General features: G+C 36.4%; 52 protein-coding genes, 34 tRNA genes, 1 rRNA gene and 1 pseudogene (1 of these 88 cut by a window edge). 22 read left to right on the top strand and 66 right to left on the bottom strand.

Going from position 1 to position 56,902, the window contains the following annotated elements; all coding sequences use genetic code 11:
* On the top strand, positions 1 to 1,364 hold the 3' portion of the coding sequence (pckA, locus tag IEU51_RS00440) for a phosphoenolpyruvate carboxykinase (ATP) (protein ID WP_186088309.1). The gene continues 211 nt to the left of window position 1, outside the view; only the last 1,364 of its 1,575 coding nucleotides appear in the window; its start codon lies beyond the left edge, outside the window; it ends in the stop codon at positions 1,362 to 1,364.
* 138 nt (positions 1,365 to 1,502) lie between these two features.
* Here pckA and IEU51_RS00435 read toward each other — a convergent pair whose 3' ends face one another.
* On the bottom strand, positions 1,503 to 1,949 hold the full coding sequence (locus IEU51_RS00435; RefSeq protein WP_186088310.1) for an NUDIX domain-containing protein: 447 nt from the start codon (positions 1,947 to 1,949) through the stop codon (positions 1,503 to 1,505).
* Positions 1,950 to 2,021: 72 nt separating this feature from the next.
* Between IEU51_RS00435 and yidD the strand changes: the two genes are divergently transcribed.
* The gene (gene yidD / locus IEU51_RS00430; RefSeq protein ID WP_186088311.1) at positions 2,022 to 2,252 is read left to right on the top strand and encodes a membrane protein insertion efficiency factor YidD; all 231 of its coding nucleotides are present in this window, start codon (positions 2,022 to 2,024) and stop codon (positions 2,250 to 2,252) included.
* Positions 2,253 to 2,269: 17 nt separating this feature from the next.
* On the opposite strand, the gene menE is transcribed toward yidD, so the two are convergent.
* From menE to IEU51_RS00405, 5 genes are read right to left on the bottom strand one after another with little or no spacing between them, the layout of a single operon-like run.
* Positions 2,270 to 3,628 carry an o-succinylbenzoate--CoA ligase gene (menE, locus tag IEU51_RS00425; protein ID WP_186088312.1) on the bottom strand — a complete coding sequence of 453 codons (1,359 nt, stop codon included), beginning with the start codon at positions 3,626 to 3,628 and terminating at the stop codon, positions 2,270 to 2,272.
* 51 nt (positions 3,629 to 3,679) lie between these two features.
* Complete coding sequence (menB, locus tag IEU51_RS00420; RefSeq protein WP_186088313.1) at positions 3,680 to 4,498, bottom strand: 1,4-dihydroxy-2-naphthoyl-CoA synthase; 819 nt, start codon at positions 4,496 to 4,498, stop codon at positions 3,680 to 3,682.
* On the bottom strand, positions 4,498 to 5,277 hold the full coding sequence (gene menH, locus IEU51_RS00415; RefSeq protein ID WP_186088314.1) for a 2-succinyl-6-hydroxy-2,4-cyclohexadiene-1-carboxylate synthase: 780 nt from the start codon (positions 5,275 to 5,277) through the stop codon (positions 4,498 to 4,500). Before menH ends, menB begins: the two co-directional genes overlap by 1 nt.
* Positions 5,267 to 6,922 (bottom strand): 2-succinyl-5-enolpyruvyl-6-hydroxy-3-cyclohexene-1-carboxylic-acid synthase, encoded by a 1,656-nt coding sequence (gene menD, locus IEU51_RS00410; RefSeq protein WP_186088315.1) that lies wholly within the window; start codon positions 6,920 to 6,922, stop codon positions 5,267 to 5,269. The genes menH and menD overlap by 11 nt, the downstream gene beginning before the upstream one ends.
* Positions 6,922 to 8,274, bottom strand: a complete 1,353-nt coding sequence (locus tag IEU51_RS00405; protein WP_186088316.1) for an isochorismate synthase — start codon at positions 8,272 to 8,274, stop codon at positions 6,922 to 6,924. The genes menD and IEU51_RS00405 overlap by 1 nt, the downstream gene beginning before the upstream one ends.
* 133 nt (positions 8,275 to 8,407) lie before the next feature.
* Here IEU51_RS00405 and IEU51_RS00400 point away from each other — a divergent pair, with 133 nt between their 5' ends.
* Together IEU51_RS00400 and IEU51_RS00395 are read left to right on the top strand one after the other, a co-directional pair.
* Complete coding sequence (locus tag IEU51_RS00400; protein WP_186088317.1) at positions 8,408 to 9,325, top strand: 1,4-dihydroxy-2-naphthoate polyprenyltransferase; 918 nt, start codon at positions 8,408 to 8,410, stop codon at positions 9,323 to 9,325.
* 81 nt (positions 9,326 to 9,406) lie between these two features.
* Entirely contained in the window at positions 9,407 to 10,009 is a 603-nt protein-coding gene (locus IEU51_RS00395) for a DUF5067 domain-containing protein (RefSeq protein ID WP_186088318.1), read from the top strand.
* A gap of 76 nt (positions 10,010 to 10,085) precedes the next feature.
* Here the strand turns inward: IEU51_RS00395 and IEU51_RS00390 are convergent, their stop codons facing one another.
* The 6 genes from IEU51_RS00390 to IEU51_RS00365 all read right to left on the bottom strand — a co-directional run bounded on the left by IEU51_RS00390 (position 10,086) and on the right by IEU51_RS00365 (position 14,455).
* Positions 10,086 to 10,934 (bottom strand): aldo/keto reductase, encoded by an 849-nt coding sequence (locus IEU51_RS00390; RefSeq protein WP_186088319.1) that lies wholly within the window; start codon positions 10,932 to 10,934, stop codon positions 10,086 to 10,088.
* Positions 10,934 to 11,431: a hypothetical protein gene (locus IEU51_RS00385; protein WP_186088320.1), complete on the bottom strand. Its 498-nt coding sequence runs from the start codon at positions 11,429 to 11,431 to the stop codon at positions 10,934 to 10,936. The genes IEU51_RS00390 and IEU51_RS00385 overlap by 1 nt, the downstream gene beginning before the upstream one ends.
* A gap of 115 nt (positions 11,432 to 11,546) precedes the next feature.
* Positions 11,547 to 13,085: an AbgT family transporter gene (locus IEU51_RS00380; protein ID WP_186088321.1), complete on the bottom strand. Its 1,539-nt coding sequence runs from the start codon at positions 13,083 to 13,085 to the stop codon at positions 11,547 to 11,549.
* Positions 13,086 to 13,429: 344 nt separating this feature from the next.
* Positions 13,430 to 13,519 (bottom strand) — tRNA-Ser (locus tag IEU51_RS00375).
* A gap of 5 nt (positions 13,520 to 13,524) precedes the next feature.
* A tRNA-Asn gene (locus IEU51_RS00370) sits at positions 13,525 to 13,599 on the bottom strand.
* Positions 13,600 to 13,873: 274 nt separating this feature from the next.
* Complete coding sequence (locus IEU51_RS00365) at positions 13,874 to 14,455, bottom strand: thermonuclease family protein (RefSeq protein ID WP_186088322.1); 582 nt, start codon at positions 14,453 to 14,455, stop codon at positions 13,874 to 13,876.
* 153 nt (positions 14,456 to 14,608) lie between these two features.
* Between IEU51_RS00365 and IEU51_RS00360 the strand changes: the two genes are divergently transcribed.
* The 8 genes from IEU51_RS00360 to IEU51_RS00325 all read left to right on the top strand — a co-directional run bounded on the left by IEU51_RS00360 (position 14,609) and on the right by IEU51_RS00325 (position 15,319).
* Positions 14,609 to 14,682, top strand: a tRNA-Met gene (locus IEU51_RS00360).
* Positions 14,683 to 14,686: 4 nt separating this feature from the next.
* Positions 14,687 to 14,762 (top strand) — tRNA-Asp (locus IEU51_RS00355).
* Positions 14,763 to 14,792: 30 nt separating this feature from the next.
* Positions 14,793 to 14,868, top strand: a tRNA-Phe gene (locus tag IEU51_RS00350).
* Between the two features lie 5 nt (positions 14,869 to 14,873).
* Positions 14,874 to 14,946, top strand: a tRNA-His gene (locus tag IEU51_RS00345).
* A 12-nt stretch (positions 14,947 to 14,958) separates the two neighbouring features.
* A tRNA-Gly gene (locus IEU51_RS00340) sits at positions 14,959 to 15,032 on the top strand.
* Positions 15,033 to 15,041: 9 nt separating this feature from the next.
* A tRNA-Asn gene (locus IEU51_RS00335) sits at positions 15,042 to 15,113 on the top strand.
* A 4-nt stretch (positions 15,114 to 15,117) separates the two neighbouring features.
* Positions 15,118 to 15,189, top strand: a tRNA-Glu gene (locus tag IEU51_RS00330).
* 42 nt (positions 15,190 to 15,231) lie between these two features.
* Positions 15,232 to 15,319 (top strand) — tRNA-Ser (locus IEU51_RS00325).
* A 748-nt stretch (positions 15,320 to 16,067) separates the two neighbouring features.
* Here the strand turns inward: IEU51_RS00325 and IEU51_RS00320 are convergent.
* Complete coding sequence (locus tag IEU51_RS00320) at positions 16,068 to 16,655, bottom strand: competence protein ComK (protein WP_186088323.1); 588 nt, start codon at positions 16,653 to 16,655, stop codon at positions 16,068 to 16,070.
* Positions 16,656 to 16,828: 173 nt separating this feature from the next.
* Between IEU51_RS00320 and IEU51_RS00315 the strand changes: the two genes are divergently transcribed.
* Complete coding sequence (locus tag IEU51_RS00315) at positions 16,829 to 17,029, top strand: hypothetical protein (protein WP_186088324.1); 201 nt, start codon at positions 16,829 to 16,831, stop codon at positions 17,027 to 17,029.
* 112 nt (positions 17,030 to 17,141) lie between these two features.
* On the opposite strand, the gene IEU51_RS00310 is transcribed toward IEU51_RS00315, so the two are convergent.
* From IEU51_RS00310 to hemE, 5 genes are all read right to left on the bottom strand, one after another.
* Positions 17,142 to 18,539: an APC family permease gene (locus tag IEU51_RS00310; protein ID WP_186088400.1), complete on the bottom strand. Its 1,398-nt coding sequence runs from the start codon at positions 18,537 to 18,539 to the stop codon at positions 17,142 to 17,144.
* Between the two features lie 105 nt (positions 18,540 to 18,644).
* Complete coding sequence (locus IEU51_RS00305; RefSeq protein ID WP_186088325.1) at positions 18,645 to 19,634, bottom strand: lipoate--protein ligase; 990 nt, start codon at positions 19,632 to 19,634, stop codon at positions 18,645 to 18,647.
* 58 nt (positions 19,635 to 19,692) lie between these two features.
* The gene (gene hemY / locus IEU51_RS00300; RefSeq protein WP_186088326.1) at positions 19,693 to 21,096 is read right to left on the bottom strand and encodes a protoporphyrinogen oxidase; all 1,404 of its coding nucleotides are present in this window, start codon (positions 21,094 to 21,096) and stop codon (positions 19,693 to 19,695) included.
* Positions 21,097 to 21,110: 14 nt separating this feature from the next.
* A complete protein-coding gene (gene hemH / locus IEU51_RS00295; RefSeq protein WP_186088327.1) occupies positions 21,111 to 22,025 on the bottom strand; it encodes a ferrochelatase in 915 nt (304 codons plus the stop codon).
* Between the two features lie 2 nt (positions 22,026 to 22,027).
* Entirely contained in the window at positions 22,028 to 23,056 is a 1,029-nt protein-coding gene (gene hemE, locus IEU51_RS00290; protein ID WP_186088328.1) for a uroporphyrinogen decarboxylase, read from the bottom strand.
* A gap of 191 nt (positions 23,057 to 23,247) precedes the next feature.
* Between hemE and IEU51_RS00285 the strand changes: the two genes are divergently transcribed.
* The gene (locus tag IEU51_RS00285) at positions 23,248 to 23,784 is read left to right on the top strand and encodes a hypothetical protein (protein ID WP_186088329.1); all 537 of its coding nucleotides are present in this window, start codon (positions 23,248 to 23,250) and stop codon (positions 23,782 to 23,784) included.
* Positions 23,785 to 23,805: 21 nt separating this feature from the next.
* Here IEU51_RS00285 and IEU51_RS00280 read toward each other — a convergent pair whose 3' ends face one another.
* The gene (locus IEU51_RS00280) at positions 23,806 to 25,008 is read right to left on the bottom strand and encodes an ABC transporter permease (protein WP_186088330.1); all 1,203 of its coding nucleotides are present in this window, start codon (positions 25,006 to 25,008) and stop codon (positions 23,806 to 23,808) included.
* Entirely contained in the window at positions 24,998 to 25,738 is a 741-nt protein-coding gene (locus IEU51_RS00275) for an ABC transporter ATP-binding protein (RefSeq protein ID WP_186088331.1), read from the bottom strand. Before IEU51_RS00275 ends, IEU51_RS00280 begins: the two co-directional genes overlap by 11 nt.
* Before the next feature lie 82 nt (positions 25,739 to 25,820).
* Between IEU51_RS00275 and IEU51_RS00270 the strand changes: the two genes are divergently transcribed.
* From IEU51_RS00270 to IEU51_RS00260, 3 genes are all read left to right on the top strand, one after another.
* Positions 25,821 to 26,249 carry an HIT family protein gene (locus IEU51_RS00270; protein ID WP_186088332.1) on the top strand — a complete coding sequence of 143 codons (429 nt, stop codon included), beginning with the start codon at positions 25,821 to 25,823 and terminating at the stop codon, positions 26,247 to 26,249.
* A 44-nt stretch (positions 26,250 to 26,293) separates the two neighbouring features.
* On the top strand, positions 26,294 to 26,644 hold the full coding sequence (locus tag IEU51_RS00265) for a YtxH domain-containing protein (RefSeq protein ID WP_186088333.1): 351 nt from the start codon (positions 26,294 to 26,296) through the stop codon (positions 26,642 to 26,644).
* 83 nt (positions 26,645 to 26,727) lie between these two features.
* Complete coding sequence (locus IEU51_RS00260; protein WP_186088334.1) at positions 26,728 to 27,684, top strand: foldase protein PrsA; 957 nt, start codon at positions 26,728 to 26,730, stop codon at positions 27,682 to 27,684.
* Positions 27,685 to 27,841: 157 nt separating this feature from the next.
* Here IEU51_RS00260 and yhaM read toward each other — a convergent pair whose 3' ends face one another.
* From yhaM to IEU51_RS00225, 7 genes are all read right to left on the bottom strand, one after another.
* A complete protein-coding gene (gene yhaM / locus IEU51_RS00255; protein WP_186088335.1) occupies positions 27,842 to 28,777 on the bottom strand; it encodes a 3'-5' exoribonuclease YhaM in 936 nt (311 codons plus the stop codon).
* Between the two features lie 5 nt (positions 28,778 to 28,782).
* Positions 28,783 to 31,719 carry an ATP-binding protein gene (locus IEU51_RS00250; protein ID WP_186088336.1) on the bottom strand — a complete coding sequence of 979 codons (2,937 nt, stop codon included), beginning with the start codon at positions 31,717 to 31,719 and terminating at the stop codon, positions 28,783 to 28,785.
* A 4-nt stretch (positions 31,720 to 31,723) separates the two neighbouring features.
* Positions 31,724 to 32,908, bottom strand: a complete 1,185-nt coding sequence (locus IEU51_RS00245) for a metallophosphoesterase family protein (protein WP_186088337.1) — start codon at positions 32,906 to 32,908, stop codon at positions 31,724 to 31,726.
* Positions 32,909 to 32,991: 83 nt separating this feature from the next.
* Positions 32,992 to 33,342: a YlbF family regulator gene (locus IEU51_RS00240; RefSeq protein ID WP_186088338.1), complete on the bottom strand. Its 351-nt coding sequence runs from the start codon at positions 33,340 to 33,342 to the stop codon at positions 32,992 to 32,994.
* A 54-nt stretch (positions 33,343 to 33,396) separates the two neighbouring features.
* Entirely contained in the window at positions 33,397 to 34,530 is a 1,134-nt protein-coding gene (locus IEU51_RS00235) for a DUF445 domain-containing protein (RefSeq protein WP_186088339.1), read from the bottom strand.
* Positions 34,531 to 34,572: 42 nt separating this feature from the next.
* Positions 34,573 to 35,019: a helix-turn-helix transcriptional regulator gene (locus IEU51_RS00230; protein ID WP_186088340.1), complete on the bottom strand. Its 447-nt coding sequence runs from the start codon at positions 35,017 to 35,019 to the stop codon at positions 34,573 to 34,575.
* A 34-nt stretch (positions 35,020 to 35,053) separates the two neighbouring features.
* The gene (locus tag IEU51_RS00225) at positions 35,054 to 36,373 is read right to left on the bottom strand and encodes a dicarboxylate/amino acid:cation symporter (protein ID WP_229713767.1); all 1,320 of its coding nucleotides are present in this window, start codon (positions 36,371 to 36,373) and stop codon (positions 35,054 to 35,056) included.
* Positions 36,374 to 36,554: 181 nt separating this feature from the next.
* Between IEU51_RS00225 and IEU51_RS00220 the strand changes: the two genes are divergently transcribed.
* Positions 36,555 to 37,445 carry a cation diffusion facilitator family transporter gene (locus tag IEU51_RS00220; RefSeq protein ID WP_186088341.1) on the top strand — a complete coding sequence of 297 codons (891 nt, stop codon included), beginning with the start codon at positions 36,555 to 36,557 and terminating at the stop codon, positions 37,443 to 37,445.
* On the opposite strand, the gene IEU51_RS00215 is transcribed toward IEU51_RS00220, so the two are convergent.
* Together IEU51_RS00215 and IEU51_RS00210 are read right to left on the bottom strand one after the other, a co-directional pair.
* Positions 37,440 to 38,072, bottom strand: a complete 633-nt coding sequence (locus IEU51_RS00215) for a response regulator (protein ID WP_186088342.1) — start codon at positions 38,070 to 38,072, stop codon at positions 37,440 to 37,442. The two genes, IEU51_RS00220 and IEU51_RS00215, sit on opposite strands and share 6 nt — an antisense overlap.
* A complete protein-coding gene (locus tag IEU51_RS00210; RefSeq protein ID WP_186088343.1) occupies positions 38,065 to 39,186 on the bottom strand; it encodes a GAF domain-containing sensor histidine kinase in 1,122 nt (373 codons plus the stop codon). The genes IEU51_RS00215 and IEU51_RS00210 overlap by 8 nt, the downstream gene beginning before the upstream one ends.
* 103 nt (positions 39,187 to 39,289) lie before the next feature.
* Here IEU51_RS00210 and IEU51_RS00205 point away from each other — a divergent pair, with 103 nt between their 5' ends.
* Genes IEU51_RS00205 through IEU51_RS00195 form a run of 3 tightly spaced genes read left to right on the top strand, consistent with a single transcriptional unit; the run spans position 39,290 to position 41,017 of the window.
* Positions 39,290 to 39,706 carry a disulfide oxidoreductase gene (locus IEU51_RS00205; RefSeq protein ID WP_308808160.1) on the top strand — a complete coding sequence of 139 codons (417 nt, stop codon included), beginning with the start codon at positions 39,290 to 39,292 and terminating at the stop codon, positions 39,704 to 39,706.
* Positions 39,699 to 40,202 carry a thioredoxin family protein gene (locus tag IEU51_RS00200; protein ID WP_186088344.1) on the top strand — a complete coding sequence of 168 codons (504 nt, stop codon included), beginning with the start codon at positions 39,699 to 39,701 and terminating at the stop codon, positions 40,200 to 40,202. Before IEU51_RS00205 ends, IEU51_RS00200 begins: the two co-directional genes overlap by 8 nt.
* Positions 40,199 to 41,017 (top strand): RluA family pseudouridine synthase, encoded by an 819-nt coding sequence (locus IEU51_RS00195; RefSeq protein ID WP_186088345.1) that lies wholly within the window; start codon positions 40,199 to 40,201, stop codon positions 41,015 to 41,017. Before IEU51_RS00200 ends, IEU51_RS00195 begins: the two co-directional genes overlap by 4 nt.
* A 33-nt stretch (positions 41,018 to 41,050) precedes the next feature.
* Here the strand turns inward: IEU51_RS00195 and IEU51_RS00190 are convergent, their stop codons facing one another.
* From IEU51_RS00190 to queG, 8 genes are all read right to left on the bottom strand, one after another.
* On the bottom strand, positions 41,051 to 43,141 hold the full coding sequence (locus IEU51_RS00190) for an RNA degradosome polyphosphate kinase (protein WP_186088346.1): 2,091 nt from the start codon (positions 43,139 to 43,141) through the stop codon (positions 41,051 to 41,053).
* Between the two features lie 5 nt (positions 43,142 to 43,146).
* Positions 43,147 to 44,676, bottom strand: a complete 1,530-nt coding sequence (locus IEU51_RS00185; protein ID WP_186088347.1) for a Ppx/GppA family phosphatase — start codon at positions 44,674 to 44,676, stop codon at positions 43,147 to 43,149.
* A 12-nt stretch (positions 44,677 to 44,688) separates the two neighbouring features.
* On the bottom strand, positions 44,689 to 46,077 hold the full coding sequence (gene fumC, locus IEU51_RS00180; protein ID WP_186088348.1) for a class II fumarate hydratase: 1,389 nt from the start codon (positions 46,075 to 46,077) through the stop codon (positions 44,689 to 44,691).
* 91 nt (positions 46,078 to 46,168) lie between these two features.
* A complete protein-coding gene (locus IEU51_RS00175; RefSeq protein ID WP_186088349.1) occupies positions 46,169 to 46,390 on the bottom strand; it encodes a hypothetical protein in 222 nt (73 codons plus the stop codon).
* A 12-nt stretch (positions 46,391 to 46,402) separates the two neighbouring features.
* Positions 46,403 to 46,993 carry a sugar phosphate isomerase family gene (locus IEU51_RS00170; RefSeq protein ID WP_186088350.1) on the bottom strand — a complete coding sequence of 197 codons (591 nt, stop codon included), beginning with the start codon at positions 46,991 to 46,993 and terminating at the stop codon, positions 46,403 to 46,405.
* Positions 46,994 to 47,310: 317 nt separating this feature from the next.
* A complete protein-coding gene (gene nfsA, locus IEU51_RS00165; RefSeq protein WP_186088351.1) occupies positions 47,311 to 48,048 on the bottom strand; it encodes an oxygen-insensitive NADPH nitroreductase in 738 nt (245 codons plus the stop codon).
* Between the two features lie 10 nt (positions 48,049 to 48,058).
* The gene (trmL, locus tag IEU51_RS00160; RefSeq protein ID WP_186088352.1) at positions 48,059 to 48,526 is read right to left on the bottom strand and encodes a tRNA (uridine(34)/cytosine(34)/5-carboxymethylaminomethyluridine(34)-2'-O)-methyltransferase TrmL; all 468 of its coding nucleotides are present in this window, start codon (positions 48,524 to 48,526) and stop codon (positions 48,059 to 48,061) included.
* Positions 48,527 to 48,529: 3 nt separating this feature from the next.
* Complete coding sequence (queG, locus tag IEU51_RS00155; protein ID WP_186088353.1) at positions 48,530 to 49,657, bottom strand: tRNA epoxyqueuosine(34) reductase QueG; 1,128 nt, start codon at positions 49,655 to 49,657, stop codon at positions 48,530 to 48,532.
* A 72-nt stretch (positions 49,658 to 49,729) separates the two neighbouring features.
* On the opposite strand from queG, the gene IEU51_RS00150 reads away from it, so the two are divergent.
* On the top strand, positions 49,730 to 50,074 hold the full coding sequence (locus IEU51_RS00150) for a DUF488 domain-containing protein (RefSeq protein ID WP_186088354.1): 345 nt from the start codon (positions 49,730 to 49,732) through the stop codon (positions 50,072 to 50,074).
* Positions 50,075 to 50,090: 16 nt separating this feature from the next.
* Here the strand turns inward: IEU51_RS00150 and IEU51_RS00145 are convergent, their stop codons facing one another.
* The 29 genes and pseudogenes from IEU51_RS00145 to rrf all read right to left on the bottom strand — a co-directional run bounded on the left by IEU51_RS00145 (position 50,091) and on the right by rrf (position 56,893).
* Positions 50,091 to 50,435, bottom strand: coding sequence for a DUF6176 family protein (locus tag IEU51_RS00145; protein WP_186088355.1), 345 nt, complete (start codon positions 50,433 to 50,435; stop codon positions 50,091 to 50,093).
* 162 nt (positions 50,436 to 50,597) lie between these two features.
* A complete protein-coding gene (locus tag IEU51_RS00140) occupies positions 50,598 to 52,271 on the bottom strand; it encodes an alpha/beta hydrolase family protein (RefSeq protein ID WP_186088356.1) in 1,674 nt (557 codons plus the stop codon).
* A gap of 68 nt (positions 52,272 to 52,339) precedes the next feature.
* Complete coding sequence (locus tag IEU51_RS00135; RefSeq protein WP_186088357.1) at positions 52,340 to 53,251, bottom strand: pseudouridine-5'-phosphate glycosidase; 912 nt, start codon at positions 53,249 to 53,251, stop codon at positions 52,340 to 52,342.
* A pseudogene (locus tag IEU51_RS00130) lies at positions 53,229 to 54,345 on the bottom strand (PfkB family carbohydrate kinase); the annotation flags it as partial. The gene IEU51_RS00135 and the pseudogene IEU51_RS00130, both read right to left, overlap by 23 nt.
* A gap of 151 nt (positions 54,346 to 54,496) precedes the next feature.
* Positions 54,497 to 54,578, bottom strand: a tRNA-Leu gene (locus IEU51_RS00125).
* 89 nt (positions 54,579 to 54,667) lie between these two features.
* A tRNA-Arg gene (locus IEU51_RS00120) sits at positions 54,668 to 54,742 on the bottom strand.
* Positions 54,743 to 54,759: 17 nt separating this feature from the next.
* Positions 54,760 to 54,834: transfer RNA gene (locus IEU51_RS00115), tRNA-Gly, on the bottom strand.
* A gap of 8 nt (positions 54,835 to 54,842) precedes the next feature.
* Positions 54,843 to 54,913: transfer RNA gene (locus IEU51_RS00110), tRNA-Cys, on the bottom strand.
* A 6-nt stretch (positions 54,914 to 54,919) separates the two neighbouring features.
* Positions 54,920 to 54,991 (bottom strand) — tRNA-Gln (locus IEU51_RS00105).
* 4 nt (positions 54,992 to 54,995) lie between these two features.
* Positions 54,996 to 55,071 (bottom strand) — tRNA-His (locus IEU51_RS00100).
* A 2-nt stretch (positions 55,072 to 55,073) separates the two neighbouring features.
* A tRNA-Trp gene (locus IEU51_RS00095) sits at positions 55,074 to 55,147 on the bottom strand.
* An 11-nt stretch (positions 55,148 to 55,158) separates the two neighbouring features.
* Positions 55,159 to 55,239 (bottom strand) — tRNA-Tyr (locus IEU51_RS00090).
* A gap of 8 nt (positions 55,240 to 55,247) precedes the next feature.
* Positions 55,248 to 55,323 (bottom strand) — tRNA-Thr (locus IEU51_RS00085).
* Between the two features lie 13 nt (positions 55,324 to 55,336).
* Positions 55,337 to 55,409, bottom strand: a tRNA-Phe gene (locus tag IEU51_RS00080).
* A gap of 24 nt (positions 55,410 to 55,433) precedes the next feature.
* Positions 55,434 to 55,509 (bottom strand) — tRNA-Asp (locus IEU51_RS00075).
* Between the two features lie 17 nt (positions 55,510 to 55,526).
* A tRNA-Met gene (locus IEU51_RS00070) sits at positions 55,527 to 55,600 on the bottom strand.
* A 16-nt stretch (positions 55,601 to 55,616) separates the two neighbouring features.
* Positions 55,617 to 55,706 (bottom strand) — tRNA-Ser (locus IEU51_RS00065).
* 40 nt (positions 55,707 to 55,746) lie between these two features.
* Positions 55,747 to 55,820: transfer RNA gene (locus IEU51_RS00060), tRNA-Ile, on the bottom strand.
* 7 nt (positions 55,821 to 55,827) lie between these two features.
* Positions 55,828 to 55,901 (bottom strand) — tRNA-Met (locus IEU51_RS00055).
* 32 nt (positions 55,902 to 55,933) lie between these two features.
* A tRNA-Ala gene (locus tag IEU51_RS00050) sits at positions 55,934 to 56,009 on the bottom strand.
* Positions 56,010 to 56,027: 18 nt separating this feature from the next.
* Positions 56,028 to 56,101 (bottom strand) — tRNA-Pro (locus tag IEU51_RS00045).
* 10 nt (positions 56,102 to 56,111) lie between these two features.
* Positions 56,112 to 56,185 (bottom strand) — tRNA-Arg (locus tag IEU51_RS00040).
* Positions 56,186 to 56,196: 11 nt separating this feature from the next.
* Positions 56,197 to 56,285: transfer RNA gene (locus IEU51_RS00035), tRNA-Leu, on the bottom strand.
* A gap of 17 nt (positions 56,286 to 56,302) precedes the next feature.
* Positions 56,303 to 56,377: transfer RNA gene (locus IEU51_RS00030), tRNA-Gly, on the bottom strand.
* Between the two features lie 19 nt (positions 56,378 to 56,396).
* Positions 56,397 to 56,481: transfer RNA gene (locus IEU51_RS00025), tRNA-Leu, on the bottom strand.
* A 7-nt stretch (positions 56,482 to 56,488) separates the two neighbouring features.
* Positions 56,489 to 56,561, bottom strand: a tRNA-Lys gene (locus tag IEU51_RS00020).
* An 8-nt stretch (positions 56,562 to 56,569) separates the two neighbouring features.
* Positions 56,570 to 56,645, bottom strand: a tRNA-Thr gene (locus tag IEU51_RS00015).
* A 1-nt stretch (position 56,646) separates the two neighbouring features.
* A tRNA-Val gene (locus IEU51_RS00010) sits at positions 56,647 to 56,722 on the bottom strand.
* A gap of 58 nt (positions 56,723 to 56,780) precedes the next feature.
* Positions 56,781 to 56,893, bottom strand: a 5S ribosomal RNA gene (rrf, locus tag IEU51_RS00005).
* Between the last annotated feature and the right edge of the window lie 9 nt (positions 56,894 to 56,902).

The raw sequence follows: 56,902 nt of genomic DNA, 5'->3' as shown, positions 1-56,902 counted from the left end.
TGGACTGGGGAGAAATTAACCAGCCGATCGAAAGTGAAGTTTTCGATCACTTATTCAAAAAAGTTGTGAACTACCTAGACGAAAGAAATGAATTATTCGTATTCAACGGATACGCAGGTGCGGATGAAGACACGCGCTTAAATATTCGTGTAGTAAACGAATTTGCATGGCATAATCTATTTGCCAAAGACTTATTTATTGAGCCTGATACTAAAGAAGAAGGATTAAACATCGATCCTGGATTCACAATCGTTTCTGCACCTACTTTCAAAGCAAACCCTGAAGTAGATGGAACGAAATCAGAAACTTTCATTATAGTAAACTTTACTGAGCGTATTGTGTTAATTGGTGGAACTGAGTACGGTGGAGAAATGAAAAAATCAATCTTCTCTGTAATGAACTACTTATTACCTGAAGAAGATGTTCTTGCAATGCACTGTTCTGCAAACGTAGGGAAAGACGGAGACGTGGCACTATTCTTCGGTTTATCTGGTACTGGCAAAACGACATTATCAGCTGACCCTACTCGTGAACTGATTGGTGACGATGAGCACGGTTGGAACAAAAAAGGTGTATTCAATATCGAAGGTGGGTGCTATGCGAAAGCAATTGATCTTTCTAAAGAGAAAGAACCAGAAATTTACGGTGCAATCAAATTTGGTACTGTTTTAGAAAACGTTTGGTTAGACGAAACACATACACCAGACTACAAAAATAAAGATTTAACAGAAAACACACGTGCCGCATATCCACTTAAACATATTGAAAACGCGCTTATTCCATCAAAATCAGGACATGCAAAAACAATCATCTTCCTAACAGCAGATGCTTTCGGAGTATTACCTCCAATTTCTAAATTAAATAAAGATCAAGCGATGTATCACTTCTTAAGTGGATTTACATCTAAACTTGCAGGTACAGAACGTGGTGTCACATCACCTGAACCAGTATTCTCAACATGTTTCGGTGCGCCATTCTTACCACTTCATGCGTCAGTTTATGCAAATAAGCTTGGTGAATTAATTGATGAGCACAACGTAAATGTATTTTTAGTCAATACAGGATGGACTGGCGGCGAGTACGGCGTCGGAGAACGTATGAACTTAAAATACACAAGAAGTATGGTAACTGAAGCAATCTCAGGAAACTTAGAAAAAGGTGAATTTGTAACAGACGAAGCATTCGGCTTACAAATCCCAACTTCAGTGAAAGACGTACCAAGCGATGTATTAAACCCAAGAGACACATGGAGTGACAAAGACGCTTACGATAAAAAAGCAAACGAACTCATCGGTTCATTCAGAGAAAACTTCAAGAAATTTGGAAATGAATCAGCATCCTTCGCAGAAAAAGGCGGATTCTAAATATGAAAGCCAAACTCGTAGAGAGTTTGGCTATTTTTTATGAGTTTTTAATGATATTACCAATTTTTATATCGATCACCCCTTATTAAACGATTTAAGAGTTTAATAAAAAAAGACTCAAATATAATATTGAGTCTCTTACATCATCTTTGTTTGTTCATACAAATATTTTATGCATGGGTCTTTCAATAGGATGCTCTTGTCTTTATCGTCTATGTCTTCTAGGTGTTCGTAAAGAACTGGTCCGAGTGTTTCGTGGTAGTCGCATTTTTCGATAAATGTATCGACTTCGACTTTGTACACTGCTTTCTTGAACGGTTCTTCATCATATACTGTGTATGTTCCTAGGTATGTGATTGTCTTAACTTTTGCGCCGGTTTCTTCAAATAGTTCACGGCACACTGCATCATAAATCGTCTCACGATCTTCTAATTTTCCACCTGGAAATTCAATGCCTCTTTTTTTATGTCGAGTAAACACATACTTCCCGTTAAATGTCGGGATTGTTAGAATATGTCTCGCTTCAATTGACTCATCAAAACGAAGTTCTACTCTCGTTCCAATTGGATCTGTAAATACTTTCATGTCAACACCTCTAAATTGCACATGTATTTCATATATATTATAGTAGATTAAAGTAAAGAAAGCCTGGTGTATATGAAAAACTTATTTATAAAATTCATCCGTTTCTATCAAAATAAAATATCACCAATGTCTCCGCCGTCTTGTCGCTTCTATCCTACGTGTTCAAACTACGCGATTGAAGCGATTGAAGAGCATGGTGCTTTAAAAGGTACAGCTTTGGCAGCGATTCGCATTTCAAAATGCCATCCACTTCATAAAGGTGGGTTTGACCCAGTACCTCCCAAAAAGTATAAGCAAAGATAAACACACTCTTTGCTTTATTATTTGATGTATTTCTCTTGATTCAGCTTTCTTGATATTTTTCCAGTATCTGTGTAAATAATCGATTCAACAAATCGAATCTCTTTCGGATGTTTATATCGTGCAAGTACCTTATCAAAATGGTTTCTAACTTCAAGTTCAATCATTCGATTTGGTGGCCCATCAATCAATAGCACCGGAACTTCACCCCATGTGTCATCTTGTTTTTTTACAACCACACAACTTCTTGTTCCGATGTGTTTTGAAACGATTTCTTCAATCTCTTTTGGATAGATATTTTCTCCACCACTGATGATCAAATCTTGTCTGCGATCTAAAATATACACATAACCGTTTATTACCTTAGCAACGTCACCAGTATTAAAATAGTCACCTTCATAGAAAATATCCGCATTCAAATATTTTTTCGTCACACTCTCACCACGAACGAGTAGCGTACCATCGGCCTTCACTTTAATATTATCCGATACTTTCCCTACTGCACCAGATAAAATCTCGTCGTCCGTGTATTTTATCATCATAATTTGTGAACATGTTTCAGTCATACCAAATGAGTTATACACAGGTAATCCCTTTTGGATCGCATATTTCAGTAGTTTTGGAGTAGTGTTCGCGCCACCCATAAGTACTCCTTCTAAAGAATCGAGGTACACATCTAGCACATCTAAAATTCTGCGCAACATTAAAGGAACAAATGACGTATGGGTCACTCTACGTTTACTAATCTCTTCAATTACGTGCTCTGCATTAAATTTTTTATGAAGGATGAGCGTCGATCCCGACAACACTGTGCGTATCAAAATCGAAAACCCTGAAATATGGAAAATCGGATTGACCATCAGCCATCTACTAAACACGTCATACTTCATGCCATCTTGGCAATTTACATGAGATGCAAAATGATTTTTATACGTTTGAGTCACAGCTTTAGAATTCCCAGTCGTTCCACTTGTGAACATAATCGTTAATATAGAGTCCTCTGTCGTATGGACAACAGGCATTTTATCTTCACAATTACATTCATTAAAGATAAAAACACGCATCTCCTCGAGATCTAAATCAACAGTTGTGATGACTGTATCCACTTTGACAGTTCTTAACTGCTTAACAAGTTCACTTTTAGTTAGACGTGTATTTAACACGACCATCTCTACACCGCGCTTCATAAGTGCGTGTATCAAACGTAAACTGTCCAAACTGTTATCCATGAATACCCCGACTCTATCAGGTAATTGCCCCAGACGAATGGCATCATGATCTGTAAGGTCATCGAGCTCTTTATAACTGAGTATGTTGTCATCATAAATCACAGCTGTTCTATTGCCATATTTTTGTGCAGCAGTCTTTAGCCAGTTCATCTTATCACCTCAAAAGAAAAAGCCTGAACAAAGGTCCAGGCAATAATTATTTTATGGGAATTTAGGAAATTGATCGAAGTCTGGTGTACGTTTTTCTTTAAACGCGTCTCTTCCTTCTTTCGCTTCGTCTGTTGTGTAGTAAAGTAATGTTGCATCTCCAGCAAATTGTTGTAATCCTGCAAGACCATCTGTGTCTGCGTTCATTGCTGCTTTTAAGAATCTTAAAGCTGTTGGTGAGTGTTGCATAATTTCTTCACACCATTTAACTGTTTCATCTTCAAGTTCACTTAAAGGTACAACTGTGTTTACTAAGCCCATATCTAAAGCTTCCTCAGCATCGTATTGACGACATAGGTACCAAATTTCACGTGCTTTTTTGTGTCCTACGATACGCGCAAGGTAACCTGAACCGTAACCTGCATCGAATGAACCCACTTTAGGTCCTGTTTGACCGAATCTAGCGTTATCAGCTGCGATTGTTAAGTCACAAACGACGTGAAGTACATGTCCACCACCGATTGCCCAACCTGCAACCATTGCAATGACTGGTTTTGGTGTCACACGAATTAAACGCTGTAAGTCTAATACGTTTAAACGTGGAATATTATCATCTCCTACATATCCACCGTGCCCACGAACTTTCTGGTCTCCACCAGAACAGAATGCTTTGTCGCCTTCACCTGTTAAAACAATGACACCCACATTTTGGTCGTCTCTCGCACGGCTGACTGCATCGATCATTTCAGATACTGTAAGTGGTGTAAATGCGTTATGCACATGTGGACGGTTGATCGTGATTTTTGCAATCCCGTTATAAAATTCATATTTAATTTCTTTATATTCTTTTAAAGTTTCCCAAACGCGTGACATTACTGTCCCTCCAATAAAAAATTAATTACTGTCTCATTAAATTCTACACTATTTTCAAGATGAATGTTATGCCCAACATTTTTAATGCATGTAAAAGTCGCATCTTCAAATACTTGAAGCATTTGATTTCCAAGTCTGACAAACTTTTCATCTTTTTCACCAGCTAAAATTAGTATTTTTTTACTCGATTTCATAATCGGCCAATAGTTCGTTTGTGTCCCCGTACCATACTTTCTTAAACTATCCGCAACTTCTAGTGGTGTTTGACTCAGTCGTAATTCTTTTTGTTCATTTTTTGAGTCAGTATCAAGTTTAATTTGAGATGAAAACAATCCTAAATTTGACCACTTTTCAATAAATAATTCGTAATCTGCTTCAATAGAGAGCGCTCTATATTCATCAATCTCTATGCGCTCTTGCCTTTTATCGTCATCATTTATTCCAAGTGTTGTACTCTCTAAGACTGCACGATTTACTCTTGTTTCATGATTGTATATAAGTGACGCTGCAACACGTCCACCCATCGAATATCCAACCACATGCACACTCTCGAGCTTACATTCATCTAGCACTTCGACAATCCAATCCGCGATTGTATCGATCGTATAATCAATACCAACACTTTTACTTTTACCGAATCCAGGTAAGTCGACAAGCAAGATATTGAATGTCTTTTCGTATTCTGAAATGTTGTCTATAAAAGCACGGTGGTCAGATAAAAACCCATGTAAAAATAAAACTGTTTCTTCTTTAGAATGATTTATATACTTAAAATTCAAATGACTGCACAACTGTCGCCACTTCTTTTCTTAATTGTTGATGTTGATGTAAGTTATCTTCACGATCTGTGATGATTTCAATCATGACTCTACCTGACTGATTTAACATTTGATCTGTTAAATCATCGAGAGTTTTCACCCGGTAATAGTTAAAGTCATAAAATTTAGCTGCATGCGAAAAATCTAAATCTAGCGGCGTTCCAAATAATCGTTCAAAATACATCTTCTCTTGATATTGAGGTAAATAGCTAAAAATATTTCCACCATTATTATTAAAGACAACGACAGTAATATCAATCTTTTCTAACTTCGAAAGAAGTAAACCATTGATATCATGATTCATTGCTATATCCCCAATAAAGAGCGTAGTTGGTGCTTCTGTCGCCGCTCCCAATGCACTTGATACGACCCCATCAATTCCATTCGCGCCACGGTTTGCGTAAACATTCAGTCTTCGGTCTACGTCATAGCGTTCAAAGTCACGAATCGGCATGGATGAACTTAAGAACACATTCTTATCATTCATGCGTTTTAATATCTCATACATAAATCGTCCTTCATCATCGTGATTTTGAACGTGTTTCGCAATAGATTCACGAATGTTGTTATCGAGTTTATATAGATTCGTTTCCTCGTCACTCTCTTCTATTAAGCACCTTAAAATTTGAGTGATATTGCCAACATATGTCTTGTTAGGAGTAACAGGATATGGCTTCACATCAATAAACTCACTGACTAAAATCTGTGGCAGATTCACTTTTCCTAAGAATTGATTTGTCGACTTACTTGTCACCGGTTCTCCTACTCTAACAATGTAGTCGTATGATTTTTCAATCGATTTAATGTGTTCTTCTGTTACATGACTAAAAATAAGGTCATGCGACGTAATCGCATTCTTCTGAAATACGCGTGTATTTTGACGTGGATCCATAATCGTGTCTACATTTTTAAAGTTAAATACTGGTTCTAACGGATCTAAAGACTCTATCGTTTCTCCAATAATTAAAAGAATCTTACCTTTAATTACAGTAATATTTTTAGGTACAGTGACCGATTCGTTAGATTCAACTTCAGTCGCCTTAAATAAATCTGTACGAGTTAAATCAGGCATCAAAGGCTCCCTTATCGGGATATTAATTGCGACAGGCCCACGATTTATACCAGATAAAAACATGCTCATCTGAATGATGCGGTTTTTAACCTCGTTTATCGTCACGTCGCTATTTTCAGCAATTGGTAACTCCACTTGATATCTCACAAAATTTTGATACATATTTGTTTGATTGATTGCTTGCGGGGCACCAACGTTTCTCAGTTCATGCGGGCGATCACTCGTAATGACAACTAGCGGTAAATGACTAAGCCCTGCTTCACTCACAGCAGGTAAGTAGTTCGCAGCGGCCGTCCCTGATGTACATAGAATTCCAACTGGACGCTTACTTACTTTTATTTTTCCTAGTGCAAAATAAGCGGCGCCGCGTTCGTCTGGATGTACGTATGTTTTCATCTTAGGATGTAACTCTGCAGCAATCGCAATAGGAGTGGAACGTGATCCTGGTGAGATTACTAGACTTGTCATGCCATACTTGTACAGCTCATCTACAAGCGTAAACACCTGTTTGGTTAAACTTTCTGTGTGTGACATTACAATGCCTCCAATACATTTAACATTGGTCTAAATTTGGTCATAGTTTCCACGTACTCGAGTTCTGGATCTGACCCTTCAACAATTCCTGCACCTGCAAATAGTGTGGCGCTAGAGCCTTTGATCAACATTGAGCGGAGTGCTACAACAAATTCTGCGTCGCTATTTTCACTGATAAACCCTAGTGGCGCCGCATATAACCCTCTTGTATAAAATTCATTTTCTTTGATATACTCTTGCGCACGTTTTTTAGGTAATCCTCCAACTGCTGGCGTTGGATGCATTTGATACAGCACATCAAAGATATTTGCGTCCTCGTTTAATTTTGCTTCAATTGGTGTGTACAGATGATAGATATAGCGGTTTTCCATAATGCTTGGTTTATCATTAAACACAATACCTTCAGTATATGGTTCAATATCACTGATAATAGAATCACGAACAACGATGTGTTCAAACAAGTTTTTCTCATCTTTTAAGAATTCAGCCTTGTTTTCATCGTTTTCTGTATCATCTTGCATTCTTGGAATTGAGCCTGCGATTGCATTAGTCACTAACTTATTGTCGAAGACATTAAATAGCTTTTCTGGTGTTTTTGAAACAAACACTGATTTATTCTTCTCGAAATACACAATATACGTCCCTGCTTCATCTAAAAGACGATTGATGATGAAATTTAAATCGATATTCTCATCCATACGAACAAGCAACTGTCTGGATAAGACCACTTTTAAGAATTCATCATCTAGAACATTCAATGTATTTTTAACGAGCTCTTTCCATTCATCTGGAAAAATTTCGTGTTCACTTTTAATATTACTGATACGCACTTTTACAGATGTACGTTCAATTCCTTCTAAAGTATGTAGAATATATTCAACAAGACCCTGCTTTTCTAACTCATCTTTTTCTACAATAAAAATCCCAGCATTCTGTTCTAAATCAAACTGCCATCTTGCGAGATGAAAACCGACCATATTAAAGTCCATCCACTCATCAGATGTACGTTTGTCGTCAAAACGCATGCCTCCAAATATATCTGCTTTCATAGTAAGTGATTCGTCTAATTTGATATATTGTAACTTTTGAAAAACTGTTGTCTTTAATTCTTCTAACGTGTTTGAGTCAAATGACGATCTCGTAAATCCATCAATATAATTGATGCCGATTTTATTAAACATATTCTCTTTTGATTTAAACCAATATCTCTCTCCCCTAAAATCTTTAAAATACTCTAAGATTCTAGCTTCAGTGATATTAAATCCATCTAACGGAAATACAACTGCTAGATACGGTGTATTTGATTCGAGTGTTAAATCTTCAATTATTTGTTGTGAAGACTGAACGTCCATTAATTCCACATTCCTTTTTTCAAAAATCCTCATGTATTCCTTTTATTTTATCATTTTTAAGGCAGACTTTGTATAATGTCTAAATGAATTGTGTTAAAATATGTCTGGTACTTATAGAAAAGGAAGATTTTATATGCAACATGCTGAAGTTTTAACTGGACATAAGAAATATATCAGCTTGACCCGTCCGCATACACTTACTGCAAGTTTTATACCAATTTTTGTAGGGACTGCGGCTACTCTACCATTTGGCAATATTAGATGGTCGATGTTTTTTGCTATGCTAATTGCAACACTCCTCATCCAATCCGCTACAAACATGTTCAACGAGTACTACGACTTTAAACGTGGACTCGATAGCAAAGACTCCGTTGGTATTGCGGGTGCAATTGTTAGAAATGGTATGAAGCCAAAAATTGTACTCACTTATGCGTTGGTGTTTTATCTTATCGCTGCACTTATCGGTATTTATATTGCGTACAGTTCAAGCTGGTGGATTTTAGTTATTGGTGCGATTTCGATGGCTGTCGGATATTTCTATACTGGCGGACCATTCCCGATTAGTTGGACACCTTTTGGTGAAGTATTTGCGGGGCTATTTATGGGAACGATCATCATCATGATTACGTTCTTCATTCATACGGGCACACTACATATTTTTCCACTCATCATTTCATTACCAATCGCTATTACGATTGGTCTATTGAATATGTTTAATAACATCCGCGACCGAGTGAAAGATGCTGCTAGTGGTCGTAAAACATTTGTAATTATTGTTGGAAAAGAACGTGCATCGCAAACTGTGAACTTTTTACTTATCCTCTGCTATTTATTTATAATTGTTCTCAGCTTCACTGATTTATTTGCATCATTATTTATGTTATTGCCACTATTATCAATCAACCAATATCGTAAAACCGTCACTCTTTTAAAAGAAGGAGATTTACCGATTGAACTCATTCCAGCAATGGCAGCAATGGGTAAGCTAAACACGATGTATGGTGTTCTATTCTCAGTCGGACTATTAATTTACGGTTTACTCGTTCATTAATTTTTCTTTCATATTGTTATTAATATTCTAAAAGTTTATACTATTATATGAATCACTTTAAATTTTTAGGAGGTCCATTTCATGGATTTTAAACGTTTTATCATTACGACTGGTCTCGCTTCTACTCTTGTTTTAACTGCATGTAACAGTGCAGATGAAGACACAAAGACTGAAGACAAGACTGAAGAAGTAAGTAAAGAAGCTGACACATCTGAAGTTAGTGTTGGTGAAGAAGTAGAACTCTCATTTGAAGGAGAATATGGTACTTACGATTTCTCTAAATTTGAGACGTTAGAAATCCCAGCAACAGATGAAGCAAAATCAGCTGCTAAAGAAGCTGGTGAAGAAGAGCCAGGACCAACAAAAGTTGTTGTCGCTGAATTCGAATACACAAACAAATCTACAATTCCTACATCTGCTTCAGAAGCATTTGGTTTAGATTTCGCTGTGAGACAAGTATCTGAAGAAGGTGTAAATCCAACGGATAACATGACTTTAGATGTACCTGAAGATAGTGAATATGCAGATATGATTGCAGATTCATCTGAAACAATGATTAAAGAAGGCGAAAAAGTGAAAGCTTTCGCAGCCTATGGTCCTATTGATGATGAACTAGAAACACATTTACAATCTAGAGATGGTATGGAATCGGAAGCTTTCGATGTCCTAATTAAAACAAAATAATTCTCTCTTTTAAGAATAGTAAACAGCCTCTAAGTCCACTTTGGACATAGAGGCTGTTCTTTGTTTTAATGTATTTTTAGAAGTCTCTGTTATCTGGATCTGTAGGAACACCTACCAGATATTCCATTTCATCAATCGTCTGCATGTCTTCATCGCTGATTTCAAAATCGAAGACTTCTGTATTTTCTTTAATGTATTCCGGAGTTACTGATTTAGGTAGTGGTAACGTACCATGTTGTAATGTCCATCTAATACAAATTTGTGCTACTGATTTACCATACTTCTCTGCAATTTTCAGTAAAGTATCATCATTTAATAACTTACCATTACCATTTGGAGAATACGCTTCTACTAAGATTCCAAGTTCTTTACATAATTCACGTGTATCCTCTTGTAACCAACCTGGGTGGAATTCAATTTGATTTACCATCGGTAAAATTTCTGCATCTTTAAGTGCTTCCATATGTTTCTTCTGGAAGTTAGATACCCCAATACTTTTCACTTTCCCAGCTTTGTAAAGATCCATTAACGCACGCCAGGATTCTTTGTTTAGCTCTTCCCAGTCATCATTTTGCTTTTCAATTGCTGGCCAGTGAATCAGATAAAGATCAAGATAATCCATACCCAGTTTTTCTAAAGAAGCTTCGTAAGCTGCAATTGTTTTGTCATATCCACGCTCTGTGTTCCAAACTTTTGAAGTTACAAACACATCCTCACGAGAAATCCCCGAATCCTTAATTGCCTTACCTACACTCTCTTCATTGCCATAAACTGCTGCTGTATCTATGTGACGATACCCTGATTTTAATGCCTCACTTACTGAGTTATATGCATCATCACCATCTGCTGTTTTCCAAGTACCAAAACCGACTACTGGAATTTCTAGACCATTTTTGAGTGAGTACGTGCTTCTTACGTTCTCCATTAAAACCTCTCCGTTCTTTTTCTTAATATAAATTTCGTTCCTGTGACATCGTGGGCAATTTCTCCACCTTCAACATACACTTTTACGGATGCTGCTTGGTGTAATTCACCATTAAAGTCTGTATATTTAATTAAAAGTCTCGCATTGAAAGCAGAATTTCCTTCAATATACACATTTAAATACAAAACATCATGCTCTACTAAACCTTGGTTATCCACAGATGGTTTTCCGTACTTGAAATCCGTGTCCATATCGTACCCTTGTAAAGTGAAGTCTTCAAGCTGAAATGGATTTGCATTGTTGTTGATGACTCTAAATTGGATTACTTTGCGTCCATCATCATTTACAAACTCTCTAACCTTATCAATTTCTAAATAAGGCTGCGTCAGCAATACTTCGCCACGCCCGCGTGCTTTATAGATAAAGAATGCGAATGAGATTGCGGCAACTGATAATATTAGTGCTAAAATCGAAATAAAGCTTAGACTTAAACCCAAAGTATTATCTCTCCTCTCTTCACTATTTCATATAAAATTTTACCAGATATTTCAATTACAACATAATAAAAGGTACTAAAAAACAGCCGTATAATATATACGACTGTTTCTAATTTTATCTTGTAGAGTTTTCAAGAAGTGAGTAAACTCCTGGTCCAAACGGAATGTTGAAGAAGAAGAATACAAGTAATAGCACAATCCACGCGAGCAAGAATGTGAGTGAATAAGGGAGCATCAGTGCCATATAACTTCCGATACTTGTGTTTTTATCATAACGTTTCATAAATGCCAAGATAATAATCATACTTGGGAATAATGGTGTTACGATATTGATACTTGAGTCTGCAATACGGTATGCCGCTTGGGTGAATGCTGGGTCATAGCCGAGCTGCATAAACATTGGTACGAAAATAGGTGCTTCAATTGCCCACTTCGCTGAACCCGATGTGATCAAGAAGTTTAGAAGTGCTGTGAAAATAACGTAACCAATAATAAGTGGAATCCCTGTAAAGTTGATATCTTTTAAGAATTCTGCCCCGTTTACTGCAATCCATGTACCCAAGTTTGACCAGTTGAAGTATGCTGTAAACTGCGCAATTGCGAATACAAGTACGATATAACCTGCCATCTCTTGAATGGCTTCTGTCATCTTAGCTGTAACATCTTTTGATGAACGAATTGTACCCACTGTAATACCATATGTTAAACCGATTAAAATGAAATATAAGAGTATAATCGGTACGATTCCTGAAAGGAATGGACTTGACATGATGCTACCATTTTCACCTGTGAGTGGTGAGTTTTTATCTAATAACATCCAAGCGAATAGTCCGCCCCAGTAAACGATTGTTAGAGCTAAAACAAGGATAACTCCAAGTTTTGCTCTCGGATGATCTTCTTGTGCTTCAATCTCATCGTCAATTTCGCCACCTTCATATTTACCAAGGCGAGGTTCGATGAAACGCGTTGTTACAAGACCACCAATGATTGTAAGCATGAATACCGATGCGATGTTGAAATACCAGTTATCGAGTGGTGACACGATTAATGATGGATCAACTAGTTTTGCTGCTTCAGTTGTAAGACCTGCTAACAGTACGTCTGTACCTGCGATAAGTAAATTTGCTGTGAATCCAGCACCAGCTCCTGCGAAACCTGCTGCAAGACCAGCTAATGGGTGCCTACCCACTTTGTAGAATACGAGTGCACCAAGTGGTGGGATGATGATGACAGCCGCATCACTTGCGATATTACCCATGATACCTACGAACACCACTGTATATGTAAGTAAGAACGGAGGAGATTTTAGAATCGTTTTACGAATTGCGTAATCTAAAAGTCCTACTTTTTCTGCTAATCCGATACCGAGCATCATTGAGAGTACTAAGCCGAGTGGTGCGAATCCTGTAAAGTTCGTTAATGTATTTTCTAGAATAAACTGTAGTCCTTCACCAGACAGTAGGTTTTTAACCGGTAACTCTTCCCCGGACGATGGGTGAGTTACTGTTGATCCTCTATTTGCAAAAATCCATGAAATTACCATTACGACAAATGATAAAATAACAAATAACGCAAACGGATCAGGCAATTTATTACCTACGCGCTCGATGACGTCAAGTATCCTTTGAAAAATACTTCTCTTTTTGTCTGCCATACAAACACCTCTTTTTCTATTTATAAAGACATTTTATATCAGTACATAATATATTGTCTAACTAAATTTTAAATTCAGATAATATTTTTGTAGACCTACATATAAACCTTGACAAAAATACTCTCATTGAAATCAATCAATGAAAGCTTCGTGTTTTTGGTGTTTATCTTATGTATTAAGGTGCGTTTACGTATATTTAGTATTATAAATAAAAAAACAGATTAGAAATCTAAAATACAAGATTTCTAATCTGTTTTATCTAAGGAGCTGGATTTTTTCCAGTCCTATTGGACACGTTTTTGACACCTAAGTCCCTGAAACGTTGTCACTATAACATTAAGTAGCGGGAACGGAGAGATTCGAACCCTCGCGCCGGTATGAACCGACCTACACCCTTAGCAGGGGCGCCTCTTCAGCCACTTGAGTACGTTCCCATATATGGCTCCACAGGTAGGATTCGAACCTACGACCGATCGGTTAACAGCCGATAGCTCTACCACTGAGCTACTGTGGAATATTATTCAATCAACATTTATTATTATACCAGTCCTCTTTTAAATTTCAATACTTAATCTTAAAAAACTTAATAAAAAAACAACATTGCTAAGCAATGTTGTTTGAAAGTATGGGTAATAGATGCATATAATTCAAATTTTGATTAATCGGGGGGGCTGATTAATTTATTTGATACACTTATATTATCATCTAATTGAGAATTATACAACTCTAATTGAGAATAAATGTGTCTATTTCTTAAATACAGCATTTTTATTTATAAAATTATAATTCTATTCTGACCAGAGACCACGTTTTTCTACCTTTGCTTCCTTCTCTGCTTTCTTTAAAATATCTACATAAGTATCATTTGGTGGATGAATATATCGAACGGTCGCTAGCCCTTCTCTGACTAATAACTCATTGACCATAACATCGTCTGCATATACGTATACTAAAAATCTATCATAATTATCCGTAATCTCATTATCAAACTCGACATATATATGTTCAGCATTATCTAATACTTCTTCAACTCTTTCAAGAGCTTCTTCAGCATATGGTTCACTCTTTTCACCATTACGTCCTATTTCTGGTGTATTGATAATTAAATATCTAAATGAATGACTTTCTCCATTAAATAGAAATTGTGTTGTATCGCCATCTGTATGACGATCCAGTTCCACTTCATATTTCTCAAATGAATTGATAACATTTCTATCATTTGTATGAACCACTTCTTCATTATTATCACCAAAGAAATAAACAAGAAGCATAATTCCTAAGACAACAATAAGCCCCGGTAGTCCTAATCTTTGATATTTCCTAAATGGCCGCCTACCATTTTTATAAAATTGTTCATTGTTACTTTTCATAAAATCATCCTTAAAACTATCGTTTAGATTATTATACATAAACTCTGTCCATTTATTATGAATTTTGTATAAAAATAATCAAAAAGGGCTTGAAAAATTTTAATTCATTGTGTAAGATATTATCTAGACGTTAAAAAACGTTAATATTATTATCGCGGGATGGAGCAGTTCGGTAGCTCGTCGGGCTCATAACCCGAAGGTCGGTGGTTCAAATCCGCCTCCCGCAATTTAGGTCCCGTGGTGTAGCGGTTAACATGCCTGCCTGTCACGCAGGAGATCGCGGGTTCGATTCCCGTCGGGACCGCCATTTTTTATTTTAAGCGTTAATCATATTTTAGGTTCTGTAGCTCAGTTGGTAGAGCATCTGACTGAAGATCAGAGTGTCGGCGGTTCGACTCCGTCCAGAACCACCATTTTGGCGATTGTGGCGAAGTGGTTAACGCACCGGATTGTGGCTCCGGCACTCGTGGGTTCGATTCCCATCAGTCGCCCTTACTTTTTATGCGGGTGTAGTTAAGTGGTATAACCTCAGCCTTCCAAGCTGATGTCGAGAGTTCGATTCTCTTCACCCGCTCCATTTTATTATTCCACAGTAGCTCAGTGGTAGAGCTATCGGCTGTTAACCGATCGGTCGTAGGTTCGAATCCTACCTGTGGAGCTCTGGCCCCTTGGTCAAGCGGTTAAGACACCGCCCTTTCACGGCGGTAACACGGGTTCGAATCCCGTAGGGGTCATATACTTGCACATAAACTACACCGTTTATGTGCTTTTTATTTGGGTAGTTGGCCGAGTGGCTTAAGGCGCACGCCTGGAACGCGTGTAAACGGTAACCCCGTTTCAACGGTTCAAATCCGTTACTACCCGCTTATTGATAAGTGCTTCTCATAACGAGGAGCACTTTTTTTGCTGGATTCGTTATGAGATTTGGGTGTTTATCTTTAGAATGAGACATGGAAATTGAGTTTCTGGAATTATATGTAGTATTATGTGCCGTATTGAGACATGAAATTTGATTTCTGATATTAAATGAAGCATTTCGAACATTAATAGGACGTGGTTTATATGAATATGGAATTCCACGACTTAATTAGATTGTAATCATGTCGTGAAAAAATGCTAACTAGATTTTCACGCCCCGATTAAGTCTTAATTAAGGCGTGGTTGTTCAAGTTCTAGACTTCCACACCTCGATTAGACGATTAATGAGTCGTGGTTTCTCAAACAGTGGAAAACCACACCCTATTTAGATCATAATTAAGTCGTGAAATTTTGTTAACTGAATTTCCACACCTCGATTAAGAGAGAGTAAGGTGTGGTCATCTAAAAACTGAGTTTAGAGGTGACGTTTAACTCCTAATCGTCACGTGGTTTCAATAAATTTGAGATTAGACATCATGATTATCACCTAATCGTCACGCGGTTTCTATGAATTTGAGATTAGACATCATGATTAACTCCTAATCGTCACGCGGTTTATGCAAATCTAATATTTGACATGACGGTTATCTTCTAAATGCAATTCGGTTTCTTTGATACTAAAATTATGAGTCACATTTTTCTTCATCAACACCCTATTCTCTACAAAATAAAAACACGCTGCCTGGTAGCGTGTTCATTTCATTAAGTCTACATTTTGCATGAAGTTTATGTATTGCTGTCTCCTATATTCTTCAAGAAATTTTAGATCTGCTTCTACACTTCTCATGTCCGGACCATTATTCTTTTCTTGTTCCAATATTTTTTCTCGCTTCTGGCTTGCTTTGTAATAAAGTTTCAACGCGCACATGTATTGTCTCTCAAATGTGTAGTACGAAACATCGATATCAATGGTTTCTCCATTTGTAAATGTAACACGGGTTAAATCTCCTACTTTTATATAGTCTTCTACATATTTAATATTGAACCAGTGATTGATGTGATTGCGATCGGAATACATAGGGAAATAGATATAACTGCCAATGAAGTCAATCATGATTGGCTGTTTCGAAATGATACGGGTTAAATGTTTCGTAATTTCTTTTCTGTGAGAGTAATTTGAAGAGTATGCGCGACAGTTTTCCATGACGATTCTATTCGATGTTTTATTCACCTTGTAAAGATTTCCAGATGATTCCATGATTTGGGTAATCACCTCATCTTGAACAGATTCGTCTGCACCAATGTACATTGTTGCTCCATTTATTGTATATGAATGACTCATAATACACCTCCGATTATTTTGTTAACTATAATATACACCATTGTTAAATATTTGTTAACTATTTTTATGTAAATATTCAATTGCGTTCAATTTTTAGAAAATTTAGTTTATAAACTTGACGATATAGGTATATATACTATAAAATCAAACATATCAGATGGGAGGACGTCCACATGGAGAAGAAAACAATCAATGTATTGAGCCAGAAGCGCGCATTCCTTGATGCCATTAACGATTTATCAGCAGATATGATGCTCCAAGATTCAATTAATGAGCATTACAGAAAATTATATAATGAAAAAATCGAACACGCTTTAATCGATAAAGACAAAGATTCTTTTATTAAATATACTCACCTTTTAAATGAGCTATAAAGACACGAGGACATTTTGTTTCTCGTGCTTTTTTGTGAATTCATTTTTGCGTGCATATAATCAAACACGAACACCCGGTCTATCCGTAGTGTTCGTGTTTTTATCTATAAAATTATTTAGCTTTGATGTTATCAGATCGTTCATTTAAAATCAGGTAGTCTAACTCTTCTTTTGAGAATGATTTTAACTTCTTATATTGTAGTAAGAAGAATACAAGACCGAGCAGTGCCCACACGAGTAGTGCGATGTATGATGGTCCTGATAATGATGCTGGTGAAGTTGGTACGAGTAATAGTAATAAGAAAATGAATGAGATGATTGATCCCAATACTCCGAACACAACATACAATGTGTTCTTGTTTTCTTTTTTACTAAATAACTTCACTGCTACCATGCTCGTTGCTAGGAATGCGATTGATACACCAACACTCGACATGTCTACAATCCAGTTTAGTGCTGTTCTACCAAGCCATGGTGCTGCTAGACAGATAACCATGACGAAGATAATTGCATAATGAGGTGTATTAGTTCTCTTGTGTAATTTCGCGAAGACTTCTGGCACAAAGTGTGCACGTCCTAACGCGAATAGTAATCGTGATGATGATAAAAAGAATCCATTTAATCCTGTGAATACACCAAACGAAATCGCGAGTGCTAAGAATATGATTCCAATCACACCCATCGATGAGTTTACGACTGAACCAGTCAACCATGACGTACTGTCAACCATACCTTCATATGGATAAATCCAAGATGTAATTAGGATCATCGCAACATATGTCGCGATACTTGCCACAATACCAAACACAATTAATTTAAATGTATGATTTGCATTAAAATTAAACTCTTCTGCTGCTTGTGGAATATTGTCGAACCCAACGAACATCCATGGTGCAATTGCTACGATTAAAATAACTGATTGCCAAACGCCATTTGATTCATTGAATAATGGCTTCGCATTCTCAAATGAGAAGTCCCCTACAAAGAATGATACTAAGAATAGTAGTGTCACAACGACTGCCATGAACAAACAGAATATGAATTGTAAGTTACCTGACAATCCTGAACCCCTTGTACTGATAATCGCAAACACAATTAATATAATAGATGAAAGTATCACTTCCATGATGTATACGTCCCATCCAGCTATTGTATATAGGTAACCGATTTCAAGAAAGTCCGGTAAAATAAACTTAAACATTAAGCTGAATGCGGATGCGTTCAATGCTACAACACATAAGTATCCAAATACTAAGAACCATGATGCAATAAAGCTTACATACTTACCAAATCCAACATAAGTAAATGCAAACTCACCGCCAGATACTGGGAACTTCGCTGTCAGTGCGCCGTAACTGACCGCTATCACTAACATCAATAAACCACCTATGATGATACCTAAAGAAGCTCCGAGTGTCCCTGAAGACGAAAGCCAATCTCCTGGTAAGATAAACGCACCCCACCCGATAGATGATCCGTAAGCAATTGCCCAGACGAACCGCTTCGACATGGTGCTGTCTAATTCTTGTCTCTTCTGTGAATGATTCACGTAAATTTCCTCCTCAAATAAAAAGACAAACCCTATAAAAGGTTTGTCTTACTATTACCCTAATTTCTATGAAATTAACGTTAAAAATTCATCTCTTGTGATTTTTCCAAGATAATGGCTAATATCTAGATCTTTCAGTGCTTCGTCCATGTGTTCATACGTGTGCTCCACACCTATTAATTTTTCTTCAATATCAGACACTTCTCCGATACCAAAGAAGTCACCGAAAATTTTTGCATGCTCTATTTTACCTTTTTTCACTTCAAGACGAACGTCTAAAAGTCCTGCAGGGAACTTGTGTGACGCATCATAGTTATAATGAGGGTTTTTACCAAAGTTCCAGTCCCATGTTTGGTATTTTTCTTTTGATAAAGTCATGATCTTATCCCAGTCTTCATCTGTCAGTTTATATTCTTCAATTTCCTCTTTACTACCAAATATTTTCTCTAAGATTTTTTCTTTAAATACTTCGAGATCTAATGGCTCGTCTAAGAAGTCACTTACAGTACCTACTCGTGCACGCACTGATTTAATCCCTTTAGATTCAATTTTCTTTGGATTCACTTTAAGTGCATTTTGTACTTCATCAATATCACTGTTAACCATAACAGTCCCATGTGAGAACATGCGTCCTTTAATTGAAACCATTGCGTTACCTGAGATTTTCTTACCTTCAACTTCGATATCGTTACGTCCTACGAGTTCAGCATTTACACCCATATCATTTAATACTTCTACGATTGGTTGCGTGAACTTTCGGAAGTTATGGAAACTTTCTCCGTCGTCTTCTGTTACAAAACTAAAGTTTAAGTTACCAAGGTCGTGATATACTGCACCCCCACCACTTACACGACGAACGATTTTAATACCTTTTTCGCGTGTGTATGGCTCGTTGATTTCTTCAATCGTATTTTGGTTCTTACCAATAATGATTGATGGTGCATTGATGTAAAATAAGAAATATGAATCATCTGTTGGAATTTCTCTTAACACATACTCTTCCATTGCCAGATTAATCATTGGATCTGTAATGTTATTGTTTGAAATAAACTTCATTATTTAAATACCTCCATAAAAATATCCTAAGTCTATTATACAAGACTTAGGATAAATTTTAGTACTCATGAACTTGCATAATTTTATTAGCAGTTTCTTTGGCCGTTTTGACACAATCTGGCAGACCAACAGCATAATGTGGTGCGCCAATAATATGAAGGCCTTTGTAATTCTTATCTAATTCTTCATGAATAGAATCGATGATGTCCTTATGTCCAACTAGATAGTTCGGCGCAGCATTCGGCATTCTTGTGACGATAAAGAACTCAGGCTCTCCATCGATATTCATAATCTTATCGAGATCGCCACGTGCTCTCTGAACGATTTCGGCATCCGTTCCATCGTTAATGAGCATATTTAGCTCTTTGTCATTTGGTTTACCAATATAAAGTCGTAGAAGTGCCTTACCCTCTGGTGTTGAGTGTGCCCACTTCTTGTTCGTCCATGTACACGCTGTGATTGAAGTTCTAGCATTTCTGCTGATTACAAAACCAGTACCTTCTAGATTATTGCGTACTTGTGATTCATCAAATGCCATTACAATATTTGCGACAGTTGTCGACTTCATGTGCTTGAAGTATTCAAGTTCTTTGATATCAAGGAACTCTTTATATGCGTGATGCATCGTTGTGACAACAACTTCATCGTATTTTATAGTTTTCCCGTTAATAGTCACAAGATATCCATCATGAACAGGTTCAATGTTTTCTACAGGTGTATTTTTCAGAATAGATGCACCATGAGACATCGCGCTAAATACAAGTCTTTCTATGAATGACTCTAGTCCACCTTTAAACTGGAAGAACATTCCTTGCTTCTTTGATTGATCATTTTTTGATGCATTCGTATTACTCGATGATACTTGGTCATGCATCCCTTTAATTAAACTACCAAACTTCTCTTCTTGAATTTTGAAGAAAGGGTATGTTGACATTAAACTCATCTCATCGATTTCAGTCGAATACACACCAGACAGGAGTGGTTGTATCATGTTTTCTGTGATCTCGTTACCGAGTCTTTTTCTAAAAAATTCTCCAGCAGACAAATCACGCTTCATTTTAACCGTTGGTAGAACAAAATCTAACATCCCTCTTAACTTTCCAACAGGAGATAAAAGATCTGTCTTTAAGATAGATTCTAACGTTGTTGGAACACCAAGCATTGTACCTTTTGGAACTTTCGTTAGCCCTCTTTTTGTGTATATATAGGCTTGTCCTGTTTCATTTCGAACAAGATGTGACTCCATGCCAATTTCTTTGGCAAGGTCTGTCAGTGCTTGTTTTCTACTGATGTACGATTCTGGACCTAGCTCTATTACAAATCCATCTTTTCGGTATGTTTTTATCTTACCCCCCAGATGGTCAGTTGCTTCAAACACATCAACAGAAGCACCCTGTTTTGATAAGTAATACGCCGCAGAAAGTCCAGTAATTCCTGCACCAACAATAGCGATTTTTTTCATCTGTCTCGCCTACCTTACAGTTTTAAAATTTCGTTTACCATCGCTTGAATAAATCTGTCATCTGTATTTGGCATTGGCGGTCTGTGATATGCTGCACCAACCTTGTCAGTGACAACTTTACACTCATAGTCGTTATCATATAACACTTCTAAGTGCTCACACACAAATCCAAGTGGAAGATAAACGAAATGCTTATACTTATGTTCGTTATAAAGTTCTTCAGTTAGATCTTGCACATCAGGTCCAAGCCATGGATCTGGCGTATTCCCTTCAGATTGCCAACCAATATGATAGTTTGCTTTATTTACACGTTCACGAATCAATTCCATTGTTTCCTGTAATTGCTCAGGGTATGGATCATTATTTTTAGTGATGAGTTTTTCAGGCAATGAGTGTGCAGATACGATGATTGCTGTGTCATCATGCTCCGATTCCGGAATTTCATTTAATGTGTTTTCTACTTGTTCTACCCAATAGTCGATAAAGTTCTCGTCACGATAGAAATCAATGACAGATTTTACTGTAATGCCATACTTATCCGCTTCTTCTTTTGCGCGGTCGTTGTATGTTTGTACTGAGAAAGCTGAGTAATGTGGTGTTAGAACAATTGTCTCAATCTCTTTGATGCCCGCTTCATTGATATCAGCTACCGCATCTTCAATGAATGGGTGGATGTGTTTTAATCCGATAAATAACTCATACTCATCATCAGACTGTTCATTCAATTTATTTAACAGCGCACGTGCTTGGCGTTCTGTTGTGTCAGCAAGCGGTGAAATCCCACCAATTGCTTCATAACGTTCTGTTAAGTCTTGTAATGCCTCATCTGAAGGTTTTCTTCCGTGTCTGATATGTGTGTAATAAGGTAAGATATCAGATTCTTTGTATGGTGTACCATATGCCATAACGAGTAGTGCTTTTTTAGCCATAATTAAAATTGTCCTTTCGAGTATGTGTGTACAAATTCAGTTAAACGTTTAAGTGTTTCAGGTTTTACTTCAGGGAACACACCGTGTCCTAAGTTAAAGATATGACCTTTGTTTTGTCCTTGCTCTAAAATTTCTGTCGCACGACGTTCGATAATCTCCCAATCTGATAATAGAAGTGCTGGGTCTAAGTTCCCTTGTAGAGCTTTAGTGATCCCCATGTCACGTGCTTCTTTAATAGAAGTTCTCCAGTCTAAACCTAAAACGTCAGAACCGAGCGTATCCCATTCTTTAAGTAAGTGACTTGCACCAATTCCAAATAAAATAACTGGGACGCCTAGTTTTTTAGTTTCACTAATGATTCTGCGCATAGAATTACCTAAGTAGTACTCATAGTCTCTCTTGTCTAGAGCACCTGCCCAAGAATCAAAGATTTGAATAATTTTAGCACCAGATTCTACTTGTGCTTTTAAGTAAACAATACTCATATCAGTCAGTTTATCCATCAATGCAAACCATGTTTTTTCATCGTTATACATCATTGATTTCGTCTTGTGATAATTGCGACTTGGACCACCTTCAATCATGTAGCTTGCTACAGTGAATGGTGCACCACAGAATCCAATAAGTGGTACGTTTAATTTTTCATTAACTAAAATCTCAATTGTTTTATAGATATAATCAAGATCTTTAAAAGGATCGATTTCTTTTAATGCTTCAACATCTTGGATTGTACGTATTGGATTAGAAATAACAGGACCCACACCTGCTACAATATCTACGTCCACGCCCATTGGAGCGAGTGGTGAAACAATATCTTTGTATAAAACTGCTGCATCTACATTGTAGTTTTCAACAGGTGTTGCAGTTAAGTATGCCGTGAGTTCAGGTTGTCTCGTAATCTCAAGTAATGAATATTTTTCTTTTACTTTGTTATATTCAGGTTGAGAACGGCCAACTTGTCTCATGAACCAGACAGGAGTATACTCTGTTTTTTCTCCTCTAGCAGCTCTTAAAATAGTATCATTAAACACAAATGTTGCCCCCAATTTAAAATGATTATCATTTATTTTATCATAAAATTTATACTGAATCTAAATTGTGAATGAAATGTCATAGTTCATTCGAAATATGTTCAAAAATTAAAATGTTTGAATACGGTAACAAAAAGGATATATTAATAATAAGTAGCAAATATTATTTAATATTTTTAGAGGTGACTAATATGTATATTCACAGTACAACAGGAACAATTAACTATCTAGAATCTATCTACAAAGAGCACGACAACTTGCATATCCAAGCAAACGGTGAAAATGCTGTGTTGTTTTATGAAGACGATAATAAAGAGTCTATGTTTAAATCGAAACGTTCATATAAAGTGATCGATTCGATTGGAGAACTAAACGACAAGTTACCACTTGCTGTCTATCATATCCCTGCATATGGTACAGGAAAAAGCATGATTATCTCTCACCTATCAGACTTAGCTGAAAAGTTAAAAGATGTGAGAGGATTAAATGCATTTAGAATTACACAAAACGTCGATGAAGGGAACTATCTCCTACTCTTAAACTTTGTAGAATTAAGTGCATATCATGATTTCAAAGATTCCGATACATTTAAAAACTATTTAACAATGGACGTACTCAAGAAGTTCCAAAACATCGAAGGCATGTTCCAAGATTATGTTTCATCAAAAGTATACTTCTCGTTACATGACTACCGAGAAAAAATTAAAGAATTAGATGATAACTATTAAGTGAAAAGCTCTCTGTGATATTTAATCACTGAGAGCTTCTTCTTTTTTATATACATTTTTTGAAAATACTTTGTTAATTAATAGTGCCCACACTGGGAATATGAGTGATACATAAAATTCTATAGGATGTATGCAGATAAACACAATCATAAATAGAATCGAAATAACTAAAATAAGTTTTCTAGAATATCTAATATATGAATTTCTAATTTTATCTCTACTCACTGGCCAAATCTTCGGCCATAACAGATATGCTTGTGCCGTATAAAGTCCTTGAAGCTGCAGTATCATGATGTACAGTACAAATAAAATGAATATAATACTAATGTATATATTCCCCATCCAAATAATAAAAATACTACATAATATAAATAGACGAATCATGATCATCGGTAAATCAAAGTCTCTTAAGAAACTTCTATGGAAAAGATAATCATACATATGATCTTGATTATAATGTTTAATGTTTTGTTTCTTCATAAGTACATCAAAATAGTTACGTCTCTTAAATGATTTCTCCCGCTTAGGCACATTAGCAAACATAGAGATAATCGTATCAAAACGATTCTGCTCCTGTTTTTCGTGTTCGATTTGTGTGAGCCAATCAATGGTAGAGCGTGTTTTATTCTTTAAAATAATGTATGCAACTAAGTAAAACACAATTCCTAAGAGTGCAAACATCATATTTTGCATCTGTAAGAACAGTGTGATTGTATTTAAAACGATAAATACATAGACTACGATTGTTGGACTTACGTCAGAATTCACAGCGAGCACTTTGAGTGCGAATACACCAATGACCATCAAGTAAAACGTCAGTATGATAAGTAGTGAATTCATCATGTTATGGTTGATAATGAGTAATACAAACGCGATTACACTGACCACGAGTGGGATTGGAATCCCGAGTATAAATGAATAAACTCTTGAAGACTTGAAATAGTTTCCTAAGTCTTTCTCTACTGGCGTTAAAAATATAACGTCTGCTTCTTTTAACAAACTTCTATATACTGGCATGATCGAAACACTCATGAGAATTGCTGCGACTAGGTCCACATATATATTACCTCTTAAATCATCTCTCAGTCCTAACAGTGTATAGAGTAACACCCCTGCTGCAATCGATAAAAACAATATAAAGTGGCTATTAAAAATATATTTTGAGTAATATGTGCGGACCTTTATATCCTCTTCCACACGACTTTTGAACAAGTTACGAAACATGAGTATCGCCACCCGTGAGTTTTAAGTACACGTCATCTAAAGTCCCGTTCTCGAGGCCAGTCTGCGCTCTTAAATCTTCTATTGTTCCATCCGCAATCTTACGTCCATCGTGAATGATGATATATCTGTCACAGTATCTCTCCGCTGTTGATAAAATATGAGTACTCATTAAGATTGAACGGTTGTTGTTGCGTTCTTTCACCATTAAATCGATCAGTGATTCAATGCCGATTGGATCAAGTCCTAAGAACGGTTCGTCAATGATGTACAGTTCAGGTTGAACGACAAACGCACAAATCAGCATCACTTTTTGCTTCATACCTTTAGAAAAGTGTGTTGGAAATTTGTCGAGTTCTTTTTCGAGTCTGAAGCGCTTTAACAGTCCATCCGCTCTTTCCATCACCGTGTTTTCATCTAACCCATACGCCATCGCCGTCATATGTATATGTTCACGGAGGGTCAGCTCTTCATATAGAATCGGTGATTCTGGAATATATGTCATGTGTGCGCGTGCTTGCTCGTTGATGTTAGTAATTTTTTTACCGAGCACTTCTATACTGCCTGACTGTGGCGACAAGAGGCCTAATATATGCTTGATTGTTGTACTTTTACCTGCCCCGTTTAAACCGATGAGGCCAACAATCTCACCTTCAGAAATATTAAAATCTATATTGTGAATGACTGGTGTTTTCGAATAGCCACCAGTGACATTTTTTAATTCGAGTATCATCGTTTCCACATCTTTCAAATTAATTGTGTAATCATGTATAATGTAGTTTAAATATATCATATCAAAGGAAAGAGGTATAACAATGAGTGAAAAATCAGTATTTGAAATGATTATCGACAGAGAGATTCCAGCACATATCCTTTATGAGGACGACGATGTGATTGCATTTTTAGATGCGTTTCCTGTAGCTAAAGGTCACACTTTAGTCGTTCCTAAAGTGAAGGTAGAAAACATTTACGATCTTTCACCAGAGTCAGGTGCAAAACTAATGGCTGTAATTTCAAAAGTTGCCCGTGCATTACGTGCGACATACGAGCCAGAGGGGTTAAACGTTCTTCAAAACAACGGTGCATTTGCCTCACAATCTGTATTTCATATCCACTTCCACCTTATCCCTCGATACAAAGACGAGCATGACGGATTCGGACTAAAATGGGAGGATATAAAAGAGTTAACTGACGAAGATAAAGCCAAAATCGCCAATGAAATTAAAGGTCATTTAAATGCTTAATTTTCTCTCTATAGGGTAAACAGTAAAAGAGGATGTGAACAGTTATGAAATTAAAAAATATTTTAGTGGGATTTGTTGTAGGAACGATTGGTGGTGCGACACTTGCAGTGTTAAACGCCCCAAAGTCCGGTAAAGACTTACAGTCTTCTTTAACGGAAAGTTCAGGTACAATTAAATCTGCGAGTAACCAAATTAAAGAAGAAGTGTCTAACATTAAAAATTCAGTATTGCGTGCAAAACATGAAACATCAAATATCGGTGAGCTTGTAGATGAAGTTAAGATACTCGTATCCAACTTCCAAAAAGACATTGAGCCAAATGTTGAGCAATTAAAATCAGGTGTAGATGACATTAACAATCGAGTGTCTAAAATAGAAAAGAAACTATCTGAGTAAAATAAGTGATGTACAATTCTGTGCATCATTTATTTTTTTATGCTATATTAAATTTTGTATTTCAATTAAAGGAGTTTTAGCGAATGAAGAAGTTACTTATGACTGCATCTTTATCTTCCCTACTTGTATTAGCAGCATGTGGCAACGATAATGAAGAGGCAGAAAAAGAATCAAACGGCGAAAAAGAAGTTAAGTACGATAACGTACTAGCTGAAAGTAAAGCTGGAGATGTGACAGTAGACGATCTACTCAACTCGATTGGTACGACTGAAGTCGCTAACCAAACATTTGAGCTTACATTAAATAAAATCTTAGAAGATAAATACAAAGACGATATTAATGTAGACGAGATTTCTAAACAAGTAGATAAAGAAATTGAAAACTACGGTGGCGAACAGCAATTTAGCCAAATCTTAGCTCAATCTCAGCCAGGAATGACAGTAGACAAATACAAAACAAATAAAATTGCAAACGCACTTCACAACAAATACTTTGCTGATAAATTTGAAATCACTGACGAATCTGCACTTAAAGATGCAGTAAAAGCACAACACGTGTTAGTTAAAGTTGGTGAAGAACAAGGCGGCATGAAAGACGAAGATGCCAAGAAGAAAATTGATGAAGCATTGAAAAAAGCTAAAGATGGCGAAGACTTCGGCGAATTAGCTAAAGAATACTCAGACGACGGTAGTGCTCAAAATGGCGGAGACCTTGGACTTGTTACAAAAGGACAAATGGTTCAAGAATTTGAAGATGCATTATACGATCTAGAACCAGGTAAAATTTCTGATGTAGTCAAAACTCAATTTGGTTACCACATAATCAAACGTAATGACGTTAAAAAAGAAGACTTATCTGAAGAAGAATTAGCTAGTGCAAAACAACAAATGGTACAATCTAAGCTTCAAGAAAACCCAGATAAAGTAGTAGAATTTTACAAAGACTTATTAGATGAATATGAAGTTGAATTCACAAATGAAGACATTAAGAAACAAGTGGACCAACTGATTAATCCAAAAACTCAAAAAGAAGAAAAATAATAGACTTAAAAAACGATTCCTGTTAAGGAGTCGTTTTTTTAATAAATGATTTGCTTTAAATGAAACGTGTTTTCATAACTCTAAGTGGCCTTAATTTCAATACATACATAAAAGAACCCCATAAGCGAGTCTATGCTCGCTTATGGGGTTCTTTATTTTATTCTTCTCTTCTATACATCATTCTACCTTCAAGTGGGAAGATGCGCTTCGTAAATTCTCCTGGCTTCACTTGTTCTAAATGCTTATTCATCATCATCATTCTTGCGTCGATATTGTCGATAAAGTTCAGCATTTCCGCTTCAGGAAGCATCGGCTCTTTTGGTGAGCCATATTCTAATTTACCATGATGGGCTAAGATTACGTGTTTTAGAAGTAAAATTTCTTCTCCTTCTAGATCTAGCTCTCTTACAATCTCATTGATTTCTTCGGTTGCAATCACGATGTGTCCGATCAGATTTCCTTCAACTGTATACGTCGTGTTGAGTGCACCTGATAGCTCTTTGACTTTACCGATGTCATGTAAGATGATTCCTGCATATAAGAGGTTTCTATCTAATGACGGGTAAATATCACATAATGCTTCACCTGTTCTAAGCATCGTGTATACGTGATATGCAAGTCCTGAAACGAAATCGTGATGATTCGTCATCGCTGCTGGGAACGTTGAGAATTCCTTCTTATACTTCGTGAGTAGTCCTCTCGTGATTCTTTGTAAGTTTGCATTCGTAATTTTTAATGAGTAATCAAAAATTCTGTCGTATAACTCATCTGAATCAATCGGAGCTTCTACTAAAAAGTCTTGAATCGATAGTCCATCTTCTTCAGTTGCTGGACGAATTTGCAAGATCTTCATTTGATTGTTTCCACGGTAATTGATGACTTCTCCCCTAACCTTTACTAGGTCAGCGACTTTAAGTGCCTCAATTTCTTCAGGTGTTACTGTCCATAATTTAGAATCCAACTCACCAGTCTTATCTGACAAAATCAATGTCATGTATGGCTTACCTTGTTGTGTGACACCATCTTGTGCACGTTTTACAAGATAAAATGATTCGACACTATCTCCAGGGCCGAGTGATGAAATATTCGTCATCACAGTTACCTCCTAATTTTTTCTTTTAAAATAATCGTATCTTGTGATGGGATACTCTTCTCAAGCTTACAAGTAAAGAACAGAACTTGATCATCGATATTTGTTCTGAAGTAATTCAGAATTGTCTTCGTACGCGCTTCATCAAAGTGTACAAACGCATCATCGATGATCACTGGTAATTGATAATAACTTTTCAGTGCTTTAATTAAGCTGATACGCAATGAAATATATAAGAGTTCTTTCGTTGATTGAGAAATCTCTGAAGGGTCAAAAATCTGACCATTAGAGTGTTTCACTTTAATCACATTATTATCATACATCACATCAATGTAGCGACCTTTTGTGATATTCTCAAAAATCGAGCGCGCTTCTTCAACCACAATTGGTAAACGCTCGTCTTTAATCGCTTTAATATGCGCTTCTATCAGATTCTTAATATACATAAGTGACATGTAATCCATCGCATATGCTTCAATCTGGTTTTTCTCAATTTCAAACTGATGATGAAGTTCCGATAACTGACCATCTTTTTCAAGATGTTTAATTTCTTGATTTACTTTGGCTAAGATCGACTGTTCCTCATCAATTTGTTCTTGATAAGAGTTAATCGTCTCACGCATGCGCGCCTCTTCTTCTTTTAAATCTGCAGTTAAGAAGTTTGCAAGATGAGTTCTCTTATTTTGGTCATAATGCTCTTCTTCAAGCTTAGTGCTGAGTTCTTTAAATCTCTGTTCATTCGCCTTGTAGACATTATACATTCTGCCGTAGTAATAAAACTCATCTTCATCATTTGCATCCACAAAGTCAAAGAGCTTATTCATTTCTTGTTCAGAAACGAAGTTTCTATTGTTGATAACTCCTACTTCATTTTCAAATAGGTTGATTTGCTCCCTTAAGTTCATGTACGTGTCACGTGTTTTTCTCATTTTATCTAACATGAGATTCGCTTCGTAGAAAATTGAGTTGATATGGAAGTCGATATCCAGATGTTTTATTTTTTCTTTAGTATCAGAGCTGAAGGAATCAATTTCACGATTTAAGTGGTCAATTTTTTCCTTGTCTTTATCGACCATTCTTCTCAATTGTTTAATATCACGAATCGTGTAGATGACACCATTGATTTGACTATTTTCAATTTCTTCAGATACCATTAACTTTTCTTTTACTCTAGATAAATCCATGTTTAATTGGTCAATTGAACTGTCAGATATCGCAAGTGTTTCTTCTAAGTCTTCTAGTTTAACAGAGTTAGAAATGCGTTTAGAAATTAAGTTCTTCAGTTCAGCGTTTCGGTCTTTCGCATCAAAGAAATCAAAATCAATGTCATGCGTGTTTGCAATATCATTAATTTTATCTTTAAGTGCAATCACTTCGTTTTCATAATCTGTTTTCAGTGAATCCGTCTCTTCTTTTTTACCGAGTTTTAGTAATAGAAGTGATAGTAGTCCAATTCCTAAAAATATTGAGCCAAATATATACTCATTACTCAAGATAAAATACAGAATCCCAACGATGATCAACACGGCGCTGATTGAAATAATTAGAGTGCTCTGGAATTTATTGCGTTTATTACGCTCAATTTTTTCGCGTTCGTAATCCCGTTCAATGAGCGTGTACATGCGCTCTTTTTCTTTCAGTTCAAACTCGAGATCCATGATTTCTTTTTTAGCTCTCATCTGAGAATCAGATAATTGCGTGTTCTCTAAAGTAGAAATCTCTTCCTCAAGCTCTCTCATCGTTGTTTTCAGATGATCAATTTCTTTTGAATAAAATTGATTTAAGAGATTTGTTTCATCATACTTCGAAAGTAATGACTGCACGTTCTCTCTTACGATATTTGAATCATCAACATCTGTGTGCTCTTCTTGCCAACCGATATCGTTCATTAACGTATGAATTTGTTCTTCATTCTTATGAACTTCTACTTGTAACCTTTCAATTTCAAGTCTCTTATGTTTAATATCAGGCTCTTGTTTAACGATGGATTCTAGAATTTTTAAGTCCTCTTCTTCTGGTAATTCTAGCTGACGTTCTTCACGAATCAATGCTTGAAGCTTTTCTTCACGTAATTCAACATCTTTTTTACCGTTGATGAGATGATTTTTTAATGCTTCATAGCGTTCGATCCCTTTTTCTGGGAACTCAATCGGTTCTATATCAAGCTTGGATTGTAACTCTTTCCATTCTTTAATTTCACTATGATAAAGAATGTCTTTCATTTTTTCTTCTAACGCTTGATTTAATGTATATACACCATGCTTTTTAACATTGATGCTTTCAATAATTTTGTATTGTTCTTCCACAAGTGAGTTGTATTCATCTTCATACTCTTTTACTTGTGCTATTTTTTCATTAATTTCTTGAATCGCATCAATTTCTTGGTTTAATTCTGGCTTAATTCCATTTTTCTTATAGATTCTGTCCAGTTCTTTATTGATTGCATTTAGCATATCCTCGTACTTATTAGAACCAAGTGCACCTGCACGGAGTAAATAATCTTGTAAGTCTTTTTCTGTTAGATTCTTGTTGATGTCTTGAAGTCCAAGAACATCAAAACTGAAGATCGAGCGGAAAGTAGACTTATCGATATAATTGAGTTTCTTCGTCAACCATTCCTCACCACGTGTTGTGCCGTCAGGCATGTAAACAACGACATCACCAATTGCTCGATTTCCTTTGATACGCTCAATCTCAATCGGTGCTGTTTCATCTTTAAATTGAACTTTAATTCGTCCACCATAAGCATTTCCAAGTCTAGGTTCTCGTCTCGGCTCACCTTCACTACGTTTTGGGAAGCCAAACAATACAGAGTGAATGAATGACATCATCGTCGATTTACCCGCTTCATTCTCACCAAAAATCTGGATAAAATCATGGTCTAAATCGAATTTTTGTTCGATAATTTTTCCATATCCATATATGTGAATTGAAAGTATTCTCATATTTTTACTTCCTCATTAATAATTTTAGTTTTTCTTCTCCGAGTTCAAATAACTTTTCACGGTCGATGTGTTCAATATCTGGAAGATATCGATTTACTTTTGGATCCATATAAAGTGTGTTTAATGATTCTTTATATATCGCGTCATTATTTCCAAACGAACCTTTAATGTCATTAATCAATGCATTGCGTTCCACATCTTTATATTCAAGCTTCATTTCATCTACCCAAATAAAGTTATCGATATCTGTTTCATCTTCTTGAAGTAAGTGAATAACTTCAAAGAGTTCTGTTGAACTGATATCTTCGTCGCCATCATAGAATGCTGAAAGCTTAATGATTTGTCTACCATCAGCTCTAAGTTTATTTTTAAATTTAGTGACTTCTTGATACAAGTCCATGCGGTCAACACTCGTCACGTCGAGCTCGTAACTTTCAAATAAAATATCTTGGACGGGAACGAACTTACTGCGTAATTTTATACTGTCACCTTCGACAAGTAAGAATCCTTTTTCACCAGATTCATTAACGTGCCTACCTTGAATATTTCCTGAATAGTTAATGAGCGGCATTTCTGACAATGTTTGTCTCATATGAATGTGACCGAGTGCCCAGTAATGATAGAGCTTCGAATTTAAGTCTTCTAATGTAAATTCAGTGTATCTACCTACATCACGCACAGATTTCGAATATGTTCCATGAAGTAATCCTATATGAATTCCGTCGTTTCTAGTGTTCGTTGGATAATGGTCGAGCTTACTTTCGTATGATTCATCTTGATAATAACTAAATCCGTGGATAAAGACATTCTCACCACTTTGCGTCATGGCTTGATATGTTTCAACGTTCTCCCTAAATATTTTAACTGTACTTGGCCAGCTTGTTTTTACTCCCTCAACGACCGGGTCATGATTTCCGTGAATCATGTAAGTAAATATTCCATGGTTTTCAAGTCTTTCAAACTGTTCTTTTAAAAATATTTCTGATTTTAATGAACGGTTATCTGCATCAAATACATCGCCAGATAAAATCACAAAATCTACTTTGTTTTCTATCGCATAATCAAACATACGTTTCGCTGCAACAAATGTACTATTCATCAGCGCATTTACAATGTTTGAAGGCATTTTAGATCGAGATTTGAATGGACTATCCAAATGCAAGTCTGCCGCGTGAATAAATTTAACCATAGACACGATCCTTTCACATAATATCTATTCACTTTAGTATACCAAAAATTAAAAAAAGAGAGGTATCAACCTCTCTTCTTTTGTTAATTATTTAACTTATAGAGTTCTTCGATTGGCTTCATGATTACACGGTTTAAGTCTTGAATTAAACTACTTAATTTTTGTTCTGCTTCCATCAGTTGTTTGATGTTTTCATCTTCTTCAATTGCTTGTGCAGATTGCTGCGCACGCTCAACATCGTTATCTAAGATGTCTTCACCATTCATCTGTTTTGTTTGAAGCTCCATTTGAATGTTTCTAAACTCATCGAAAAGTTTTTTTGAATCTGGATTTCCATTAACCGTTTCATAAAGTTCTTTTAAGTTAGTAAATTCTTCTGATTTTCTTAACGCACTTTCGAGTGCATTCGCTTGATCGTAAACATTAACGCTCATAGTATTCCCCTTAAATTTTTGTCTTATAACATAAATGTAACATATATTGAGTGTCTAGTTCAAAAATACTACTATTAAACCCTGAATAATACCGATTAAACCACCCAAGAAGTACCCTAGAAACATGATCATTTTAAATTCTTTATTCGCAACGTCCATGACAAGGGATTCTAGTTTGTCTAGCTGAAAGCTATCAATCTGATTTTTAATGACCTCAGCTAGTTTAAGCTTTTCAATGATTTTCGGCATGTTTTTACCTAAGTACTTTGTTACATTCTTTCTCAATGTGTGTTTGCCTGTCGTTTTAAAAGATTCAAACAGCTGTGGACTGAATTCAACAATTGGATAGTCAAAGATACCATCTATATTGATTTTATTCTTCACCTCATCAACGATTGAATTTGTGACGCGGGATCTGTCTTCATCACTAATATAGCTGCTAATTTTTTTACCAATAAATTTATGATATTCAGTCACAATGAATTCCTGTTCGATATGTTTCATATCTTCATGAGATAACAAGTTAATCAATTCATTTTGAATGCGTTCGGTTAGCGATTCTTTTGAAATCACATACTTGATTGCTTTTTCAAGCTTACCTCTATTCTCAATAAAGTCATCCACCATCGTTCGGATGTCTTCTGCACCCTTTTCACTAGATAAATACAAAATCACTCTACTGTTGATTGTCTCATGTAGATTTTCTACTTCGTGATCTAATGTACGTTTTGCTTCACTTGGAATCAGTGATTCAATTTCTCGGTCCATCAATTTAAAACTATATTCATTAATTTTTTCGTTTATTTCTAGATTTAAATAATTCACTATCTTTTCAGAAAGTCCTGGTGAAATTTTCTCTAATACATAACGAATTGTCGTTTGTTCTTTTTCTAATGTTTCAATTTGTTTATCTAAAAATAATTCGAAAAATTTCTGTGATTCCGCAGAGTTTATTTTTTCAACAAATACTTCAGGTGTTAGGAGATGCTCTGTCACGATTGCACCAAGTTTTGTTGATGCTTCATCTCTTCGCATAGGTATGACACCTGGAGTAAACGGTAATTTTTTACCAAATATATATTTTGCTTCATATGGTCTAAATAACATCTTTATTGCGATCGTATTTGTGACCCCACCAATAAGTGCACCAATGACTGCCATAAAGATGACTACGTATAATGCAGCCATTTTTTAAAAACTCCTTTAAAAAAAGAGCGCGGGTGCGCTCTCCTAGTCTTTTGTTTTTTGTTTAAAATATGTGATGGATTGACGCTCAAGATATGATGCTTGAACCGGACGATTCTCCGGGTTTAATACTCTGTGTAAGTCATTCATCTTGTTTCTTTGTAGCGTCCATCCCTCTTTCTCTTCAACAGTTTCCCAATATAGACTCTCTTTTAAATAGTCTGGGTAAAATGCGTTCCCTCTAGATAAAACTTGTGCGAGTTCTAATGGATCCCCGCCAAACGTACTTGTTAATGTGTCGCTGTCTCTGAATAAAGCACAAATGGATACACATGTTGTCCAATTTGGAATTATACGTTCTTTCTCGATTTGTACAAGTGTCTTTTTAGATAATCCCACTGTCTGACTCATCGAGTCTTGAGTATAGCCCGCTTCTGTTCTTATGATTTTAAATTTTGATTGAATTACCTTTGTGAAGGCTTCTCTATCCATTTATGATTCGTCCCTTCAAACTGAAAACTTTTTATTATCTCGTTGCTGTGATTTCTTTACCCTCTTTAACATCCTCTTGGTGATCGATTACGAGAGCTACTGCTGCATCTCCTGTAACGTTCACAAGTGTACGTGTCATATCGAGTAATCTGTCTATACCAATAATAATACCAATTGCAGCTGGGTCAAGTCCAATTGCAGTTAACACCATCGCTAACATGATAAGTCCTACTCCAGGGACACCTGCAGTACCAATACTTGCAATTGTTGCAATCACGACTACAGTAATCATCTGCATGATTGTTAAATCAATACCAGAGAGTTGTGCGATAAATACAGTTGCAACCCCTTGCATGATTGCTGTACCATCCATGTTCACTGTAGCACCTAACGGTTGAACAAAACTAGAAACAGATTCTCTAATTTTTAAGTTCTTTTGAGCTGAGTCAAGTGAAATTGGTAGTACTGCGTTTGATGACGATGTACTGAACGCAACTGTCATTGCTGGAGCAAAGCCTCTAACGAACCAGATGAAACTCTTTTTCGCTATGAACTTTACCATTGAACCATATACTAAACAAAAATGTATTAATAAAGCAAGTAATACACATATGAAATACATTCCTAATGATTTAATCGCACCAAATCCTGCTTGCGTGAATGCTGTTGCAACAAGTCCAAATGCACCGATTGCTGCGAAGTATTTCATAATTGACATTACGATGAGCATAATGATTTTATCAGCTTCTTCAAATAATCGAATGACTGTTGGAATTTTATCTTTAAGTGCAATCATTGCAATACCAATGAATACTGCAAATGCAATAATTTGTAACATGTTTGTTGTTCCCATAGCTTCAACAATGTTTTTAGGTATAATACTGATGAGCGTCTGGTCAAATGATTGAGTTGACACCTCTATGTTTTCTGCATTCGTTTCTCCACCAAATGTTGTCTCACGATATTCTGAAACTTCAGTGGAATCAAGTAAGTCTCCTTTACCAATACCAGGATCTAGTATGTTTGCTACTGCCATTGCGATTGAAATTGCAATCGCCGTCGTGATTAGGTACATACCAATCGTTTTAATCCCTATGCTACCTAATTTCTTAGGATCTCCGACGTTAACCACCCCAAGTACAATCGAAACAAATACTACTGGCACAACCATCATGAAGATTAAGTTCAAGAAAATTTGTCCAACGACTGAGAAAACATACTTGTCAATAACCTGTACGAATGATGTATCATTGTATAAGTTAAATATTGACCCAATAATAATACCTAAGACAAGGCCGATAATGATGCTGTACGTCATCTTTTTGTTACTCGACATTTTTTGTTTTTCTGTCATCTTTATTTCCCCCTTTGTAGTTTACTACTAATTACATTATATGGTTAAAATTTAAATATTGTAAATAATTATTGAATTTATTGAAGCGTTTTCATAATATTTTATATTGAAGCCTTGACTTTTTAATGAACATTGAAATGTGGTATTATATACAGTGAACGAAAAATTGGAGGCCATACGCATGCCACATGATGAAACTCTTAGTCTAAACGTTAAGAAAGCACGTTCTGGTGCACTGCTTTCAATCATCACTTATATCTTTTTAACGGCAGTAAAAATCATAGTCGGATATATAGATTCATCCCATGCACTGATAGCAGACGGTCTAAACAACTTTACAGACGTCATTGGATCACTTGCACTATTTATAGGACTAACTATCGCACTAGTACCTAGAGATAAAAACCATACGTATGGTCACTATCGTGCGGAACTGATTGCTGCGTTAATTGCCTCGTTTATTATGTTTGCGGTAGGTATACAAGTCATCATTCAAGCAATTGGTAAAGTAACGAGTAAAACGTATGCTGAACCGTCACTACTCTCATTATATGTATCCATCGGATCAATGGTTATCATGTTAGTAGTTGCATTATATAACTACCGCTTAGCAAAAAGTGTTAATAGTGTTGCTCTAAAAGCCGCTTCATTTGACAACTTCCAAGACGGGCTCGTGTCACTCGGAGCAACGGTTGGTATTATTGGTGTACTGATAGGTATAGAAACACTCGATACGATTGCTTCATTTGTAATCGGTATTGTTATCATCTATACAAGTGTAATGATATTTAAAGAAACAGCCACAACTTTAACTGACGGTTTTGATTCTAAGTTACTCAAACAGATGCGTGAATTAGTTGAAGATGTTGAAGGCGTCATCAATGTTGTCGATATGAAAGGTCGTAGCCACGGATTTATTTATTTTATCGATGTGACAGTGACGATAAACCCACACTTAAACGTTGTTGAAGGACATAAAATCACTGAGGACATAGAGAATATGATGAGAGCAGAGTTTGGTGATACCGAAACCATCGTTCACCTAGAACCCTCTCTAAAAAAACCGTTATAACTTAACGATGTTATGACGAATTGCATAGATAACAGCTTGAGTACGGTCAGATACCTCGAGTTTAGTCAATATATGACTCACGTGTGTCTTGACCGTTTTTTCACTTACAAACAGCGTTTCTGCAATTTCTTTATTAGATTTACCTGTTGCCATCTCACCTAAAACTTCGAGTTCTCTCGTTGAAAGTATATTTCTCTGATGTGGCATATCACTATTTTCTTGAAGTAGCTTCGTAATATCAGGATGGATTACTGCTTTGCCATCAATAACACCACGGATGGAATCAATTAAATCTGTCGCATCCATTTCTTTAATTAAATATCCATCTGCTTTGGCATGAATGACAGGTCGAACATACTCTTCTGCTGTGTAGCTTGTTAGAATAACAACCTTTACATCTTTAAAGTCTCTTTTAATTTCTCGTGTCACTTCGATGCCATCCATTTCAGGCATCACTAAGTCAAGGAGAACAAGATCTACTTTTTTATGATTTTTCTTTAAATATTCTAGTAATTTTTTTCCACTTTCAAAATCATCTATCACATTTAAATCATCCGTAGTACTCAGTAAAAATTTCATACCTTCACGGACAACCGCATGATCATCAGTTATTACAATATTACTCATGTATAGACTCCCTCTTTTTCTTTATTTTTACTGTGATTGTCGTACCTTTTCCTAAATCTGACTTTATGTTAAACATGCCACCGATTTGAGTAACACGCTCTTTCATATTCTTAATACCATGATTATATGGATGGTCTTTATCAATCACAAAGCCTCTTCCATCATCATGAACGGATAAGAAAAAATCCGCATCGTGATTTAACATCGTTATTTTTGCTTCAGTTACCCCAGAATGTTTTTTTATATTATTTAAACTTTCTTGAATGACTCTGAATATTTGAGTTTCACTCTTATCATCTAAGTCATAGAACCCATTGATTTCTATATCTACGTCTACTCCAAGTAAATTTGCATAATGTTCAATTGCTTGAATCATCCCATTTTCGAGTCCGATTGGTTTTAATTGCCAAATCAGAGCTTTCATTTCACGCATTGCATATTTCGAAGTACCTTCAATAGAAGATAATGTTGTTTTTATCTTGTCTATATCATCTAATCGCTTTAAACCATTTGACATGATATTGATTGAAAACAACATTTGGTTGACTGAGTCATGTAAGTCTCTGGCAAGTCTTTGCCTTTCTTGAACGAGTATATTTTCTTGTTCTCTTCGGTTTAATTCGATACGCTTCAATGTCGAACCGATTTGAAATGCAACCGATTCAAGTAAATCAAGTTCTTCTTGCGAGAACTCTTCAACGTACGGTGTCGCAACATTTAATAGTCCATATGATTCACCGCCAGACATGAGTGGTACCGTAGCATGATGTGTGATTCCATTGTTTTCATCTAAATATGCACGTGCTGCTTTTTCTAGTCGTGAGCACACAAATATATTCGTTGCTTTTTCAAGATTATTGCGATTATACTGATTCACACACCAACATTTACCATCTATTAAGTGACTATTATCATCATTTGTCAGGCCATTTGGTAAATTGTAATGAGCTCCAAGCTCATGCACCCCATCATTGTTGATAAAAAACACCCATCCTGTCGCAAATTCACTATTATCAATAAGCATTTCTAATGCACCTTGCAACATACGGTCTTTGTTCGTCTCTTCATTTAAAAATTCTGCGATATCTTTTAGTAATTGCAATTTTGTTTTCATGTTATCACCATAACTGTTATAAAATAGCCATTCTTTTTTAGTATCTCTCTTATTCTCATGATAAAATAAATATAGCGCATTTACAAAAAAATGAGGTGACCACTTGAAAAATAAACTTTATATGCAACTGATATTCATAGTATCTTTAGTTGCAACGCTCGGATCTCTATACTTTTCAGAGATTAGAGAATATATTCCATGCGAATTTTGTTGGTATCAGCGCATTCTAATGTATCCACTCGTAATTATTTCATTAATTGCGACTATAAAAGATGATTATGGTGCACGATTATATATTCGAGTCATGTCGATTATCGGATTATTAATTGGTCTTTATCATTATGGATTACAAAAGTTTGATTTTTTAAAAGATAATCTAAATGCATGTTCAGATGGTTCATGTGCAGGTGTCTTCATCAACTGGTTTGGTTTTATTACAATTCCATTCCTAAGCCTCACGGCATTTTTTATAATTATTGTATTAACATTCTTAATCAAGAAAGGAAATAAAAATGAATAACAAGATTTTCTACGGGATTATTGTCGCTATTGTACTCGTATTTGGCGGTGTATTTTATTTTATGTCTCAAAAAGAGGAAACTCCTGAAAACTTAAGTGACTCAGGTTATTATCCTTATACGGATAAGGAACCAAATGAACTTCAAGGACCAACAAAAGATGTTTTAGATGATAAAAACTATCAATTTAACTTAACTCCAGATGAAACGAACAAGAAAATTGAAAACGGTGAAGAAGTATTCGTATACTTATGGAGTCCTGTATGTCAGTATTGTAAAACAGCAACGCCACTACTTATAGACTCTAAAAACACTGAAGACTTCAATCTCGTACAAGTAAATGTATTAGAGTACCCAGAATTCATGCAACAACATGCGGGTAAAGTAACACCTACACTCATTTACTTTAAAGATGGTAAAGAAGTTGAACGAGCTGAAGGTGCACCAGAAAAAGCTGAGCACTACACTCAGTGGATTAAAGATGCAAAAGAGTTATGATTTTTAAAATAAAGAATTCTCTAAACAACATGACGTTAGACGAAGCACTACAAGCGATGCATATACCCAAAAAAGAATTACACTGGCTAAGAATGTCAAAAGATATAGAGATAAACGATGTGCCAGCCAAATTAAATGCAACTATTTCTACTGGAGATATTGTGAATATCCCTGACTTTGAAACAGAGTCTAATTATAAACCAAGTGGAAATGATGTAGAGGTTATCTATCGTGATGATTATCTTGCGGTAGTCCATAAGCCGGATGGTCAAAAAACGCATCCGAATGCTGACGAAACAGATACTTTAATCAACGACGCAAAACATACGCTTAATGTAGATTACATCGAACCGATTCATCGTTTAGATCAAACAACGTCTGGTCTACTCTTGGTTGCTTTAAATCCTTACATCAAAAAGATGCTAGATTATGATTTAGAGCATAGACTGATTGACCGAGAGTATGTTGCAAGAGTGGCAAAAGATGTAAAGCCTCAAATTATTGAAGCACGTATTGGTAAGAAGCCACACACAACGAATGCGCAGCAAGTGGATCATAAACGTGGTAAACGTGCAGTGACGCATATTCTCAGTTCAACAAAAGTAGATGATCACTATGAAGTAACGGCAAAGTTAGAAACAGGTCGTACACATCAAATACGTGTACATCTCGCTCACATAGGTGCACCAATCATTGGTGACACTGTATATGAAGGTATGCATTCAAAACGCATGGAGTTATACGCAACACATATTGGATTCAATCATCCGATAACAGGAGAATGGATTGAGTTTGATTATTTGCCTGATTCATAATAGAAAAACGTTAGACATATGTCTAACGTTTTTTTAATCTATACTCATGTTTGCATTTTCTATTTGAATGAGCTCTGTATTTTTTAGTGCACGTTTTAATAACATTTCTTGAGCATTAACTTTCTTTCCAGTAGTTTCTACATACTTATATGATCCATCATTCTGTCCGATACGTGTTTTCACATTATCTTTTAAGAATATATCCATGATCTCTTTGATTTCATTTTGGACTTCTACGTCTTTAATTGGGAACATAATTTCAACACGTTTAAGCATGTTTCTCGTCATCATATCCGCACTTGATAAGTAGATCTCTTCTTGGCTATTATTACTGAAGTAGTAAATTCTAGAGTGTTCCAAGAATCGACCTACTATACTACGGACAGTGATATTATCACTGACACCTTCAATATTAGGTCTTAAGCAACAGATTCCTCGAATAAGTAAATCGATTTTTACTCCAGCTATGGATGCTTCTAGTAACTTTTTAATGAGTCGCTTATCTGTTAGTGCATTCATCTTCGCAAAGATATACCCTCTGCCTCCAGCCTTCTGTATTTCAATTTCTCTATCAATAAACTCTACGAGTTTGTCTTGGACATCATAAGGCGCAACGAGTAATGATTTATATTCCGGTTTTGATGAATATCCACTTAGATAGTTAAAGAAGTTAATTGCATCTCTACCAATTTCTTTATCAGTTGTAATAATTCCCATATCTGTATATAGTTTTGCTGTTGAATCGTTATAGTTCCCTGTGCCTAGATGCACAAAACTCACTAACTCATCTTTCACTTTCTTTACTACAAGTGTGATTTTTGAATGTGTTTTTAGATAGTTAATACCGTAAATTACGTGACATCCAGCATCTTCTAGTTCTTTCGCCCACTGCACGTTATTTTCTTCATCAAAACGTGCTTTAAGTTCAACCAGAACAGTTACCTGCTTTCCATTTGCACTGGAATTTTTCAGTGCTTGAATAATTGGAGAATCGCTTGAAACCCTGTATAATGTTTGTTTAATTGCATAGACATCCGGATCTTCAGATGCTTGTTCTATAAAATCTACGACGGGTTGGAATGATTCATATGGATGATGGAAAAATATATCTTTCTCTAAAGCTAAATCATAAATATTTTGTTGACCTAAAAACTTTGGGACTTGTGGGTAAAAAGGTTTAAAAATTAAATGATTCAGCTTGTTCTTATATCTCGACACAAGCTCAAATAAAAACGTGAGATCTAGTGGTCCATCATATTTGAAAACATCGTCTTTAGTTAAGGCAAGTGAATTTCTTAAGAATGACCCATTGATCTTTTTAAATTTTGAAATATCAATTTCAAGTCTAACTGCTACCCCTTTTTCACGCTCTTTTAAGAAGCGCTCGATTTCTACTAACATATCGAGTGCACCTTCTTCGTGAATTGTTTGGTCCGCATTTCTTGTGATTCTGAAACTAAATGTACGTTCAATTTTATATCCATTAAATAATTTGTACACAAATTTTTCAATGATATCTTCAGTCATCACGATAAATGTATTACCAGATTCTTTAAACTCATAGAATCGCTTAAGCACACTAGGCAACTGTACAATCGCAATCTGTTCACTCGTTTCATTAGATAGATCCACGTAAATATTAATTTTTTTATTCATTAACTTAGGAAAACTACGGTATGCGTCAATTCCAAGTGGCGTGAGAGTTGGGAAAATCTCTGAATCAAAAGTGGATTCAAGTTCACCTTGGAGTGACTTTGGAAGTTCATCAGGACGTGTAAAATGTATTTTGTGCTCACTTAGCTCATCCATCAAAATTTGGAATTGTTTATAGGTATTGATACAATTCTTTTTGTTTAACTTGCTGATTTCAGCCAGTTGTTCATTTGGTGTGAGTTGAGTTTTATTCTCAGGAATGTTGTATTCAACAAATTCTTGGTCTTTTAAGCCACCGACACGCACCATATAAAACTCATCTAAGTTAGATGCTGTAATAGCTAAAAATTTTAAGCGTTCTAAAAGAGGATTCGATTTATCCATCGACTCCTCTAGAACACGGTAATTAAACATCAGCCAACTGAGTTCTCTATTGTTATAATACTCTCGATTATTTAAATTCTTACTCAATACAATCAGTCCTTATATTCTACAAAAGTTAAGTCAATCGGCTTTTCAGTGATGTATTCGATATGTTTCATATGTCGCATTGCCATGTATTCTTCAGCAACTGGATCACCTGTATAGCGCACGACTAATTCAAATCGCTCGCCTTTATCATTAATCATTACATCAACAACCGTATCTGTCTCTGATTTATTCAATGAATCTGCAAATTTGACGATGCTACCCATCTTTCTAATTTGCTCATGATCTTCGTCAGAAAACCAATCGATTTCTCTCATGTAAAATGATAATAACGAATTATTTTTATAGCTCGCAAGAAGCGCTAGTCTCACTCTGTCTTTGTGCTTTAACCCTAAAATATTAAAGTTAGAAAGCAGATAGAACGTATGTTGAGATCCTGCATCACTATCTATAAAGTCTCCAAGCTTATAAAGCTTAGCTGCATTCATCATCAGATATTTATGCTTTCGCTTCACATCTATTAAACCATGTCTAAACAGTTCATGATAAAGCCCTTCGGCAAGTGAAGCACGTTTTTTACCACTTTCTCTATCTACGTGGAACACGTTCGATAGTTCAATCAGAGATGTCTCTAAGACTTCAAATTTATTGAAAGCAAGTGGATAGTCTTCTTTAATGATCTCCATAGAAATACCTTCACGGAGACCCTGTCTAGAAAACTCGAACGCAGTTGCATTTGCTAACTCATATAATTCTTCGAAAACGATGATACTCGGAATAATCAAATCAGTTCGGTCTTTAGAAAGCCCATCAATATTATCTAATTCTTCTGTTGAAGTTTCTGTTAAGAGATTGTTAACTTTTTGTAAATGCTTAAGTTGCATTGAGTATCCATGAACTCCAGCGATCGGATAACTGATCATTGCTTGGTGGATTCTTGCAACGTTACGTGCAGACCCACCCATAGCAACAATCGGGATATTTCTATCTTTAATCCATCTCACTGACTTCAGTTCATCTTTTACAAACTCTCTTGTTTGTTTGATTGCTTTTTCATTATTGTGTTCATCTTTAAAAAATTTATTTTTTAACGTGACTACACCAAATGGAAGGCTCGTCGAATAAACAAGATTTTTGTTTTCATAAAACGTAAGCTCTGTAGATCCCCCACCGATATCAATTGTGATCGCATCTTTGTAGCTCATTGAATGTACAACAGCTTTATAACCAAAATACGCTTCTTCTTCGCCGGTTAAAATTCTAAGAGGGAAGTTCAACTCTTCTTCTACACGTTTTTCTATATCTTTATTGTTTTTAGAAGCACGCACAGCAGCTGTTGCTGCTGTATGTATTTCTGTGACATCATATCTGTCTGCAATTCCCTTAAATCCTTCTAATATATCTAGAAGTTTTAGAATTCCAGCTTCTTCCATGATATTATCTTCGTCGAGATATTGCGTAAGGCGTGCAGGGGTTTTGATATTTTTTATTTCTCTTAACCCTTCTCCCGGTGTGTACTCAAATAACACCAGACGTATTGTGTTTGAACCAATATCTAACAGTGCGAATCGTTTCATATTAAACACCTACTATGCGTTAGGATGAATCATGTCTTCTGGACGAATCCATTCGTTAAATTGTTCTTCAGTTAACAGACCCGTTTCAAGAGCTGATTCTTTAAGTGTAATTCCTTTACTATGTGCATTCTTAGCAATTTTAGCTGCATTTTCGTAACCAATGTGTGGGTTAAGTGCAGTAACTAACATTAATGAACGGTTTAATAACTCATCAATAACATCCATGTTTGGCTCGATACCAACAGCACAGTTATCGTTGAATACTTGCATACCATCACCTAAGAGGTAAATAGATTGTAATGTATTCATTAGGATGACTGGTTTGTATACGTTTAGTTCAAAGTTACCTTGTGACGCACCGAAACTTACTGTTGTATCGTTACCCATTACTTGTGCAACAACCATTGTTAACATTTCAGCTTGTGTTGGGTTTACTTTACCTGGCATAATTGATGATCCTGGTTCGTTTTCAGGGATAGTGATTTCACCAATTCCTGCACGTGGACCTGAAGCTAACCATCTGATGTCGTTAGCAATCTTCATTAAGTCTCCAGCAAGTGCTTTTAACGCACCGTGGAAATAAACCACTTCATCATATTGTGATAAAGCGTGGAATTTATTTTCAGAAGAAACAAACTCTAAACCAGTTTGCTTTGAAATTTGTGCTGCAACACGGTCACCAAATTCAGGGTGTGCGTTTAAACCAGTACCTACTGCAGTACCACCGATTGCAAGGTTTGCTAATTGTTTTTTAGATTCGTTAATCATTTCTAATGATTTATCTAGAGAATATCTCCATCCGCCAACTTCCTGACCTAAAGAAAGTGGTGTCGCATCTTGTAAGTGCGTTCTACCAATCTTAATGATGTCTTGGAATTTCTCTTCTTTTTCTTTAAAAGTATCTCTTAATACTTTTAGAGAGGGAATCGTTTTTTCTTCTACTGCAGTCATTAAAGCAACGTACATTGCAGTTGGGTACGTATCATTTGAACTTTGTGATTTATTCACATCGTCATTTGGGTGAACAACTTCATCCGATCCTTGTTCTTTTAAGTAATCATTTGCTACGTGAGCTACTACTTCGTTCACGTTCATGTTACTTTGCGTACCACTACCTGTTTGCCATACTACTAATGGGAAATGCTCATCAAGCTCGCGTGCAATTACTTTGTCACATGCGTGTACAATTGCATCTTTCTTCGCATCAGATAGCTTTCCAAGTTCATTGTTTACAATTGCTGCCGCTTTTTTAAGTTGTGCAAATGCAACGATGACCTCAATTGGCATTTTCTCTTTACCAACAGGGAAGTTTTGTAAGCTACGTTGTGTTTGAGCAGCCCAAAACTTTTCGCTAGGTACTTGAATTTCTCCAAATGTATCGTGTTCAATTCTGTAAGACATTAAAAAATCCTCCTGAAAATGTATTTACACATAGTGTAACCCAAAATCAGGAAGGATTCATTATAAAACGTTCAATGCTTACATTTATTATTTAGTTTTCTGACTTTTTGTGTAAATTTCCATTTTTTGCATCTTCAAAGTCTGCACCATAGTTATCATTGTCGATTGGTGAGTGCTTATTTTGAGAGATTTCTTCCATCTCATCTCCAAGTCTTTCAACGTCATCCATATCGAAAGTCATTTCATTGGGATCTGTGTTTTCTTGATTTTTATCATCCACATTTTTTGAATCTTTTCTTAATTTGTCTTTCAATAGACTCACCTCTTACGCAAATTTATACGTGTAATACGCTCTGAAATCATCGTCTAATCGTGAAGCTGCCTCTTGATCTAACACTACCGTTACCATTCTGTGTTTTTTTACATCAGATAAAGACCCGCTCGTGCTTAAGTCTGCATTATACAGTTTTAATACGGATTCTGCCGCGTCAGTTCCTGATGCATAAATAAATAGTTCTTTTGCAGCAAGAAGTTGCTCTTGGTCATCACTGCGTTTAAATCCTACGTTTGAATGATCGTCTAGATTTAAAATCGCAACATTGATTTTTTCTTTTTTATCTAATTCGTTGCTTAACTCTGTGTCATTACTCACATTTTTAAGTTGTGATTCTGGAATTTGTAGCTGGTTGAACTTCGCTCCACCTGCGCTGTTTAAAAGAAATAATTTTGCATTCGCTAAGTTTAATGTATTACTTTTAGTTCCCGCTAAAAATTTATTATATGTCGCATCTAGTTTGTCATTTAAATCTAATGCGAGTACTGAATGTGGATCTTTATTCAGTTGTTTTCTCATAATATCTGCAAGATAAAAATCTGCGTCTTCTTTAGTTTTGAAAATTTTAAAGTTTAAAGCCATGTTGAAAGTCCCCCATTTAATGTACGGTTTAGTATTATTAGATTACCCTAGATTGCACATTTTAAACAACTTTTTAAACAGCGAATTTTAAATTATCCTTTTTTAATCAGTAGAATTCATATATAATGGAATTATTAAAGAAATGCACTGGAGGCATACAGAATGAAAGCTATTTTAATTTTAATGGTTTGTGCTTCATTCATTACTGCAATTTTAACTGCAGCTCGTGATAGCGAATGGGGATATAAAGACGACGGTGCGAACAAGATTCGCGAATAGAAAAAAGACTAGACACAAGTCTAGTCTTTTTTGTTTATCTATTGTCCTAAGAATCCTTGTTTTTTCAAGACATCATGGACGTCTAATCGTTCTTTTTTCGATAGTGTCTTCACGACTTGTTTTGACCAGTTGTCGTTACGCTTGTTTTCATCTCGCGATTTATAATACTGATTCACTGCTTCATCGTAATCATTTAAGACATTTTTTACATCGTCAAATTCTGGATATTCGTTTTCAAAATATACCGCTTCAAATGGTAATCTTTCTTTGAAACTTCCCTCTTCTACTGGATATCCAACTGCCATTCCGAACACTGGGAATGTGCCTTCTGGTAAGTTGAGAATTTCAATCATTTTTGCAGGATTATTTCTAATTGAGCCCAGGAATACAATTCCGAGACCCATTGATTCGGCTGCTATTGCCATGTTTTCTGCCGCAAGTGTTGCATCTACAACCCCAACAATCATGCTTTCTGTTGAGTCAAAACTAAGGTCATAATCTGATTTTGCTGCAAGTTCTTTATGACGGTTATAATCCACTACAAAAATAAATAGATGACCGTTATTTTCAACATGTGCTTGTGTACTGATCTCTCTGATTGCTTTTTTCTTTTCGGGATCAGTTACACCAATGATTGAATATGCTTGCACATAGCTTGACGTTGATGCTTGTTGAGCTGACTTCACTAACGTTTGTACCGTGTCTTTATCTAAATTTTTGTCCTCAAACTTTCTGATTGAGCGATGATTTTGTAATAGTTTAATTGTTTCGTTCACAATAATTCTCCTAACTTAAGTCTTTAAATCCTTGTTGCCTTAAAGCCTCATATAATATAAGTGAGACTGTATTGGATACATTCAAACTTCTAAAATCTTTACCCATCGGGATTCTCATCAGACGGTCTCTATATTTTTCTTTAATTTCGTCTGGCAGTCCTTTTGTCTCACGCCCAAATATAAAGTACACATCACGGTCAGTGACATTATAATCTTGTTCGTGATAGAACTGTTCCCCAAATTTACTGATAAAATAATAATCTCCTTTTTCATTTTCAAAAAAGTCATCGAAGCTCTCATGCATGGTGATATCAAGATCATACCAATAATCCATACCTGCACGTTTTAAATGCTTGTCTGAAATTTCAAATCCTAATGGTTTTATTAAATGTAATTTTGTGTTTGTTGCTGCACATGTTCTACCAATATTCCCAGTGTTTTGTGGAATATCTGGTCTAAATAATACAATATGATTCATTCTCTACCCTACTTCTTGAATACCTTTCAGCATTTCTGATTTTATCATTTCATCTTGCTCAATTTTATATCTATCGTTGATATATGTTAATGCGTCGCTACCTAAGATTTGTCCAATTGCCCAATATGCCGTTGCTTTTATTACTGGACGTACATCGTTTTCTGCGACTCTTTTTAAAATTGGCACAGCCTCTTCTTCTTTGAAGTGTGCGAGCGCTACAATGGCATTCCTCTGAATCGGATTTTTTCCTCGCCATACACCTGCTAAGTGGCCATATGTCTCTTTAAATTCACGATTCGAAACTTCTAAAAGACCTGTGAGTTCAGGTTTTAAAATTCCTGGTTCTAACACGATGTCTACGTGTTCTGTGTTAATTCCTTTATTTCTCGGACACACTTGTTGACACGTATCACACCCGTATACTCTATTTCCAATTGATTTCCTAAATTCATCTGGAATGAGTGCTTTTGTCTGTGTTAAAAATGAAATGCAACGTTTCGAATCGAGTTGCCCATTGCCTACTAATGCTTGTGTTGGACAACGGTCAATACAAAGTGTACAGTCTCCACAACTATCGATGAGTTCTTCGTCAGGTGGAAATGGATAAGATACGAGCATTTCTCCGAGATAACTCCATGTACCTAAGTTTGGATTGATCAAAAATCCATTCTTTCCGATATATCCTAGTCCACTTCTAAGTGCCACTTCACGGTCTGACAGTACTCCAGTGTCTACCATAGACATGCATTCTACGTCAGGAATGTGTGCTTCTATGAATTTCTGTAGTTTATCTAATCGACGTCTTAGAAGAACATGGTAATCTACACCCCACGATGCGCGTGCAAAAATTCCGCGACGCTCACCACGTTTAGATTTTGGCGCACCTTTTAACTTATTTGGATATCCGACTGCAATTGAGATAATAGACTGTGCTGAAGGTAACGACATCTTTGGTATGCTACGTTCATCAATCGTTCCTTTCTCAAATCCGGATTCATAATTTTTCTTGTAATAATCTACGAGTTTTTCTCTAAACTCATAGAACGGTTCAGCATGAGTAAACCCAATTTCGTCGATTCCAATTGAACGGGCATAGTCGATTACTTTTTGTTTAAATTCATGTCTATCCATACACTCACACTCCTGTATTTAATTATTTTAACATATTTAATTTCGGGTATAGAACAAATAGGAGTGATTCATATGTTAAAAGTAAAAAGATTATATGATGAAAAAAGTACTCAAGATGGAATGCGTATACTAGTAGATCGTGTATGGCCACGTGGCGTTAAAAAAGAAGATGTCGACTACGATGAGTGGTATAAAGAGTTAGCACCCTCTACAGAGCTCAGAAAGTGGTTTGATCACGATCCTGAGAAATGGGATAACTTTAAGAAGAAATATTTTAAAGAATTAAAAAAGCAACACAAACGACTAGAAGAAATTAAAGAGAAGTCTGATGGTCACAACGTCACACTCATTTACGGCGCAAAAGATAAAGAACACAACCAAGCAGTTGCAATAAAAGAATATATAGAAAAAAGCTGATTCATATGAATCAGCTTTAGTTTTTAATGCAATCTTTAAATTTATCTTGTACCATAACTGCAGCTGCAACCATGTCTTCAGGTCTAAATGTCTTATCTATACATTCATCAAAATATTCTAAATGTTTTTCGTCAATTGGAGAGTTTGGTTCAGATTCTGCTGCTTCTTTATCTTGAATGCTATACCAATACAGGTATTCTACATCATTAAAAGCCTCTCTAAAGATTGTTTCAATATAGATTTTGTCACCTTCAAGGTTAGCTACGACACTATCCATAGATTCATGAATATAAGTAATCCACTCATCCACAACTTCACTTTTTCCTGGCTTTATACGGAACTTAGTTAATTCCACCTTCACTATCTTTCACCTCTTCGAATCACACTTACATATATATTTCACGTTTAATGAATATATAAGATTATACCGTTTTAAAGATTAAACGCAATATCATTCATTATTCTAGACTTTTAAGTAACAAATGACATTTTATCATCACTATATTATTTAACGCAAGACCTTTTAGAGTAACGCTTTAAAGAATGTACGGATTTTTTCATGCATATCATCTGTATTATCATTAAAGAGATACATATGACCGTCATTTGGGTATGAAGTGAGTTCAACATCTTGGCCGTTTTCCTTCATCTTCTCATACATTTGTACAGATTCACTATTTGGCACACGTGCATCATGTTTAGAATGGAATATTCTTAGCGGAATTGTCACGTTCTCACTCTTATTAAGTGGCGCAATTTGTTCAATAAACGCATCATCTTGTCCGATAAACCCATATTCTTTACTTCTTAAATTCCTGCGCCAACTTGGAGTATTTGTAAGGAATGTCTTTAAATATGAGATTCCAACAATATCTACTGCGCCTTTAAATGCGTCACTATGATGAGTTGCGAGTAACAGTGTCATGAAACCACCGTAGCTACGGCCCATAACGAACATATTATCTTTATCGGCATTGCCATCCGTAAGGTGATTTTTAAGCTCTAGCACGTCTTGCATAGCATCTAAACGCTTCTCGATATCATCGAGCTTTAAGAAGTTTGTGCCATAGCCACTAGATCCTCTGATATTGGGTACGGCTACTTGGAAGCCATCCTTATATAAATCATAATACAATTCATTGAATTCAGGACGTGCTTGTGATTCTGGACCACCGTGAATGTGAATTACTGTCGGTACATTGTCTTCATCTATTGGATACATAAAATATTCAAGCATAATATCATCAAATGTTTGGTACGACTCTTTCGACGTTTTAAATGCATCAATCGGTTTATTTCCAAATAATTGTTTGATTGACCCATTGTCAAACATGTACTGATACACTTGCATCGGTGAATTCATGCTTGAAAATAGGACATATAATTTTTGATTGTCCACTTCATAGTTATGAACTACTCCGTCTTGATAGAAGTCTAGTGGATCTAATACATAGTCATGTAAACTGAAAGTATACAGCGTGCTATAACCTTTCTCATTTACATCTACAATGTATTCTTTATTTTTAAAGTGTTTATAAGATAAAACATCTGCATCGATGTCAGTGAGGGGCTCTAGCTCATACGTTTGTAAGTTCATCATATGTAGATTCATGAAGCCATTTGTTGCATCAGTGATTAAAAGCGCCTTAGACTGTGTAATCTGCTTAAATGAGCTATAACGATGACCTTCGACTGGAATATCGACTATCTCATTTGCGTTAATGTCAAATAATACAAGTTCAGAGTCTATCGAGCTGTAGTCCATTTTTAAAACAAGATAATTATTGTCTATCGTTCCTATAATTTTTGTTGGTGCTTCAAAATTACCAAGCACTTCATTATCTAAATTAAATAAACGGAAACCAGCGTCTAGATGATGGTTTCTTGTAAAGTATACTTGTTTGTTTAACTCTGTTAGAAAATGATGAAAGTATTCTGGTTCATCAATAATTGGTTCAACTTGACCCTCATTTAATAAATAAAGTTGTTCGCGTTCGTTACCTGAAAAGTCGATGGATACGTATAGTTTATCTTCAATAAACCAAAATCCTTTAATGTTTTCCTCTGTTTTTGTTAGCTGTTTAGACCATTTTTGTTTAATATCATACCTGAACAGCTCACGTTTCCCTGTCTCATCACTGATATAGTAGAGACTATTGTTATGTAATTTCATGTTAAAATAACGTTTAAATTTCAAGTCAAACACTCCTTTATATAAAAATACCCTAGTACTTGTTAAGATACAAGTACTAGGGTTTTCTAAAATTATAGGTTGAAGTAATCTACTGCTAATTGTCCACCAACGCGTGCATTGTTGTAAACTAGATCGATATTTGCTTTTAAGCTCTTACCTTCAGTTGCTTCAACGATAGCTCCTAATAGATATGGTGTAGCGTCTTTACCGCCTACGCCGTCTTTTTCCATTTGGTCAATTGCATTTTGAATTACGCCATCGATATACTCTTTGTCCATTGCTTGGTCTTCTGGAATTGGGTTTACTACAGAAACACCACCACCAAGGCCAAGTTCATGTTTCATTTTAACTACTTTTGCGATTTCTTCAGTTGTATCGAAGTGTGACGCAAGTTTTAATCCACTTTCACGAGTGAAGAATGCTGGAAGCTCATCAGTTTGGTAACCAATTACTGGTACACCTTTAGTTTCTAAGTACTCCATAGTACGTGGTAAGTCTAAAATAGATTTAGCACCTGCAGATATAACAACTACATCTGTTTTACCTAACTCATCTAAGTCAGCAGAAACGTCCATATGCTCTTCAAATCCTCTGTGTACGCCACCGATACCACCAGTAACGAAGAATTTGATTCCTGCAAGGTTTGCACCGATCATTGTAGAAGCAACTGTAGTTGCACCTAAACGGCCTGTAGCTAAGATTTCAGCCATATCACGGCGTGATACTTTAGCAATACCTTCAGTTTTAGCGAATGTCTCTAAATCTTCTTCAGAAAGACCGATTTTGATTTTTCCATCCATGATTGCAATTGTTGCTGGAATTGCACCTTGTTCACGGATAATCGCTTCTGTTTTAGTAGCCATTTCTACGTTTTGTGGGTATGGCATACCATGTGAGATAATTGTTGATTCTAAAGCAACTACTGGTTTGTTGTTGTCTAATGCTTCTTGAACCTCTGGTGTAATGTCTAGTAAATGTTTCATTTAAAAACTTCCTCCAAATCAATTTTTAATTGTTTTTCTGTAAGATCTTGCCTTACTGTATAGGCAGTTTCGATTGTCTTTTTCGAGTTTACCATACCGAGTTTTATACATTCATCAACTGGTAATCCTTTGAGCCAACCATAAACGATTGCTGATGAAAAACTATCTCCAGCTCCCGTTACATCCACAACTTTTTCACTTGGTGAGATTTCGTAAATCTTTTGTTCAGTTGAAGATGAATACACGAGAGACTTAGCACCGTTTGTCACGACAACGTGTTCAACACCCAGGTCGTTCCATCTGCGCGCTGCACTCTTAAGTTCATCATCATTATTAATTTCGATACCAAAGTGTGCTTCTGTCTCATCTCTGTTGATGATTAGCCAGTTTACTGGTTCAAGATTGTCTGGAAGACGTTCCATTTTTGGACCAGAAACAGGAATAAGTACTAAATTAATATCATGTTTTTTTGCATATGCTGTAATAAAATCAAGTGAAACTTTAGGAACGTTTAGATCCACAATGATACACTTTGCTCTTTTTAGAATATACGTTTGCTTAATTAATATATCTGGTGTAAATGAATCATAGATGTCCATGTCAGCAAAGCCATATTCCATCTCACCTTCACCATTAATTAAAGCAGTATACGCCCCAGTGCTCATTCCAGGAATGATTGCTGAGAAATCTAAGTTGATATATGCTTCAGATTCATTTTCAATCCTACTCCACTCTGCATCATCACCTCGTGTTGTAATTAGAGTAACATTTTGTCCGAGACGACCTAAGTTCTCAGCAATGTTTCTCACTACTCCACCAACTGAATGTGCTGAATGTATTGGATTACTTGTACCATAAATTAATTCATTATGTACGAAGAATTTACGGTCAAGGTTTGCCGCTCCAATACATACGATTGGAAATTCTTCATTCAATACATAAGCCTGACCAGTAATATATTCTTTCTTAACTAAATCAGAGATAATTCTAGATACTGATGCACTCGTAAGCCCAATCTTTTTTGACAGTTCAGATTGGGAAATAAAAGGATTTTCTTTTATTAACCGTAATACTTCAGTTTCTTTAGCGTTCAAAATGAAAACCTACTTTCACACAAATTCGATATACATATTATACAAGATTACAATTATTTATACTATGAAAAACCGATATGGTTGAACAGAAAAAAGTGCAAAAAAGACAATAAAAAAAGCCGTTAAGCTAGTGCTTAGCGACATTGTAAAATACTCCCGGCCGGGATCGAACCGGCACTCCGAAAGGAATTGGATTTTGAGTCCAACGCGTCTGCCAATTCCGCCACGGGAGCAAATAAAAATTGCACAAACTTAATAATAACTCAAAAACTCATAATTTTCAATATTTTTCAAAAAAAATAAGACTTACGTCTTAAAAAAATGGAGCGGAGAGCTGGATTTAAACCAACGTCTTACCTCAGGAAGAGGTATGTTATAAACACTAAACTATCTCCGCATTATAAAATTAAAATATGGAGCGGAGGCCTGGATTTAAACCAGGGTCTCTCTTCAGGAAGAAGAGTGTTATGAACACTAAACTACCTCCGCATATATAAAGGCGCCTACCGGACTTGAACCGGTGATAGAGGATTTGCAGTCCTCGGCCTTACCACTTGGCTAAGGCGCCAGAATACTGGGCTGGAAGGATTCGAACCTTCGCATGATGGAGCCAAAATCCATTGCCTTACCGCTTGGCTACAGCCCAAAAATGGGGCGACTGATGGGAATCGAACCCACGAATGCCGGAGCCACAATCCGGTGCGTTAACCACTTCGCCACAATCGCCATGGCAGGGGTAGTAGGAATCGAACCCACATCAAAGGTTTTGGAGACCTCTATATTACCATTATACGATACCCCTACATTAAAAAATGGAAGGGGGCAGATTCGAACTGCCGAACCCGAAGGAGCGGATTTACAGTCCGCCGCGTTTAGCCACTTCGCTACCCTTCCACAATCAATGGTGCCGGCCAGAGGACTTGAACCCCCAACCTACTGATTACAAGTCAGTTGCTCTACCAATTGAGCTAGGCCGGCATATAATAAAATATGGTTCTGGACGGAGTCGAACCGCCGACACTCTGATCTTCAGTCAGATGCTCTACCAACTGAGCTACAGAACCATAATAGTAAGTATTTAATTTAAATGGCGGTCCCGACGGGAATCGAACCCGCGATCTCCTGCGTGACAGGCAGGCATGTTAACCGCTACACCACGGGACCTTAGTTACATAAAAAAATTGCGGGAGGCGGATTTGAACCACCGACCTTCGGGTTATGAGCCCGACGAGCTACCGAACTGCTCCATCCCGCGATAATAATAATAAAAACGGAGGAAGAGGGATTCGAACCCCCGCGGGCTATTACACCCCTGTCGGTTTTCAAGACCGATCCCTTCAGCCAGGCTTGGGTATTCCTCCACGTTAATATAAAAAATATACAGTTTTAATAAAAGATAAATGGACCTTGCAGGACTCGAACCTGCGACCAAACGGTTATGAGCCGTTTGCTCTAACCAACTGAGCTAAAGGTCCTAAAAAATGGCGGTAGAGGGGATCGAACCCCCGACCTCACGGGTATGAACCGTACGCTCTAGCCAGCTGAGCTACACCGCCCTGGTATACTCATCTTTTAACATTTAAAACTATGGTGGAGAGTAGCGGGATCGAACCGCTGACCTCCTGCGTGCAAAGCAGGCGCTCTCCCAGCTGAGCTAACCCCCCACAGTAATAGAAAGTAAATCGGGAATATAGGATTCGAACCTACGACCCCTTGGTCCCAAACCAAGTGCTCTACCAAGCTGAGCTAATTCCCGCTATTATATACGCGCCCAAGAGGAGTCGAACCCCTAACCTTTTGATCCGTAGTCAAACGCTCTATCCAATTGAGCTATGGGCGCTAAATTTTAAATGGTGCCGAGGACCGGAATCGAACCGGTACGGTAGTCACCTACCGCAGGATTTTAAGTCCTGTGCGTCTGCCAGTTCCGCCACCCCGGCTAACATATAATTTATAATGGAGCGGAAGACGGGATTCGAACCCGCGACCCCCACCTTGGCAAGGTGGTGTTCTACCACTGAACTACTTCCGCGCTATTATACAAAATCGAATGGTGCGGGTGAAGGGAGTCGAACCCCCATGCCCGAAGGCGCTAGATCCTAAGTCTAGTGCGTCTGCCAATTCCGCCACACCCGCTCGATTATGAGCCATACAGGATTCGAACCTGTGACCCTCTGATTAAAAGTCAGATGCTCTACCGACTGAGCTAATGGCTCTTACTAAATGGTGCCGGCCAGAGGACTTGAACCCCCAACCTACTGATTACAAGTCAGTTGCTCTACCAATTGAGCTAGGCCGGCATGGTGGAGAATGACGGGATCGAACCGCCGACCCTCTGCTTGTAAGGCAGATGCTCTCCCAGCTGAGCTAATTCTCCATAAATATTATTATTACATATAATATGTATAAAATCAATGTATTTTCAATAAATATATGCCTAGCAGCGTCCTACTCTCGCAGGGAAACCCCAACTACCATCGGCGCTGGAGAGCTTAACTTCTGTGTTCGGCATGGGAACAGGTGTGGCCTCTCCGCCATCGCCACTAGACATGGAATG

This window comes from Phocicoccus schoeneichii, assembly GCF_014635565.1.
Taxonomy (GTDB): domain Bacteria; phylum Bacillota; class Bacilli; order Staphylococcales; family Salinicoccaceae; genus Phocicoccus; species Phocicoccus schoeneichii.
The sequence above is the reverse complement of the archived record's forward strand: the minus strand, read 5'-3'. Positions and strand labels throughout refer to the sequence as shown.

Excerpts from the sequence above, each read along its gene's own strand:
- IEU51_RS00315 (WP_186088324.1), top strand. The coding sequence starts at position 16,829 with ATGGAGAAGAAAACAATCAATGTATTGAGCCAGAAGCGCGCATTCCTT.
- IEU51_RS00135 (WP_186088357.1), bottom strand. The coding sequence starts at position 53,251 with ATGAAACATTTACTAGACATTACACCAGAGGTTCAAGAAGCATTAGAC.
- IEU51_RS00260 (WP_186088334.1), top strand. The coding sequence starts at position 26,728 with ATGAAGAAGTTACTTATGACTGCATCTTTATCTTCCCTACTTGTATTA.
- hemY (WP_186088326.1), bottom strand. The coding sequence starts at position 21,096 with ATGAAAAAAATCGCTATTGTTGGTGCAGGAATTACTGGACTTTCTGCG.
- menD (WP_186088315.1), bottom strand. The coding sequence starts at position 6,922 with ATGTCACACACAGAAAGTTTAACCAAACAGGTGTTTACGCTTGTAGAT.
- IEU51_RS00240 (WP_186088338.1), bottom strand. The coding sequence starts at position 33,342 with ATGAGCGTTAATGTTTACGATCAAGCGAATGCACTCGAAAGTGCGTTA.
- IEU51_RS00435 (WP_186088310.1), bottom strand. The coding sequence starts at position 1,949 with ATGAAAGTATTTACAGATCCAATTGGAACGAGAGTAGAACTTCGTTTT.
- IEU51_RS00225 (WP_229713767.1), bottom strand. The coding sequence starts at position 36,373 with ATGACAGAAAAACAAAAAATGTCGAGTAACAAAAAGATGACGTACAGC.
- IEU51_RS00270 (WP_186088332.1), top strand. The coding sequence starts at position 25,821 with ATGAGTGAAAAATCAGTATTTGAAATGATTATCGACAGAGAGATTCCA.
- IEU51_RS00390 (WP_186088319.1), bottom strand. The coding sequence starts at position 10,934 with ATGGAGAACGTAAGAAGCACGTACTCACTCAAAAATGGTCTAGAAATT.
- trmL (WP_186088352.1), bottom strand. The coding sequence starts at position 48,526 with ATGAATCATATTGTATTATTTAGACCAGATATTCCACAAAACACTGGG.
- IEU51_RS00400 (WP_186088317.1), top strand. The coding sequence starts at position 8,408 with ATGCAACATGCTGAAGTTTTAACTGGACATAAGAAATATATCAGCTTG.
- IEU51_RS00395 (WP_186088318.1), top strand. The coding sequence starts at position 9,407 with ATGGATTTTAAACGTTTTATCATTACGACTGGTCTCGCTTCTACTCTT.
- IEU51_RS00320 (WP_186088323.1), bottom strand. The coding sequence starts at position 16,655 with ATGAGTCATTCATATACAATAAATGGAGCAACAATGTACATTGGTGCA.
- menB (WP_186088313.1), bottom strand. The coding sequence starts at position 4,498 with ATGTCACGCGTTTGGGAAACTTTAAAAGAATATAAAGAAATTAAATAT.
- IEU51_RS00280 (WP_186088330.1), bottom strand. The coding sequence starts at position 25,008 with ATGTTTCGTAACTTGTTCAAAAGTCGTGTGGAAGAGGATATAAAGGTC.
- IEU51_RS00150 (WP_186088354.1), top strand. The coding sequence starts at position 49,730 with ATGTTAAAAGTAAAAAGATTATATGATGAAAAAAGTACTCAAGATGGA.
- IEU51_RS00215 (WP_186088342.1), bottom strand. The coding sequence starts at position 38,072 with ATGAGTAATATTGTAATAACTGATGATCATGCGGTTGTCCGTGAAGGT.
- IEU51_RS00250 (WP_186088336.1), bottom strand. The coding sequence starts at position 31,719 with ATGAGAATACTTTCAATTCACATATATGGATATGGAAAAATTATCGAA.
- IEU51_RS00310 (WP_186088400.1), bottom strand. The coding sequence starts at position 18,539 with ATGTCGAAGCGGTTCGTCTGGGCAATTGCTTACGGATCATCTATCGGG.
- yidD (WP_186088311.1), top strand. The coding sequence starts at position 2,022 with ATGAAAAACTTATTTATAAAATTCATCCGTTTCTATCAAAATAAAATA.
- IEU51_RS00200 (WP_186088344.1), top strand. The coding sequence starts at position 39,699 with ATGAATAACAAGATTTTCTACGGGATTATTGTCGCTATTGTACTCGTA.
- IEU51_RS00195 (WP_186088345.1), top strand. The coding sequence starts at position 40,199 with ATGATTTTTAAAATAAAGAATTCTCTAAACAACATGACGTTAGACGAA.
- hemH (WP_186088327.1), bottom strand. The coding sequence starts at position 22,025 with ATGGCTAAAAAAGCACTACTCGTTATGGCATATGGTACACCATACAAA.
- IEU51_RS00285 (WP_186088329.1), top strand. The coding sequence starts at position 23,248 with ATGTATATTCACAGTACAACAGGAACAATTAACTATCTAGAATCTATC.
- queG (WP_186088353.1), bottom strand. The coding sequence starts at position 49,657 with ATGGATAGACATGAATTTAAACAAAAAGTAATCGACTATGCCCGTTCA.
- yhaM (WP_186088335.1), bottom strand. The coding sequence starts at position 28,777 with ATGACGAATATTTCATCACTCGGCCCTGGAGATAGTGTCGAATCATTT.
- IEU51_RS00380 (WP_186088321.1), bottom strand. The coding sequence starts at position 13,085 with ATGGCAGACAAAAAGAGAAGTATTTTTCAAAGGATACTTGACGTCATC.
- IEU51_RS00230 (WP_186088340.1), bottom strand. The coding sequence starts at position 35,019 with ATGGATAGAGAAGCCTTCACAAAGGTAATTCAATCAAAATTTAAAATC.
- fumC (WP_186088348.1), bottom strand. The coding sequence starts at position 46,077 with ATGTCTTACAGAATTGAACACGATACATTTGGAGAAATTCAAGTACCT.
- IEU51_RS00305 (WP_186088325.1), bottom strand. The coding sequence starts at position 19,634 with ATGAAGTTTATTTCAAACAATAACATTACAGATCCAATGATTAATCTG.
- IEU51_RS00275 (WP_186088331.1), bottom strand. The coding sequence starts at position 25,738 with ATGATACTCGAATTAAAAAATGTCACTGGTGGCTATTCGAAAACACCA.
- IEU51_RS00365 (WP_186088322.1), bottom strand. The coding sequence starts at position 14,455 with ATGAAAAGTAACAATGAACAATTTTATAAAAATGGTAGGCGGCCATTT.
- IEU51_RS00185 (WP_186088347.1), bottom strand. The coding sequence starts at position 44,676 with ATGAAACGATTCGCACTGTTAGATATTGGTTCAAACACAATACGTCTG.
- menE (WP_186088312.1), bottom strand. The coding sequence starts at position 3,628 with ATGAACTGGCTAAAGACTGCTGCACAAAAATATGGCAATAGAACAGCT.
- IEU51_RS00235 (WP_186088339.1), bottom strand. The coding sequence starts at position 34,530 with ATGGCTGCATTATACGTAGTCATCTTTATGGCAGTCATTGGTGCACTT.
- IEU51_RS00245 (WP_186088337.1), bottom strand. The coding sequence starts at position 32,908 with ATGGTTAAATTTATTCACGCGGCAGACTTGCATTTGGATAGTCCATTC.
- IEU51_RS00220 (WP_186088341.1), top strand. The coding sequence starts at position 36,555 with ATGCCACATGATGAAACTCTTAGTCTAAACGTTAAGAAAGCACGTTCT.
- IEU51_RS00405 (WP_186088316.1), bottom strand. The coding sequence starts at position 8,274 with ATGGACGTTCAGTCTTCACAACAAATAATTGAAGATTTAACACTCGAA.
- IEU51_RS00265 (WP_186088333.1), top strand. The coding sequence starts at position 26,294 with ATGAAATTAAAAAATATTTTAGTGGGATTTGTTGTAGGAACGATTGGT.
- IEU51_RS00210 (WP_186088343.1), bottom strand. The coding sequence starts at position 39,186 with ATGAAAACAAAATTGCAATTACTAAAAGATATCGCAGAATTTTTAAAT.
- IEU51_RS00170 (WP_186088350.1), bottom strand. The coding sequence starts at position 46,993 with ATGGCTTTAAACTTTAAAATTTTCAAAACTAAAGAAGACGCAGATTTT.